The 55,530-nt window shown below is 73.8% G+C and carries 54 protein-coding genes, 1 tRNA gene, 1 pseudogene and 1 riboswitch (1 of these 57 only partly in view); of the genes and pseudogenes, 38 read left to right on the forward strand and 18 right to left on the reverse strand.

The genetic code is table 11. From position 1 onward, the window contains the following. From ACTMS2_RS27115 to ACTMS2_RS27160, 10 genes and pseudogenes are all read left to right on the forward strand, one after another. A pseudogene (locus ACTMS2_RS27115) lies at positions 1-180 on the forward strand (hypothetical protein); the annotation flags it as partial. 462 nt (positions 181-642) lie between these two features. Further along, entirely contained in the window at positions 643-3,942 is a 3,300-nt protein-coding gene (gene fdh / locus ACTMS2_RS27120; RefSeq protein WP_441177932.1) for a formate dehydrogenase, read from the forward strand. Continuing rightward, on the forward strand, positions 3,932-5,041 hold the full coding sequence (locus ACTMS2_RS27125; protein ID WP_441177933.1) for a 4Fe-4S dicluster domain-containing protein: 1,110 nt from the start codon (positions 3,932-3,934) through the stop codon (positions 5,039-5,041). The genes fdh and ACTMS2_RS27125 overlap by 11 nt, the downstream gene beginning before the upstream one ends. After that, positions 5,038-6,027 carry an NrfD/PsrC family molybdoenzyme membrane anchor subunit gene (gene nrfD / locus ACTMS2_RS27130; RefSeq protein ID WP_441177934.1) on the forward strand — a complete coding sequence of 330 codons (990 nt, stop codon included), beginning with the start codon at positions 5,038-5,040 and terminating at the stop codon, positions 6,025-6,027. The genes ACTMS2_RS27125 and nrfD overlap by 4 nt, the downstream gene beginning before the upstream one ends. A gap of 44 nt (positions 6,028-6,071) precedes the next feature. Next, a tRNA-Sec gene (locus ACTMS2_RS27135) sits at positions 6,072-6,167 on the forward strand. Positions 6,168-6,186: 19 nt separating this feature from the next. Next, positions 6,187-7,491 (forward strand): L-seryl-tRNA(Sec) selenium transferase, encoded by a 1,305-nt coding sequence (selA, locus tag ACTMS2_RS27140; protein ID WP_199184496.1) that lies wholly within the window; start codon positions 6,187-6,189, stop codon positions 7,489-7,491. A 3-nt stretch (positions 7,492-7,494) separates the two neighbouring features. Continuing rightward, on the forward strand, positions 7,495-9,258 hold the full coding sequence (gene selB / locus ACTMS2_RS27145) for a selenocysteine-specific translation elongation factor (RefSeq protein ID WP_441177935.1): 1,764 nt from the start codon (positions 7,495-7,497) through the stop codon (positions 9,256-9,258). 40 nt (positions 9,259-9,298) lie between these two features. Then, positions 9,299-9,496: a hypothetical protein gene (locus ACTMS2_RS27150; protein WP_089000292.1), complete on the forward strand. Its 198-nt coding sequence runs from the start codon at positions 9,299-9,301 to the stop codon at positions 9,494-9,496. A gap of 1 nt (position 9,497) precedes the next feature. Beyond that, on the forward strand, positions 9,498-10,775 hold the full coding sequence (locus ACTMS2_RS27155; protein WP_441177936.1) for a hemolysin family protein: 1,278 nt from the start codon (positions 9,498-9,500) through the stop codon (positions 10,773-10,775). Between the two features lie 70 nt (positions 10,776-10,845). Next, a complete protein-coding gene (locus ACTMS2_RS27160) occupies positions 10,846-11,031 on the forward strand; it encodes a hypothetical protein (protein ID WP_210838630.1) in 186 nt (61 codons plus the stop codon). 4 nt (positions 11,032-11,035) lie between these two features. On the opposite strand, the gene ACTMS2_RS27165 is transcribed toward ACTMS2_RS27160, so the two are convergent. Then, on the reverse strand, positions 11,036-11,686 hold the full coding sequence (locus tag ACTMS2_RS27165; RefSeq protein WP_441177937.1) for a hypothetical protein: 651 nt from the start codon (positions 11,684-11,686) through the stop codon (positions 11,036-11,038). 119 nt (positions 11,687-11,805) lie between these two features. On the opposite strand from ACTMS2_RS27165, the gene ACTMS2_RS27170 reads away from it, so the two are divergent. After that, complete coding sequence (locus tag ACTMS2_RS27170; RefSeq protein WP_363900006.1) at positions 11,806-12,009, forward strand: hypothetical protein; 204 nt, start codon at positions 11,806-11,808, stop codon at positions 12,007-12,009. Here the strand turns inward: ACTMS2_RS27170 and ACTMS2_RS27175 are convergent. From ACTMS2_RS27175 to ACTMS2_RS27185, 3 genes are all read right to left on the reverse strand, one after another. After that, on the reverse strand, positions 12,006-12,485 hold the full coding sequence (locus ACTMS2_RS27175) for a hypothetical protein (RefSeq protein WP_441177938.1): 480 nt from the start codon (positions 12,483-12,485) through the stop codon (positions 12,006-12,008). The genes ACTMS2_RS27170 and ACTMS2_RS27175 overlap by 4 nt on opposite strands. Continuing rightward, on the reverse strand, positions 12,482-12,694 hold the full coding sequence (locus tag ACTMS2_RS27180; RefSeq protein WP_101409922.1) for a phosphatidylethanolamine-binding protein: 213 nt from the start codon (positions 12,692-12,694) through the stop codon (positions 12,482-12,484). Before ACTMS2_RS27180 ends, ACTMS2_RS27175 begins: the two co-directional genes overlap by 4 nt. Before the next feature lie 100 nt (positions 12,695-12,794). Further along, positions 12,795-13,676: a universal stress protein gene (locus ACTMS2_RS27185; protein WP_441177939.1), complete on the reverse strand. Its 882-nt coding sequence runs from the start codon at positions 13,674-13,676 to the stop codon at positions 12,795-12,797. Positions 13,677-13,795: 119 nt separating this feature from the next. On the opposite strand from ACTMS2_RS27185, the gene ACTMS2_RS27190 reads away from it, so the two are divergent. The 15 genes from ACTMS2_RS27190 (at position 13,796) to ACTMS2_RS27260 (ending at position 26,411) form a co-directional block, all read left to right on the forward strand. After that, positions 13,796-14,542, forward strand: coding sequence for an SAM-dependent methyltransferase (locus ACTMS2_RS27190; RefSeq protein WP_441177940.1), 747 nt, complete (start codon positions 13,796-13,798; stop codon positions 14,540-14,542). 253 nt (positions 14,543-14,795) lie between these two features. Beyond that, on the forward strand, positions 14,796-15,977 hold the full coding sequence (locus tag ACTMS2_RS27195) for a PP2C family protein-serine/threonine phosphatase (protein WP_441177941.1): 1,182 nt from the start codon (positions 14,796-14,798) through the stop codon (positions 15,975-15,977). Positions 15,978-16,030: 53 nt separating this feature from the next. Beyond that, on the forward strand, positions 16,031-16,501 hold the full coding sequence (locus ACTMS2_RS27200; RefSeq protein ID WP_441177942.1) for a MarR family transcriptional regulator: 471 nt from the start codon (positions 16,031-16,033) through the stop codon (positions 16,499-16,501). Between the two features lie 308 nt (positions 16,502-16,809). After that, complete coding sequence (locus tag ACTMS2_RS27205; protein ID WP_441177943.1) at positions 16,810-17,451, forward strand: CDP-alcohol phosphatidyltransferase family protein; 642 nt, start codon at positions 16,810-16,812, stop codon at positions 17,449-17,451. Continuing rightward, positions 17,448-18,392: a DUF881 domain-containing protein gene (locus tag ACTMS2_RS27210; RefSeq protein WP_089000301.1), complete on the forward strand. Its 945-nt coding sequence runs from the start codon at positions 17,448-17,450 to the stop codon at positions 18,390-18,392. Before ACTMS2_RS27205 ends, ACTMS2_RS27210 begins: the two co-directional genes overlap by 4 nt. After that, positions 18,389-18,721, forward strand: a complete 333-nt coding sequence (locus ACTMS2_RS27215; RefSeq protein ID WP_089000302.1) for a small basic family protein — start codon at positions 18,389-18,391, stop codon at positions 18,719-18,721. Before ACTMS2_RS27210 ends, ACTMS2_RS27215 begins: the two co-directional genes overlap by 4 nt. Positions 18,722-18,731: 10 nt before the next feature. Beyond that, the gene (locus ACTMS2_RS27220; protein ID WP_441177944.1) at positions 18,732-19,691 is read left to right on the forward strand and encodes a DUF881 domain-containing protein; all 960 of its coding nucleotides are present in this window, start codon (positions 18,732-18,734) and stop codon (positions 19,689-19,691) included. 54 nt (positions 19,692-19,745) lie between these two features. Further along, complete coding sequence (gene gcvH / locus ACTMS2_RS27225; RefSeq protein ID WP_089000304.1) at positions 19,746-20,126, forward strand: glycine cleavage system protein GcvH; 381 nt, start codon at positions 19,746-19,748, stop codon at positions 20,124-20,126. 214 nt (positions 20,127-20,340) lie between these two features. Beyond that, entirely contained in the window at positions 20,341-20,793 is a 453-nt protein-coding gene (odhI, locus tag ACTMS2_RS27230; RefSeq protein ID WP_089000305.1) for an oxoglutarate dehydrogenase inhibitor Odhl, read from the forward strand. Positions 20,794-20,843: 50 nt separating this feature from the next. Further along, positions 20,844-21,545: a transcriptional regulator FtsR gene (ftsR, locus tag ACTMS2_RS27235; RefSeq protein WP_172896671.1), complete on the forward strand. Its 702-nt coding sequence runs from the start codon at positions 20,844-20,846 to the stop codon at positions 21,543-21,545. Between the two features lie 175 nt (positions 21,546-21,720). Beyond that, positions 21,721-22,185, forward strand: coding sequence for a bifunctional nuclease family protein (locus tag ACTMS2_RS27240; RefSeq protein WP_441177945.1), 465 nt, complete (start codon positions 21,721-21,723; stop codon positions 22,183-22,185). Positions 22,186-22,376: 191 nt separating this feature from the next. Beyond that, positions 22,377-22,961 (forward strand): MerR family transcriptional regulator, encoded by a 585-nt coding sequence (locus ACTMS2_RS27245; RefSeq protein ID WP_101409914.1) that lies wholly within the window; start codon positions 22,377-22,379, stop codon positions 22,959-22,961. A 313-nt stretch (positions 22,962-23,274) separates the two neighbouring features. Further along, on the forward strand, positions 23,275-24,516 hold the full coding sequence (locus tag ACTMS2_RS27250) for a nitric oxide synthase oxygenase (RefSeq protein ID WP_441177946.1): 1,242 nt from the start codon (positions 23,275-23,277) through the stop codon (positions 24,514-24,516). A gap of 3 nt (positions 24,517-24,519) precedes the next feature. Further along, a complete protein-coding gene (locus ACTMS2_RS27255; RefSeq protein WP_441177947.1) occupies positions 24,520-25,791 on the forward strand; it encodes a globin domain-containing protein in 1,272 nt (423 codons plus the stop codon). After that, complete coding sequence (locus tag ACTMS2_RS27260) at positions 25,788-26,411, forward strand: hypothetical protein (RefSeq protein ID WP_441177948.1); 624 nt, start codon at positions 25,788-25,790, stop codon at positions 26,409-26,411. The genes ACTMS2_RS27255 and ACTMS2_RS27260 overlap by 4 nt, the downstream gene beginning before the upstream one ends. A gap of 10 nt (positions 26,412-26,421) precedes the next feature. Here ACTMS2_RS27260 and ACTMS2_RS27265 read toward each other — a convergent pair whose 3' ends face one another. Then, a complete protein-coding gene (locus ACTMS2_RS27265) occupies positions 26,422-27,081 on the reverse strand; it encodes an NAD(P)H-binding protein (RefSeq protein WP_441177949.1) in 660 nt (219 codons plus the stop codon). Positions 27,082-27,244: 163 nt separating this feature from the next. Here ACTMS2_RS27265 and ACTMS2_RS27270 point away from each other — a divergent pair, with 163 nt between their 5' ends. Continuing rightward, positions 27,245-28,087, forward strand: a complete 843-nt coding sequence (locus ACTMS2_RS27270) for an NAD-dependent protein deacetylase (protein WP_441177950.1) — start codon at positions 27,245-27,247, stop codon at positions 28,085-28,087. Between the two features lie 68 nt (positions 28,088-28,155). After that, positions 28,156-28,254, forward strand: a riboswitch (glycine riboswitch). Positions 28,255-28,326: 72 nt separating this feature from the next. Beyond that, complete coding sequence (gene gcvP / locus ACTMS2_RS27275; RefSeq protein WP_441177951.1) at positions 28,327-31,182, forward strand: aminomethyl-transferring glycine dehydrogenase; 2,856 nt, start codon at positions 28,327-28,329, stop codon at positions 31,180-31,182. Positions 31,183-31,309: 127 nt separating this feature from the next. Here gcvP and ACTMS2_RS27280 read toward each other — a convergent pair whose 3' ends face one another. Beyond that, positions 31,310-31,510: a DUF5999 family protein gene (locus ACTMS2_RS27280; protein ID WP_089000314.1), complete on the reverse strand. Its 201-nt coding sequence runs from the start codon at positions 31,508-31,510 to the stop codon at positions 31,310-31,312. 123 nt (positions 31,511-31,633) lie between these two features. Between ACTMS2_RS27280 and ACTMS2_RS27285 the strand changes: the two genes are divergently transcribed. The 3 genes from ACTMS2_RS27285 (at position 31,634) to ACTMS2_RS27295 (ending at position 35,522) form a co-directional block, all read left to right on the forward strand. After that, positions 31,634-32,851, forward strand: coding sequence for a chorismate-binding protein (locus tag ACTMS2_RS27285; protein ID WP_441177952.1), 1,218 nt, complete (start codon positions 31,634-31,636; stop codon positions 32,849-32,851). 189 nt (positions 32,852-33,040) lie between these two features. Beyond that, positions 33,041-34,714 (forward strand): L-lactate permease, encoded by a 1,674-nt coding sequence (locus ACTMS2_RS27290; RefSeq protein ID WP_441177953.1) that lies wholly within the window; start codon positions 33,041-33,043, stop codon positions 34,712-34,714. A gap of 154 nt (positions 34,715-34,868) precedes the next feature. Then, positions 34,869-35,522, forward strand: coding sequence for a dihydrofolate reductase family protein (locus tag ACTMS2_RS27295; RefSeq protein ID WP_441177954.1), 654 nt, complete (start codon positions 34,869-34,871; stop codon positions 35,520-35,522). Between the two features lie 13 nt (positions 35,523-35,535). Here ACTMS2_RS27295 and pip read toward each other — a convergent pair whose 3' ends face one another. The 5 genes from pip to ACTMS2_RS27320 form a co-directional block, all read right to left on the reverse strand. Continuing rightward, the gene (gene pip, locus ACTMS2_RS27300) at positions 35,536-36,495 is read right to left on the reverse strand and encodes a prolyl aminopeptidase (protein WP_441177955.1); all 960 of its coding nucleotides are present in this window, start codon (positions 36,493-36,495) and stop codon (positions 35,536-35,538) included. A gap of 46 nt (positions 36,496-36,541) precedes the next feature. Further along, positions 36,542-37,396, reverse strand: a complete 855-nt coding sequence (locus ACTMS2_RS27305; protein WP_441177956.1) for an SWIM zinc finger family protein — start codon at positions 37,394-37,396, stop codon at positions 36,542-36,544. Then, positions 37,393-40,122: a DEAD/DEAH box helicase gene (locus ACTMS2_RS27310; protein WP_441177957.1), complete on the reverse strand. Its 2,730-nt coding sequence runs from the start codon at positions 40,120-40,122 to the stop codon at positions 37,393-37,395. The genes ACTMS2_RS27305 and ACTMS2_RS27310 overlap by 4 nt, the downstream gene beginning before the upstream one ends. Before the next feature lie 92 nt (positions 40,123-40,214). Further along, complete coding sequence (locus ACTMS2_RS27315) at positions 40,215-41,033, reverse strand: ABC transporter permease (protein WP_441177958.1); 819 nt, start codon at positions 41,031-41,033, stop codon at positions 40,215-40,217. Continuing rightward, positions 41,030-42,010, reverse strand: a complete 981-nt coding sequence (locus ACTMS2_RS27320; protein ID WP_441177959.1) for an ATP-binding cassette domain-containing protein — start codon at positions 42,008-42,010, stop codon at positions 41,030-41,032. The genes ACTMS2_RS27315 and ACTMS2_RS27320 overlap by 4 nt, the downstream gene beginning before the upstream one ends. A gap of 71 nt (positions 42,011-42,081) precedes the next feature. Between ACTMS2_RS27320 and ACTMS2_RS27325 the strand changes: the two genes are divergently transcribed. Beyond that, positions 42,082-42,870: a TetR/AcrR family transcriptional regulator gene (locus ACTMS2_RS27325; RefSeq protein ID WP_357721554.1), complete on the forward strand. Its 789-nt coding sequence runs from the start codon at positions 42,082-42,084 to the stop codon at positions 42,868-42,870. A 10-nt stretch (positions 42,871-42,880) separates the two neighbouring features. Beyond that, positions 42,881-43,390: a peptide deformylase gene (gene def / locus ACTMS2_RS27330; protein ID WP_089000324.1), complete on the forward strand. Its 510-nt coding sequence runs from the start codon at positions 42,881-42,883 to the stop codon at positions 43,388-43,390. Positions 43,391-43,437: 47 nt separating this feature from the next. On the opposite strand, the gene ACTMS2_RS27335 is transcribed toward def, so the two are convergent. Together ACTMS2_RS27335 and ACTMS2_RS27340 are read right to left on the reverse strand one after the other, a co-directional pair. Further along, a complete protein-coding gene (locus tag ACTMS2_RS27335) occupies positions 43,438-44,214 on the reverse strand; it encodes a GNAT family N-acetyltransferase (RefSeq protein WP_441177960.1) in 777 nt (258 codons plus the stop codon). 75 nt (positions 44,215-44,289) lie between these two features. Beyond that, the gene (locus ACTMS2_RS27340) at positions 44,290-44,646 is read right to left on the reverse strand and encodes a winged helix-turn-helix transcriptional regulator (protein WP_357721563.1); all 357 of its coding nucleotides are present in this window, start codon (positions 44,644-44,646) and stop codon (positions 44,290-44,292) included. 100 nt (positions 44,647-44,746) lie between these two features. Here ACTMS2_RS27340 and ACTMS2_RS27345 point away from each other — a divergent pair, with 100 nt between their 5' ends. Further along, entirely contained in the window at positions 44,747-45,358 is a 612-nt protein-coding gene (locus tag ACTMS2_RS27345) for a malonic semialdehyde reductase (protein ID WP_441177961.1), read from the forward strand. Between the two features lie 36 nt (positions 45,359-45,394). Here the strand turns inward: ACTMS2_RS27345 and ACTMS2_RS27350 are convergent, their stop codons facing one another. Beyond that, the gene (locus ACTMS2_RS27350) at positions 45,395-46,168 is read right to left on the reverse strand and encodes a sulfite exporter TauE/SafE family protein (RefSeq protein ID WP_441177999.1); all 774 of its coding nucleotides are present in this window, start codon (positions 46,166-46,168) and stop codon (positions 45,395-45,397) included. Positions 46,169-46,366: 198 nt separating this feature from the next. Here ACTMS2_RS27350 and ACTMS2_RS27355 point away from each other — a divergent pair, with 198 nt between their 5' ends. Both ACTMS2_RS27355 and ACTMS2_RS27360 read left to right on the forward strand, forming a co-directional pair. Next, positions 46,367-47,146 (forward strand): endonuclease/exonuclease/phosphatase family protein, encoded by a 780-nt coding sequence (locus ACTMS2_RS27355; RefSeq protein WP_441177962.1) that lies wholly within the window; start codon positions 46,367-46,369, stop codon positions 47,144-47,146. A 106-nt stretch (positions 47,147-47,252) separates the two neighbouring features. Continuing rightward, positions 47,253-48,824, forward strand: coding sequence for an NAD(P)-binding domain-containing protein (locus ACTMS2_RS27360; RefSeq protein ID WP_441177963.1), 1,572 nt, complete (start codon positions 47,253-47,255; stop codon positions 48,822-48,824). Positions 48,825-48,861: 37 nt separating this feature from the next. Here ACTMS2_RS27360 and ACTMS2_RS27365 read toward each other — a convergent pair whose 3' ends face one another. Next, positions 48,862-50,004, reverse strand: a complete 1,143-nt coding sequence (locus ACTMS2_RS27365; RefSeq protein ID WP_441177964.1) for a carboxylate-amine ligase — start codon at positions 50,002-50,004, stop codon at positions 48,862-48,864. A gap of 241 nt (positions 50,005-50,245) precedes the next feature. Between ACTMS2_RS27365 and ACTMS2_RS27370 the strand changes: the two genes are divergently transcribed. Then, the gene (locus tag ACTMS2_RS27370) at positions 50,246-51,112 is read left to right on the forward strand and encodes a bifunctional 5,10-methylenetetrahydrofolate dehydrogenase/5,10-methenyltetrahydrofolate cyclohydrolase (RefSeq protein WP_441177965.1); all 867 of its coding nucleotides are present in this window, start codon (positions 50,246-50,248) and stop codon (positions 51,110-51,112) included. 130 nt (positions 51,113-51,242) lie between these two features. On the opposite strand, the gene ACTMS2_RS27375 is transcribed toward ACTMS2_RS27370, so the two are convergent. Then, the gene (locus tag ACTMS2_RS27375) at positions 51,243-52,253 is read right to left on the reverse strand and encodes a tyrosine-type recombinase/integrase (RefSeq protein ID WP_441177966.1); all 1,011 of its coding nucleotides are present in this window, start codon (positions 52,251-52,253) and stop codon (positions 51,243-51,245) included. Positions 52,254-52,310: 57 nt separating this feature from the next. Here ACTMS2_RS27375 and ACTMS2_RS27380 point away from each other — a divergent pair, with 57 nt between their 5' ends. Beyond that, a complete protein-coding gene (locus ACTMS2_RS27380) occupies positions 52,311-52,904 on the forward strand; it encodes an AAA family ATPase (RefSeq protein ID WP_441177967.1) in 594 nt (197 codons plus the stop codon). A gap of 311 nt (positions 52,905-53,215) precedes the next feature. Here ACTMS2_RS27380 and ACTMS2_RS27385 read toward each other — a convergent pair whose 3' ends face one another. Then, on the reverse strand, positions 53,216-53,599 hold the full coding sequence (locus ACTMS2_RS27385) for a peptidase inhibitor family I36 protein (protein ID WP_441177968.1): 384 nt from the start codon (positions 53,597-53,599) through the stop codon (positions 53,216-53,218). 354 nt (positions 53,600-53,953) lie between these two features. Then, positions 53,954-55,530: the 3' portion of an ATP-binding cassette domain-containing protein gene (locus ACTMS2_RS27390; RefSeq protein WP_441177969.1), read on the reverse strand. Its footprint extends 802 nt past the window's final position; only the last 1,577 of its 2,379 coding nucleotides appear in the window; its start codon lies off the right edge, out of view — the gene reads right to left on this strand; its stop codon occupies positions 53,954-53,956.

Consider the following 55,530-nt stretch of genomic DNA (forward strand, 5'->3'; position numbering starts at 1 on the left):
ATCACCGACCCCGAGTACTCGACCACCGCGTTCCTCAAGGGCCTCAAGCAGGTCGACGGGTGGCAGGACATGCCCCTGACCAAGGCCGCGCAGACCGTGCAGGTGTCGGCCTACCCGGACCACTACGCCCAGTGGGAGCAGCAGGCCGCCGACCTGGTCGCCGAGCACTGGAACAGCTGACACAGAACCACGGACACCGACTTTCCACCACAAGGGGGATCGCTGGCCGGCACCCGAACCCGGGGTGCCGGCCAGCGGCACATCCACCGCCGGGGGAACATCGCGGCCCGCCGGCTGGTTGAATGAGGTGTCGGTGTGTCCAGTGTCCCCGGGCCTCACCTAAATTGCCTTCGCGGAATACCGTCCGGCTGGAGCCGCGTCGCGCCACTCGCCGAGAGGCGACCTGCACACCGATACCAGCGCCGCCCCCGAGCCTCAGGGCCCGGGGGCGGCGTCGTGTCGTCTGGTGTCCGTACCCCTGGCGGGGCCGACCGCCGGTCGCGGACGTGAGCGTCGGGGTGGTGAGCCGGTGCGCGGACGTGGGCGTGGGGGTCGTGATCGGTGGGGACGGGTCGCGGTGCCCGGCGGCCTGGCCTATGTTCATGGTGGCGACGTCGCACGGGCCGGGAGAGGGGGTGTCGCGTGGGCCTGCGGACCTTCATCCAGGGCTGGCCGGTCTACCGGCAACTCACCGGCACCGACCCGCTGGGCCGGGGCGCCGCGGCGCAGTCGGGCCGGTCGGCGGAGCTGACTCCCCGCACCGAAGCCGCCGACAGCGTGGCCCGCTCGGTCTGCCCCTACTGCGCGGTGGGCTGCGGCCAGCGCGTCTTCGTGAAGGACGGCGCGGTCACCCAGATCGAGGGCGACCCGGACAGCCCGATCTCCCGGGGCCGGCTGTGCCCGAAGGGGTCGGCCAGCAAGAGCCTCGTGACCAGTCCGCTGCGGCAGACGAAGGTCCGCTACCGGCGGCCCTACGCCACGGAGTGGGAGGACCTGGAGCTCGACGTCGCGCTCGACATGATCGCCGACCGGATCCTCGCCGCCCGCGCCGAGACCTGGGAGGACGTGGACGCCCAGGGCCGGCCGCTGAACCGTACGCTGGGCATCTCCAGCCTGGGTGGCGCGACGCTGGACAACGAGGAGAACTACCTCATCAAGAAGTTGTTCACGGCGATGGGGGCGCTCCAGATCGAGAACCAGGCGCGCATTTGACACTCCGCCACCGTCCCCGGTCTGGGGGCCAGCTTCGGTCGCGGTGGCGCGACGGACTTCCAGCAGGACGTCGCCAACGCTGACGTCGTCATCATCCAGGGCTCGAACATGGCCGAGGCCCACCCGGTGGGCTTCCAGTGGGTGATGGAGGCCAAGCGGCGTGGCGCCAGGGTGTTCCACGTCGATCCGCGGTTCACCCGCACGAGCGCGCTGGCCGACACGTACCTGCCGATCCGCGCGGGCTCCGACATCGCGCTGCTCGGTGGCGTGGTGCGGCACATCCTGGAGAACGAGCTGGACTTCCGGGAGTACGTGCTGGCGTACACGAACGCCGCGACGATCGTCAGCGAGCGCTTCGTCGACACCGAGGACGGCGACGGCTTCTTCTCCGGCTTCGACCCGGAGACGGGCAGCTACGTCCAGGACTCCTGGCAGTACGCGGGCCACGAGTCGGACTCCGGCAGTGGCCACACCGCCAAGGAGCGCGACACCGCCGCGGGGCTGCGCCACGAGTCGCACGGCGCCCAGGTCGGCGGGCAGACCGAGCGGGACGAGACGTTGCAGCACCCGCGCTGCGTCTACCAGATCCTCAAGCGGCACTTCGCGCGCTACACGCCGGAGATGGTGGAGCGGGTCTGCGGCATTCCGCGGGAGAAGTTCCTGGAGCTGGCCGAGGCGTGGACGGCCAACTCGGGTCGGGAACGCACCGGCGTGCTGATCTACTCGGTGGGGTGGACGCAGCACAGCGTCGGCGTGCAGTACATCCGTACGGGCGCGATCATCCAGCTGCTGCTGGGCAACATGGGCCGCCCCGGCGGGGGCATCCTCGCGCTGCGGGGGCACGCCAGCATCCAGGGCTCCACCGACATCCCGACGCTGTTCAACCTGCTGCCCGGCTACCTGCCGATGCCGCACCACGCCGACCACCCCACCTTCGACGAGTGGGTGGACAGCATCCGCCACCCCGGTCAGAAGGGTTTCTGGGGCAATGCCCGCGCCTACGCGGCGAGCCTGCTGAAGGCGTACTGGGGGGACGCGGCGACGCCGGGGAACGACTTCTGCTACGGGTACCTGCCCCGGATGACGGGTGACCACGGGACGTACCAGCAGGTGCTGAACATGATCGACGGGAAGGTGCGGGGCTACTTCCTGCTCGGCCAGAACCCGGCGGTCGGCTCGGCGCACGGCCGGGCGCAGCGCCTCGGCATGGCCAACCTCGACTGGCTGGTGGTCCGCGACCTGTTCATGATCGAGAGCGCCACGTTCTGGCGCAACAGCCCCGAGGTCGCCACCGGCGAGATCGTGCCGGAGCAGTGCAGGACGGAGGTGTTCTTCCTGCCGGCCGCCTCGCACGTGGAGAAGGAGGGCACCTTCACCCAGACCCAGCGGCTGTTGCAGTGGCGGGAGAAGGCCGTGGACCCGCCGGGCGACGCCCGCTCCGAGCTGTGGTTCTTCTACCACCTCGGGCTGCGGCTGCGGGAGAAGCTGGCCGGCTCCGACCTGCCGCGCGACCGGGCGCTGCTCGACCTGGCCTGGGACTATCCCACGCACGGCCCGCACGCCGAGCCGAGCGCCGAGGCGGTGCTGCGCGAGATCAACGGCTACGAGGTGGCGACGGGTCGCCCGCTGTCCGCGTTCGCCGAGGCCCGCGACGACGGCTCCACCGCCGTGGGCTGCTGGATCTACTCCGGGGTGTACGCCGACGGCGTCAACCAGGCGGCGCGGCGTCGGTCGCGCCACGAGCAGGACTGGGTGGCCGCCGAGTGGGGCTGGGCGTGGCCGGCGAACCGGCGCATCCTCTACAACCGCGCCTCCGCCGACCCGCAGGGCCAGCCGTGGAGCGAACGTAAGCGCTACGTCTGGTGGGACCAGGCGGCCGGGCAGTGGACCGGCTACGACGTGCCGGACTTCGAGCGTACGAAGCCGCCGACGTACCGGCCGCCCGAGGGCGCGTCCGGTCCGGAGGGGATCGCCGGCGACGACCCGTTCGTCATGCAGGGCGACGGCAAGGGCTGGCTGTACGCGCCCAGCGGAGTGCTCGACGGCCCGCTGCCGACGCACTACGAGCCGGCCGAGTCGCCGGTGCGCAACCCGTTCTACCGGCAGCAGGCCAACCCCACCCGCAAGGTGTACGCGCATCCGGTGAACTCGGTGAACCCGAGCCCGCCACAGGAGCACAGTCAGGTGTTCCCGTACGTGTTCACGGTCAGCCGGCTCACCGAGCACCACACGGCGGGCGGGATGAGCCGTACGGTGCGGCCCCTGGCGGAGCTGCAACCGGAGATGTTCGTCGAGGTGTCCCCGGAACTGGCGACGGAGGCGGGCCTGGCGCACCTGGGCTGGGCGCACCTGGTCAGCGGGCGGGCGGTGATCGAGGCGAAGGTGCTCATCACCGACCGGCTCACCCCGCTGCGCGTCGACGGCCGGGTCATCCACCAGGTGTGGCTGCCGTACCACTTCGGGTTCGAGGGCCTGGTGACCGGCGACTCGGCCAACGACCTGTTCGGGATCACCCTGGACCCGAACGTGCTGATCCAGGAGAGCAAGATCGGTACCTGTGACGTGCGGCCGGGGCGGCGGCCCACCGGCCCGGCCCTGCTGGGCCTGGTGGCCGACTACCAGCGGCGGGCGGGCATCGTCCCCGGCCATCCGCCCCCGACGCTCACCCCGGGGGCGCTCCCCCCGCCGGCTCCCGCCTACGGCGCCGGGGAGGGCCGCGATGCTTCCTGACCCGCACAGCCTGTCCGGGCCGCTGGATCCCGCTCCCGAGGCGGGCTGGACCGACGCGCCGCCCCGGATGGGGTTCTTCACCGACACCAGCGTCTGCATCGGCTGCAAGGCGTGCGAGGTGGCCTGCAAGGAGTGGAACGACGTCCCCGGTTCGGGGCTGGACCTGCTGGGCATGTCGTACGACAACACCGGCGCGTTGACCGCGAACTCGTGGCGGCACGTGGCGTTCGTCGAGCAGCCCCGACCGGCCGGGCACCGCAGCCCGCCGTTCGCCGGTACGCCCACGGGCGGGTCGGTCAGCGCCGCGTCGGCGGCCGTCGCCGCCGGCGTCGGCAACGCGACCGGCACCGAGCCGGGGGTGCCGCCGGGCGCGGCGGACGCGGCCGCGCGGATGGCCGCCGGCGTCGACCCGGGGCCGGCGACCGGTGCTGGCGCCGGCACGGGCTCCGCCGGCCGGGGCGGCGGGCCGGAGTTCCTGGGGATGCCGGGGGCGCAGCCGCCGGGGCGGGCCGGGGGCGCGGAGGGACGCACCGACTTCCGCTGGTTGATGATGTCCGACGTCTGCAAGCACTGCACCCACGCGGCCTGCCTCGACGTGTGCCCGACCGGCTCGCTGTTCCGCACCGAGTTCGGCACGGTGGTGGTGCAGGAGGACATCTGCAACGGCTGCGGCTACTGCATCTCCGCTTGCCCGTACGGCGTCATCGACCAGCGTAAGGGCGACGGCCGGGCGTGGAAGTGCACGCTGTGCTACGACCGGATCGGCGCCGGCGGGACCCCCGCCTGCGCGCAGGCGTGCCCGACCGAGTCGATCCAGTACGGGCCCCTCGACGAGTTGCGGGAACGGGCGGCGGCCCGGGTGGCGACGCTGCACGAGCGGGGCGTGCCCGAGGCGCGGCTCTACGGGCACGACCCGGGCGACGGGGTGGGCGGCGACGGCGCGTTCTTCCTGCTGCTCGACGAGCCCGAGGTGTACGGGCTGCCGCCGGACCCGGTGGTCACCACGCGGGACCTGCCGAAGATGTGGAAGCGGGCCGGCCTGGCCGCGCTGGCGATGGCTGCGGCGGCCGTGGCCGCGTTCGTGGGAGGTTCCTCGTGAGTCCGGAGCGTGGTGGGCGCAGGCGGCGCGGCGGCGAGGAGTTGCGCGTCCCGGAGGCCGAGTTCACCTCCTACTACGGCCGCCCGATCCTCAAGGCGCCGGTCTGGAAGTGGGACATCGCCGCGTACCTGTTCACCGGCGGGCTGGCCGCCGGCTCGTCGCTGCTCGCCGCGGGCGGGCAGCTCACCGGCCGTCCCGCGCTTCGCCGCGCCGGCCGGGTCACCTCGCTGGCGGCCGTCACCGCCAGCACCGTCTTCCTGATCAGGGACCTGGGCCGGCCCGCCCGGTTCCACCACATGCTGCGGGTGGCCAAGCCGACCTCGCCCATGTCCGTGGGTACGTGGATCCTCGGCGCGTTCGGCCCGGCGGCCGGCGTCGCGGCGGTCGCCGAGGGCGCGTCGTGGCTGCCCGAGCGGGGGTTGGCCGGCCTCGCCCGCCGGGTGCTGCCGCCCGTGGGGCACGCCGCCGGGCTGGCCGCCGCGGCGACCGCGCCGGCGCTCGCCACGTACACGGGGGTGCTGCTGGCCGACACGGCCGTGCCGTCGTGGCACGAGGCGTACCCGGAACTGCCGGTCATCTTCGCGGGCAGCGCCCTGGCCAGCGGCGCGGGAGTGGGGCTGATCGCCGCGCCGCCCGCGCAGGCCGGGCCCGCCCGGCGGATGGCGGTGGCGGGCGCGGCCCTGGAGCTGTACGGCGCGCACCGCGTGGAGACCCGGCTCGGGCTGCTCAGCGAGCCCTACCGCACCGGGTCCGCCGGTCGCCTGCTGCGCGCCGGACGGGCCCTGACCGCCGTCGGGGTGGCCGGCGCGCTGCTGGGCCGGCGCAGTCGCACGCTCTCCGCACTGTCCGGTGCGGCCCTGCTGGGCGCCTCGGTGGCGACCCGGTTCGGCATCTTCCACGGCGGCGTCGCCTCGGCGAAGGATCCGAAGTACACGGTGGTGCCGCAGCGCGAGCGCCTCCAGCGGCGGCGCGCCGCCGAGGGCTGACGCCGCCCACGGCCGCCCGCCGGGCCTGTGGTTCACTGCTGCGTGGAGGCGTTCAGGCGGCTGGTGCCCCTCCCGGTCTTCAAAACCGGTGTGGTCCGGGATCCGGGCCAGGCGGGTTCGATTCCCGTCCGTCTCCGCCATGCTGCGGAAGAGGGGACCATGGGGGACGTCGCGGCCGATCCGCGCCGGCGGGTGCCGCGCACCGACGCGCTGCTCGCCGACCCCCGGCTGGCCGCCGCGGCGGTCACCGTCGGTCGGGAGCGGGTCAAGGCCGCCGTCCACCGCGCCCAGGAGCGCGCCCGCCGGGGCGAGATCACCCCCGAGGCGGTACGCGACGCCGCGCTGGCCGCCTTGCCCGCGTCGACGCCCCGGGCGGTGCTCAACGCCACCGGGGTGGTGCTGCACACCAATTTGGGCCGCGCCGCGCTGTCGCCCGCCGCCGTCGCGGCGGTCGCCGCGGCCACCGGGCACACGGACGTCGAGCTGGACCTGCGCACCGGGCGGCGGGCCCGGCGCGGACGCGACGCCCTCGACGCCCTCGCGGCGGCGGTACCCGACGCGGGCGCGGTGCACGTGGTCAACAACGGCGCCGCCGCGCTGGTGCTCGCCGCCACCGCCCTGGCCGCCGACGCCGAGATCGTCGTGAGCCGGGGCGAACTGGTGGAGATCGGCGACGGGTTCCGCCTGCCCGACCTGCTGGAGAGCACCGGCGCCCGGCTGCGCGAGGTCGGCACCACCAACCGCAGCACCCTCGACGACTACGCCGCCGCGCTCGGCCCCCGTACCGGCTTCGTGCTCAAGGTGCACCCGTCGAACTTCCAGGTCACCGGCTTCACCTCCGCCGTGCCCGTACGGGCGCTGGCCACCCTCGGCGTCCCCGTGGTCGCCGACATCGGCTCCGGGCTGCTCGCGCCCGATGCGCTGCTGCCCGCCGAGCCGGACGCCGCCTCCACCCTGCGGGCCGGGGCGGCGCTGGTCACCGCCAGCGGCGACAAGCTGCTCGGCGGCCCGCAGGCCGGCCTGCTGCTCGGCGCCGCCGACCTCGTCGAGCGGCTGCGCCGCCACCCCCTGGCCCGGGCGCTGCGAGTGGACAAGCTGACCCTCGCCGCGCTGGCCGCCACCCTCGGCGACCCGGCCACCCCCACCCGGGCCGCGCTGCACGCCGACCCGGGCGCGCTGCGCGAGCGCACCGAGCGGCTGCGTGACGCGCTCGCCGCCGACGGGTGCGAGGCGCAGGTGGTGCCCGCCGGGGCGGTCGTCGGCGGCGGTGGCGCGCCCGGCGTCGAGCTGCCCTCCTGGGCGCTCGCCCTGCCCGAGCACTATGCGGGGCCGCTGCGTCTCGGCGACCCGCCGGTGCTGGGCCGGGTCGTACGGGGGCGGCTGCTGCTGGACCTGCGCTGCGTACCCGTCGACGCCGACGCGGCGCTGCGCGCCGCCGTGCTGCGCGTACCCGGGCGGGGCTGAGCCGTGTTCGTGGTGGCCACCGCCGGGCACGTCGACCACGGCAAGTCGACGCTGGTGCGGGCGCTGACGGGGATGGAACCGGACCGGTGGGCCGAGGAACGCCGCCGGGGCATGACCATCGACCTCGGCTTCGCCTGGAGCACGCTGCCCTCGGGCGCGACGGTCGCGTTCGTCGACGTGCCGGGCCACCAGCGGTTCGTGCCGAACATGCTCGCCGGCGTCGGCCCGGTGCCCGCCGCGCTGATCGTCGTCGCCGCCGACGAGGGCTGGATGCCGCAGTCCGCCGAGCACGTGGCGGCGCTGGACGCGCTCGGGGTGGCGTACGGGCTGCTGGTGGTGACCCGCGCGGACCTGGCGGACCCGGGGCCGGCGACGGCGCAGGCCCGGGCGGAGCTGGCCGCCACCTCCCTCGGCGGCCTCGACGCGGTCGCCGTCAGCGCGGTCACCGGCGCCGGCCTGCCGCAGCTGCGCGCGGCGCTGGACCGGCTCGCCGCCCGGCTGCCCGACGCGCCCACCGACGCCCCGGTGCGGCTGTGGGTGGACCGCGCCTTCACCGTCCGGGGCGCCGGCACCGTGGTGACCGGCACCCTCGGCGCCGGCCGGCTGCGGGTGGGCGACGAGCTGGAGCTGGCCGGCAGCGCGGAGCCGGTGCGGGTACGCGGCCTGCACTCCCTCGGCGTGGCGCGGCCCGAGGTCGCCGCGGTAGCGCGGGTGGCGGTGAACCTGCGCGGCACGCCCCGCGACCGCCTCGGCCGCGGCGACGCGCTGCTCACCCCCGGCCGGTTCCACCGCACGGACCTGCTGGACGTACGGCTGGCCGCCGATGCCGCCGGGGACCTGCCGGCCACCCTGACCCTGTACATCGGCGCGGCGGCCGTGCCGGCCCGGGTCCGGCCCCTCGGCGCCGACACCGCCCGGCTGCGGCTGGCCCGGCCGCTGCCGCTGCTGGTCGGGGACCGCGCGTTGCTGCGTGATCCGGGCCGGCACCACGTCGCGGGCGGGGTGACCGTGCTGGACGTCGCGCCGCCGCCGCTGACCCGCCGGGGCGCGGCGGCCGCCCGCGCGGCCGTACTGGCGACGATGGACGGCCGCCCCGACCTGGCCGGCGAGCTGCGCCGGCGGCGGCTGGCACGGGCCGGCGACCTGGTCCGCACCGGCGTCGAGGTCACCGGCCGGCCGGTCGCCGGCGACTGGTTGGCCGACCCGGCGCACTGGCGGGCCCTCGGCGCCCGGCTGGTCGAGGAGGTAGCCCGGCACGCCCGGGAGCATCCGCTGGAGCCGGGGGCGCCGGTCGAGCTGCTGCGCCAGCGCCTCGAGCTGCCCGAGCGGGCGCTGGTCGAGGCGCTGGTGCGACCGCCGCTGCGGCTGCGCGCCGGTCGGGTCACCGCGTCGGCGGTCGACGCGCTGCCGGAGCCGGTGGCCCGGGCCGTGGCCCGGGTCCGCGCCGAGTACGCCGACCGCCCGTTCCGCGCCCCCGAGGCCGAGCACCTCGCCGACCTGGGGCTGGGTCCCCGGGAGATCGGCGCGGCCGTACGCGCGGGGGCGCTGCTGCGGCTGGCCGAGAACGTGGTGCTGCTGCCCGGCGCGGCCGACGACGCCGTACGGGTGCTGGCCGGGCTGCCCCAGCCGTTCACGCTCAGCGCCGCCCGGCGGGCGCTGGACACCACCCGCCGGGTCGCGGTGCCGCTGCTGGAGCTCCTGGACCGCCGCGGCGTGACCCGGCGGCTGCCCGACGACGCGCGGGTCGTGGTCACGGCCGGGTCCTGAAGCCGCCCCGGCGGGGTGGGCGGTCGCCTAGCGTGACGCCATGGACCCTTCCGCGGTCTGGCGGGACAGGCAGCACAAGTGGCGGATCGAGGCGTACCGGGCGCCGGACCTGCGTTTCGCGATCTTCGCGACCAACGGCACCACCGAGTCCGCGCCGCTGTGGCTGTTCGGGATGTCGGCGCTGGCCCGGTGGCTGATGACGCACAAGATCTCCCTCGACGACCTGGAGGTCGACTGACATGGGGGCGCAGTTCGGCCAGCTCGCGCTGGTGGCGGTGCTGGTGCTGATCAACGCCGCCCTGTCGGGCAGCGAGATGGCGTTGGTGACGCTGCGCGAGGGGCAGGTGCGGCAGTTGGGCCGGCGCAGCCGCTCGGGGGAGCGGCTGGCGCGGCTGGTGCGCGACCCCAACCGGTACCTCGCCACCATCCAGCTCGGGATCACCCTCGCCGGGTTCCTCGCCTCCGCCGCGGCCGCGGTGTCCCTGGCCGAGCCGCTGGTCGGGCCGCTGAGCTTCCTCGGCGGCGCCGCGCGGGGAGTCGCGATCGTCCTGGTCACCGTGCTGCTGACGTTCGTCACGCTGGTCGTGGGCGAGCTGGCCCCCAAGCGGCTGGCGATGCAGCGCGCCGAGCGCTGGGGGCTGCTCAGCGCCGGCCCGCTGGACCTGCTGGCCCGGCTGTCCCGGCCGGCGGTCTGGCTGCTGAGCAGGGCCACCGACGGGGTGGTGCGGCTGGCCGGCGGGGACCCGCGGGCCAGCCGTACGGAGATGACCGAGGACGAGCTGCGGGAGATGCTGGTCAGCCAGCGGGGCCTGTCCCCGCAGCAGCGGGAGATCCTCACCGGCGCGTTCGACATCGCCGGCCGTACGCTGCGGGAGATCCTGGTGCCCCGGCTGGCCGTGACGACGCTGCCCGCCACGCTGTCGGCCGCCGACGGGCTGCGCCGGCTCGCCGCCGCCGGCCGCTCCCGCGCCCCGGTCGTCGGGCCGGGCGGGCTCGACGAGGTGCGCGGCGTGGTGCACATCCGCGAACTCGTCGGAGCGGACGCGGCGACCGTCGCCGACCGGGCCCGCCCGCCGCTGCTGCTGCCGGGCACCCTGCCCGTCTCCGACGCGCTGCGGGAACTGCGGGCGTGCCACCAGCAGCTCGCCCTCGTCGTCGACGAGCACGGCGGCGTCGACGGCATGATCACGATGGAGGACCTGCTGGAGGAGGTCGTCGGGGAGCTGTACGACGAGACCGACCGGGACGTGACCGGGGCGACCCGGGAACCGGACGGCTCGCTGCTGGTGCCCGGCGACTTCCCGCTGCACGACCTGCCCGACGTCGGCGTACGCCTGCACTTCCGACCGTCGCGGGAGTACACGACGGTGGCCGGGTTGGTGCTGGCCGGGCTGGGGCACCTGCCGAGCGGCCCGGGGGAGACCGTGCACCTGCCGGGGCTGACCGTCGAGGTGGTGGAGGTGTCCGACCGGGTGATCCGCCGGGTGCGGCTGCGCGGCTTCGCGGCCGGCGACTGACGGTCCCTGATGGGATGAAAACGGAATGAACCGCCACCTTCGGTGCGGGCCGCGTCGTACCGTGCCGTACGTGAAGGACCGAGGGATGCGGACGTTCGTCACCGTGCTGGCCGGGCTCGCGGTGATCTACTTCGGCACCACCGGCCGCAGCGAGGAGGACGGCCGCGGCGTGTCCGGGGGCCTCGTCGTGCTCGCGCTGCTGGCGGCGCTGCTGGTGTGGCACCTGACGAAGCCGGGCGACAAGACGGTGAAGTAGGCGGTCACCCGGCGGCGGCGCGGGTCACCTCACCGGCGGACTCCTCGCCGAGGGCAACCCGGACCAGTGCCGAGGCGAACCGACCGAAGTCGGCGGGGGCGACCAGCGCCGCCAGCCGCTCCGCCGAGCCGGGCAGGCCGAGGCGTTTCGCGCCGGCCAGGGCCCGCCGGTCGGCGAACGGGCGCAGGTCCGGCCAGACCACCTGCGCCTCGCGCAGGAAGATGTCGGCGCCGGTGGGGCCGATGCCGGGGAACTCGGTCAGCAGCCGGCGCAGTCCGACCGGCTCCCCGCCGGCCTCGCGGTGCAACCGGCGCAGGTCGCCGCGCCAGCGCTCCCGGCACAGTCGCGCGCCGGTGCCGAGCATGGTCGAGGTCCGCTCGTCGTAGCGGCGGTAGTGGCCCCGACCCAGCGCGTCGACCCGGTCCTGCCAGCTCGCCGCCTCCATCGCCTGCGGGGTCCGCAGGCGAGCGGCGAACAGCTCCCGCGCGGCCGCCACGGCCACGCCCGCCCGGATCCGGGTGCTCAGCAGCGTGGCGAGCACCAGCAGCTGGTAGAGCGGGGCGGGCCGGTCGGCGAGCGTGATGCCCGCCTCCTCGGCGTACGTGCGGCCCCGCCGGTCCAGCAGGACCCGCGCCACCTTCCGGTCGTCGCCCATCCCAGGGATGTACCCGCCCTGCGCCCGGCCACCCCTGCGAGCGTCGGTCCCGGCGGGCATGCCGCAGGGGTGGACGGGTAACCGACGCCGGACCCGGTCGAACCCGGAAGGAGAGACCCGTGGTGAATCCGCAGCAGGAGGAGTTCCGCCGCAACAACAAGGGCGCCACCAGCCAGGACAGCAAGGGCCCCAACCCCGCGGGGCACCCGCGCAACCGCGGCTCGTCGCGCGGCGACGAGGGGCGCCCGGTGCCCCGCGGGCAGGTGTCGCCGTACGGGCCGGCCGCCGAGCCGGTCGCGGACGACGAGAGCACCCCGGGCTAGCGGCCCCGGTGCGAGGCGGGCGGTCGCAGCCGGTTCCAGGTGGCTGCGGCCGCCACGCCGTACGCGAGGTGCGGCACGAGGTCGGCCAGCCAGTCGCCGCGTCGCCACGTGCGCGGATCGGTCACGCCGAGCACCGTCATCGACCCGTCGGACATCGTCATGACGCCGCCACCGAGCACCCCGGCGGCCAGCGGCAGCGGCATCCGGCGGCCCCGGGAGAGCAGGGCGTACCCGATTCCCGCCGCGACGCCGATGCCGTAGCCGAGCAGCGGGCCGAGGCCCGAGCGGCGGTTGGCCGCCCGGTCCCGGGGCCCCAGGTCCACGTGCGCCACCTCGGCCAGCCGTCCGGCGCTGCGCTCCGGGGTGCTGCTCGCCGGGCGCGCCCGTACGACCATGTCCAGGTAGCTGACCACGTTCAGGGCGGTGCTGCCGACCGCGCCGGCGATCGCCCCGTCGGCCAGGCCGCCCGCCCTCACTTCGGGTCGCCCGGTTCGCGCTCGCCCTTGGGGCCGTAGACCCGCTCACCGCGCACGACGCCCCGCTGCCCGCGGTCGGACTGCAGGATCCGGTTGGCCACGTCGTTGGCCTTGTCGTCCGGCACCCGTCGTCCCGAATCGTCTATCGCGTTGCGGATGCGTGCCCGCTGCTTGTCGTACGCGTTGCTGCCCGGCCGTGGTCCTGGCATCGCTGCCTCCTCCGGTCGTCGTCGCCGTTGGCGTACCGCGGTCGTCTACCCGCCTGCGCCGCGACCAACCCCACGACCGGTTCGGCGCGGTGGGGTGGGCTCAGCGGGGCGCACGGACCACCGCGACGGGACAGTCGGCGTGGTGCAGCATCGACTGGCTCACCGAGCCCAGCAGCAGCCCGGTCAGCTCGCCGCGGCCCTGCCGGCCGACCACCAGCAGCTGTGCCCCCCGGGACGCCTCGGCCAGCACGGTGGTGGGGCGGCCCCGGGAGGTCTCCCGGCTGACCGGCACGTCCGGCCACCGTTGCGTCAGCCCGGCCAGCGTCTCGGCGACCACCCGCTCCTCCTCGGAACGCAGCTCGGTGTCGTCGTACACCAGGGGCAGCATGTCCCCGGGGCCGGTGGAGGCCGGATGCCGGTAGGCGTGCAACGCGACCAGCGGCGCGCCGCGCACGGACGCCTCCTCGATCGCGAACTCCGCGGCGAGCCGGGCGGTCTCGGAGCCGTCGACCCCCACGACCACGGGCCCGTCGGGGTGGTCGGTGCCCCGGGCGACCATGACCGGGCAGTCGGCGTAGGCGGCGACCTGCACCGCGACCGACCCGACCACCAGGGCGGAGAAGCCGCCGAGCCCCCGGTCGCCCAGCACGATCATCGCGGCGGCCGGGGACTCGCCGAGCAGCACCGCGGCGGCCTCGCCGTCGATGATCTCGCCGGAGATCCGCAACCCGGGCACCGTGGCCTCGGCCTCGTCCGTGGCGGCGGTGACGACCTGTTCCGCCTGCTCCCGCAGCCCGGCGCCGGGCGGTCCGCCGGCGGGGGCGTCGACCGGGACGCGCAGCAGGGGCCAGATGAAGCCGTGCACGATCCGCAGCGGCCGGTGCCGGCGGGCCGCCTCGACGGCGGCCAGCCGTACGGCACGCAGCGCCGATTCCGAGCCGTCCACGCCGACGACCACCGCCGCGCCGTTCGCCGAGTTCACCGCCCACCTCCCGCCGGTTCCCGGCCAGTATCGCGGCCGGCCGCCTGTCGGCGGGCCGATACCGCGCAGGCCGAGTGGTCGGTACGCTGTCCACGCCCACCGGGGAGGGAGCGTCGTCGATGGTTGAGCCCGACCAGCCGAGCACCGCGCGCATGATCGACTTCTGGCTCGGCGGGGAGCACCACTTCCCGGTCGACGTGGCGTCCGCGCGTGCCTTCGAGCACGCGTACGGGCCGTGCGCGCCGGTCTTCCGCGAGCTGCGCGCCTTCCTCGGCCGGGCGGTACGGGCGATGGCCGCGCGGGGGGTGGACGGCTTCCTCGTCTTCGGCGCCGGGGTGCCCAGCATGGGCAACGTGCACGAGGTCGCCCCGGAGGCCACCGTGCTCTACACCGACGTCGACCCGGTGACCATCCGCCTCGGTCAGCGCCTGCTGGCCGGCAGCGACCGGGCCGGCTACGGCTACGGCGACGCCACCGACATCGGCACTGTCGACCGCGCCCAGTTGCACCGGTTCGTGCCGGGGTGGGGGAGGAGGCCGGTCGGGGTGGTCTTCCTCGGCCTGGCCGCGTTCCTGGACGACGAGACGCTGGCGCGCACCCTCGACGAGCTCTACCAGGCCACCGCGCCCGGCAGCGTGCTCGCCGTCGACTTCGACACCGAGGAACTGGCCGGTCACCCGGAGGCCCTGGCGATGATGGGTCCGACGTTCCGGATGCGCGCGCCGGCCGCGTTCGCGCGGCTGCTGGGCCGCTGGACGCCCACCGACGACGGCATCGTGCCGATCACCCGGTGGCGCCCGGACGGCCCGCGGGCGCAGGTGCCGGACGCCTTCCACGGCGGGCTCGCCGTCCGTTCGCCGGACTGACCGCCTCGCCTGGCGGGTCGGGTTCCACGACGCTCGCCGGGCTGACCGCCTCGCCTGGCGGGTCGGTTTCCAGGACGGCGGAGGCGGTGCCGGCCGCCCGCCGCAGCACGTACGCGCCGGCGCTGCCTGGGGTGGTGCCGGCGCCCCCGTGTCGTGGCCGTCGACGCGCTCCCGGCGGGCCCGCCCGCCGGGAGGCCGGGGCGCGGGCCTCCGTATGATGCTTGCCCTACGGCAAGCTTTTCGGAGGATGATCATGTTGGAGGCACCGGGCCAGGTCTCGCGTGCGCTTCGCGCGGCCCCGCCCGACCAGGTGGTGGAGGCGGCGGACCGGGCCATCCGGTCAGCCCTGGGCGCCTCGCGAACGGACGTGTTCATCGCCGACTACCGGATCACCGGGCTCTGGCCGGTGCTGGACACCGACCTCGCCGACGGCGGGGAGTTCCTCGCCTGCCACACCATGGCACAGCGCTGCTTCAGCAGCCAGCAGCCGGTGACCGACGCCACGGACGAGGGCCGGTGGCGGCTCTACCTGCCGCTGTCGGTGTGGGGGGAGCGGCTCGGGGTGCTCCTGGTCGAGCTGCCCGACCCGCCCGGCCCGGACGTCGTCGAGCGGGCCGCGGACGTCGCCGGTGAGCTGGCCGTCGTGCTGCGCGCCGCGGACCGGGAGACCGACCGGTACCGCCGGGTCCGCCGGCGGGAGCGGCTCAGCATGGCCGCGGAGATGCAGTGGGAGCTGCTGCCGGGGCGCGGCGTGAGTCACGCGGCGTTCGATCTCGCCGGCCAGCTGGAGCCTGCGTACACCGTCGGCGGGGACCACTTCGACTGGTCCGTGGACGACGACCGGCTCACCGTGACGGTGCTCAACGGCGCCGGCATCGGGCTGGCGGCGGCGCTGCTGACCGCCGTCACCGTGAACGCGCTGCGCAACGCGCGGCGTTCCGGGGGGAGTCTCGCCGAGCAGGCCGAGCTGGCCTCCGACACGGTCTTCTACCAGCATCGTGGTCGCCGCTACGTGGCCACGCTCCTGCTCGAACTGGACACCGCCACCGGGCGGGTGCGGGCGGTGGACGCCGGCTCCCCGCACCTGTTGCGCCTGCGCGGCGGGACGGTGACGCCCATCCACCTGGAACAGCAGCTGCCGTTGGGCATGTTCGCCGAGGCCCGCTACGACGTCCAGGAGTTCGATCTGGAGCCGGGGGACCGGCTCTTCGTGGTCAGCGACGGCGTGTGGGCCGCCGACCCCGGTGACCGCGGGGCGTACGGCGAGCGGGCGATGGCGCGGGCGATGCGTTCCACGCGGCTGCAACCTCCGGCGGAGGCGGTTGGTACGGTGATGCGCGAACTGCACGCCTGGCACGCGGATGTCGATTTGCGCGACGATGCTGTCGTCGTCTGCCTGGACTGGCGTGGCTCCGCCGGGCGGGGCGACGGGTGAGAGCCGTCGTCGCGACGGCAGCACACGAGCGGGACGATCGCAGGGGACACCTGGTGGAACGACCTCTGAATCTCGCCGCGGCGATCGACGCCGCCGCGGAGGCGCTCGTCGGTGTGCTCGACTCGGCGGTGTCCCGGCACCAGATGGCCGTCTCCCCGACGCAGTTGCGCGTGCTGTCGCTGATCACCGGCCGACCGGAGACCAACGTCAACGGCCTGGCCGAGCTGCTGGACGTCGTACCCTCCTCGGCGAGCCGGCTCTGCGACCGGCTGGAGGCGACGGGCCTGCTGCGCCGGGTCCCCGACCCCCGCGACCGGCGGGAGGTGCGGCTGGTCCCCACCGCCGACGCCGAGCGGCTGTTGCGCGAGCTCCAGGAGCGCCGCCACCGGGCCGTGCAGGCCGTGCTGGACCGGATGCCGGGTCGGGCGCAGCACGAGCTGCTGCTGGCGCTGGTGGCCTTCGAGCGCGCGGCCTCCGCCGTGACGGCGGAGGTGCCGGCCGACTCCTCCGCCCGTACCGCCTGACCCCGGCCCGACGCCGACGGCCCGTGGGTTCCATCGCTCCACTAGTGTCCTAGGATGCCTTACGGGTGGTGACCCACCGCACGAAAGACAACCAGACACCGACCAGCGAGTGGCCTGAGCCGGGGGGCAGCGGCGACGGCCCGATATAGTGGCAGCGCAATCAGCCGGCCCGTGATCATGACGATCGCGGGCCGAGTCAGGTGAAGGTCCCGTCGGGGGCCGCAGGGGACGCCGGCGCGAGCCGGCCCGACAGCGCCCACGTTCTCCGCGCTCGGCCGGGCGGCGGAGCGTGTCGCGGAGGAGGTCCGGTGTCGCGTCCGCCGGCTCGGGAAGATCACCCGGAGGCCACCGCCGCCACGAGCGGGTCGGCCGTCGGCGACCGGGTCCTCACGCTGCCGAACGTCATCAGCTTCGTCCGCCTGCTCGGCGTGCCGCTCTTCCTCTACCTGCTGCTCGTGGCGCGTGCCGACGTGGCGGCGGTCGTGGTGCTGGCCATCGGTGGCACCACCGACTGGGTGGACGGCTGGGTCGCGCGCCGGATGCGTCAGGTCAGTCGGTTGGGGGAGCTGCTCGACCCGCTGGCCGACCGGCTCTACATCCTCGCCACGCTGCTCGCGTTCACCGCCCGCGACGTGGTGCCCTGGCAGTTCACGGCGGCGTTGCTGGCCCGGGAGCTGCTCCTGCTGGGTTCGCTGGCGGTGCTGCGCCGCCACGGCTACGGTCCGCCCCCGGTGCACTACGTGGGCAAGACCGCGACGTTCCTGCTGCTGGCCGCCTTCCCGGTCCTGCTGCTCGCGGCGGCGGTGCCGGGTGCGGCGACCGCTGCGGGGGCGATCGGTTGGGGCCTGGCCTGGTGGGGCCTGGTGCTCTACTGGGTGGCCGGCGCGCTCTACGTGGTGCAGGCTGCCCGGCTGGTCCGGTCGGTGCGGGCCGGGGGAGTGACGGCATGACGGGTACGCCGGGCGACGGTCGGGGACGTCCCGACCGGGTGTACGCCCCCGACTTCCTCACGGAGTTGTTCCGTAACCCGTTGGATCCCGGGTACGCCGACGCGGCGGCCCGGCGTCGGGAGCGGCAGACGCCGCCGGCGCAGTGGCGGCGCTGGTCGGCGCGCTCCGTGACCCTGGTGGTGGCGCTGCTGCTGGGTTTCCTGTTCGCGGTGGCGTACCGGCAGACGCTGGAGGCCGAGCCGGGGCGCAGCCAGGCTCGGTCCGGCCTGGTCGAGCAGATCAAGCAGCGGGAGACCGAGACGGACCGGTTGTCGGTGCGGGCCGACGAGCTGCGGGCGGAGGTGGCGCGGCAGCGGGCGGCGGCGCTGGGCGGTTCGGAGGCGGCGCGGTTGCACAACCTGGAGGCCGGTACCGGCCTGGGGCGGGTGCGCGGTGACGGCGTGGTGGTGCGCCTGGCGGACGCCCCGCAGAACCAGGACGCGGTGACCGGCGCGGACGTGGGGCCGTCCCGGGTGATCTACAGCGATCTTCAGGGTGTGGCCAACGACCTGTGGGCGGCGGGGGCGGAGGCGATCGCGATCAACGGTCAGCGGTTGACGGCGATGTCGACGATCCGTTCGGCGGGGCAGGCGATCCTGGTGGACTTCCGGCCGGTGACGGGCCCGTACGAGGTGTCGGCGATCGGTCCGGGGTCGATGCGGGACCGCTACGAGGACAGCCGTAGCGCGTTGACGATGCGCAAGGTGGCTGAGGACACGGGGTTGTCGTTCGGTGTGCGGGAGGCCGAGGACCTCACCCTGCCGGCGGCTCCGGACCCGCGGCTACGCTACGCGCAGCCCTCGGTGAGTCCGACGCCGTCGCCGTCGGGGGTCGACGGTTCCGTCAGTCCTGGGCCGACCGGTTCGAGGACGTCTCCCAGCCCCTCCGGAGGTGGTCGATGATCGCGGTGCTGGCCTTGCTGGCCGGTGTGGTGCTGGGGGTGTGGCTCGACCCCACGGTTCCCACGGCGTTGCAGCCGTACCTGCCGATCGCGGTGGTGGCCGCGCTGGACGCGGTGTTCGGCGGGGTGCGGGCGAAGCTCGACCGGATCTTCGACGACAAGCAGTTCGTGGTGTCGTTCATCTCGAACGTGCTGGTGGCGGGTTTGATCGTGTACCTGGGTGACCAGTTGGGGGTGGGCGGTCAGCTCTCCACCGGCGTGGTGGTGGTGCTCGGGGTGCGGATCTTCGGGAACGTGGCGGCGATCCGTCGGCACCTGTTCCGGGCGTAGGTTGGTGGCGATGAGCAGCGACGAGCACACGGAGACGGGCACGGGCTGGCCGCAGCCGGCGGGTCCGGGGCGGCCGGGGGGTCCGGCGGGGGAGCCCGATCCGCGGCCCGAGGCGCCGGATCCGGACGAGTTGAGCCCGTTGGCGCCGGAGCGGTCGGCGCCGCCGGTGGAGCCTTCCGTGCGGGAGCCCGATGACGGGGCGACGGTGGATCTGAGCCGGGCGGCCGGTGCGGGTGACGTCGAGCAGCCGGCGGCTGCCGGGCCGGCGCCGCGGCGGCGGGTGAGTTCGGCCGGGGTGATGATCGCGGCGCTGTTGGCGTTGCTGGGGTTCACGTTGGTGGTGCAGTTCAAGACGACGTCGACGGATCCGACGGTGGCGGCGACGCGGCAGGAGGATCTGGTGCGGATCCTGTACGACCTGAATTCGCGGGAGGTCCGGCTGCGGCAGGACATCGCGACGTTGGAGGAGAGCCAGCGGCAGTTGCGGTCGGGTCAGCAGGGTCGGCAGGCGGCGTTGGAGGAGGCGACGCGGCGGGCCGACGAGTTGGGCATCCTGGCGGGGACGTTGCCGGCGACGGGACCGGGGTTGTCGGTGCGGTTCGAGGCGGGTGAGAAGTCGATCTCGGCGTCGCGGGTGCTGGACGCGGTGCAGGAGTTGCGGGGCGCGGGCGCGGAGGCGATGCAGATCTCCGGTGGTGACCGGGCGACGGTGCGGATCATCGCCTCGACGTTCTTCCTGGACGGGGAGGGCGGGGCGTTGGTGGTGGACGGGCGTCGGTTGACGGGTCCGTTCACGATCACGGTGATCGGTGATCCGGCGACGATGCGTACGGCCTTGAACATTCCTGGCGGGGTGGTGGCGTCGGTGACGGGTGACGGCGGTAAGTTGATCGTTGAGGATCGTGAGGTTGCCGAGGTTTCGGCGCTGCACGCGCCGATCAAGCTGGAACACGCCCGTCCGGTCTCCTGACCGGCGCGGCTCGCACCGGGTTTCCGGTGCGCCGATGGATGAAGGACGCGTCTGGTGATTCCTGAGGATCTGCGGTATACCGCCGAGCACGAGTGGGTGGCGGGTGACGGCGGTGGCACTGTCCGGGTCGGCATCACGCACTTCGCGCAGGACGCCCTGGGTGACATCGTGTACGTCCAGCTGCCCGAGGCGGGCGCGGTGGTGGCGGCCGGTGAGTCGTTGGGTGAGATCGAGTCGACCAAGAGCGTGTCGGAGATCTACGCCCCGCTCAGCGGTACGGTGTCGGCGCGCAACGAGGCGCTCGGCGACACCCCTGAGGTGATCAACACGGATCCGTACGGTGCGGGTTGGTTGGTGGAGATCGCCTTGGACGATCCGGCGGCGGTCGACGGCCTGCTGTCCGCGGACGCGTATCGTGAGCTCACCGAGAGCTGAGTGCGTCCCTTCCGGGCGTGGTGGGTGTTCCGCGCGTCCGGTTGCCCTGCATTTCGGCGCTGGCTAGGCTCGCCCAGTCGACCGAGAATCCAATAGTTCAGCGTTGCGGAATTGCCTTTCCGGGCACGGGGAGCCAGCCGCCGGGTGTGGTAGTGCCCGGCGGCCAGACCCGCCATTACCCGACGCCGACCGAACAGATCCGTGAGGTGGTCCCATGACGCGCCCAGACGACGAGTTCCCCCCACTCGACGTCACTTCGACGCTCAATCTCGGTTCGCTCGACGAAGTGCTGGAGGGGCCGGACACCGATGTGGTGCCGAGCCGGATGTCCGGTTCGTTGCCGCCGGGTATGGCGCTGCTGGTGGTTCGCCGGGGTCCGAACGCGGGTGCCCGGTTCCTGTTGGATCACGATGTGACGACCAGCGGTCGTCACCCGGACAGTGACATCTTCTTGGACGACGTGACGGTGTCGCGGCGGCATGCGGAGTTCCACCGTGACGGTGGGACGTTCACGGTGCGGGACGTGGGAAGTCTGAACGGCACGTACGTGAACCGGGAGCGGGTCGAGGCGGCCACGTTGAGCAATGGTGACGAGGTGCAGATCGGCAAGTTCCGGGTGGTGTTCATCGCCGGTCCGCGTCCCGAGGAGGGGGCCGGCCGGGGGTGAACGAGCCTGCGGCCTCCACGCCGCCCGAGGCGGCCCGCGCCCGTCCGCTGATGAGCATCGGCGAGGTGCTGGGTCAGTTGCGGGTCGATTTCCCGGACGTGACCATTTCGAAGTTGCGGTTCCTCGAGGCCGAGGGTCTGGTGGAGCCGCAGCGGACGGCTGCGGGTTACCGGAAGTACAGCTGGGACGATGTGGCGCGGTTGCGGTTCGTGTTGACCGCGCAGCGGGACCAGTATCTGCCCTTGCGGGTGATCCGTGATCAGTTGGCGCAGTGGGACGCGTCCGGGGAGTCGCCGGGTCGGCAGCGGCCGACGTTGGTGGCGGTGGGTCCGGACGGTGAGGTTCCGGGGCGGGTGTCGGAGGAGCCGGCCGGGTCGTCGCAGGTGCGGCTCGGCCGGTTGGATCTGGTGGCGCGCAGTGGGATCGACGAGTCGACGCTGGGCGAGTTGGAGCGCCTCGGTGTGGTGGTGTCGGATCCGCCAGGTTGGTACGACGACGATGCGTTGATCATCGCGCGTGCGGTGGCGGGTCTGGCGGCGTACGGGTTGGAGCCGCGGCATCTGCGGGCGTTCCGGACGGCGGCGGATCGGGAGGTCGGTCTGTTCGCGCAGTTGGTGGCGCCGTTGGCGCGGCAGAGTGATCCGGCGGCGCGCGCGCGGGCTGCGGAGACGGCGCGGGAGTTGGTGGCGTTGTCGCAGCAGTTGCATGCGGCGTTGGTGCGGGTGGGGTTGCGCTCGACGTTGGGTCGGTGATCCGGTGGGGCGTGCGGAAAGATCTTCCCCGGGAAGCGTGTCGTAGGCTTGCCGGGGTAACCCCTTTCTGGCGCGGGCGTGGTGCAGGTAGCGCATGGGACGGCCGTGTCGCGGTCCGTGTACCGTGCAGGGAAGGGCGCGGTGCGGCGTAGGTGACAACGACACGGAGGCGGCGGTGCGCGAGCTGAGCGTGGTCGGAGTTCGGGTGGAGCTGCCCAGCAACCAGCCGATCGTCCTGCTCAGGGAGGTCGAGGGGGACCGCTATCTGCCGATCTGGATCGGTGCGGTCGAGGCGACGGCGATCGCCTATGAGCAGCAGGGGGTCAAGCCGGCCCGGCCGCTGACCCATGATCTTCTGCGGGACGTGTTGGCGGCGTTGAAGGCGCCGTTGAAGGCGGTGGAGATCACCGAGTTGAAGGAGAACGTCTTCTACGCGGATCTGTTGCTCGGTGACGGGGTGCGGGTGTCGGCCCGGCCGAGTGATTCCATCGCGTTGGCGTTGCGGGTCGGTGCGCCGATTCGTTGTGCCGAGGAGGTCCTCAGCGAGGCGGGGATCGTGATCCCGGACGAGCAGGAGGACGAGGTGGAGAAGTTCCGCGAGTTCCTGGACCAGGTGCGTCCGGAGGATTTCGCCGGCTGACTCCGGTCTCCTGCGGGGGGCGTCACTTTCGGTGACGGTCCGGTGCTGTGGGTGATCGTCGTTGTCGTGTGTCGCGGCGTGTCGCGACGGTTCCTGCGGGGCAATTTCTCAAGGCGGCTATAGGGTTGCCGTGTCGAGGGGTGCACGTCCCGGAAGCGACGTGTCACCGCACTGGCGGGGAGGTTGTCCGGATGCACGAGCCGCGAGATCCCGATCCGGGTACGGAGCTGGACGAGCCGGGTGTGGCGCCGCCGGGTTGGGCGACCGAGGGTGACGGTGCCGTGGGGTACCGGGGTGTGACGGCCTGCCACGCGGTGGGGATCAGCTACCGCCAGTTGGACTACTGGGCCCGTACGGGGTTGGTGGTGCCGAGTGTGCGCGACGCTTCGGGTTCGGGCACGCAGCGGTTGTATTCGTTCCGGGACCTGGTGGTCCTGAAGGTGGTGAAGCGGCTGCTGGACGCCGGGGTGTCGTTGCAGAACATCCGTAAGGCGATCGAGGCGCTGCGCTCCCGTGGGGTGGAGGATCTCGCGGGCATCACGTTGATCTCCGATGGCACGACCGTGTACGAGTGCCGGTCGCCGGAGGAGGTGGTCGATCTGTTGCAGGGTGGCCAGGGCGTGTTCGGCATCGCGATCGGTGGGGCGTTCAAGGAGATCCAGGGGTCCTTGTCGCACCTGCCGTCGGAGCCGGCGACGTCGGTGGAGGCGCCGGTGGCGGCTGATCCGGTGGGTGACGAGTTGGCGGCGCGTCGGGCGCGTCGTCGGGCGGGTTGATCTCCGGCGGCTGGCCGGGGGTGCCCTTCGTGGGTGGCCTGGGGAATCAGGAGCCGCTGCGGTGATGTCCAATCTGGCCTGCTCGGAGGCAAATGCCGACAGTGGACGCCTTGGGCACGAGTCGCCTTGTTGACAGTCATTGCGTCACCGTGAATCCTGTGTGCGGCGTTCACGATCTTCTGCGTGCATATCACCCACGGTGATATGACGTGGCGGTTCGGCGAACCTGTACGGACGACGCAGAAGGCGATGGCGACGCCTGCCCGACGATCGGATTTGAACGAGAGTGCAGACTGACTATCACGTCGACGCAATGGTCTTGGATGCCGGTGAGAGTGCCGCAGACGGCAACGCGTCGGGCTGTCCGGTGGCTCATGCCTCCCGGTCGCAAGATTCCCTGGTGGAGGACGTCACGGCGGAGGCCGTCGAGTTCTTGCAGCTCTACCACGCGGAGCGACGGCTGCCGGGCCTGATCGGGCGGATCGCGGAGGTCCGGGAGGAGATCGCGCTGACCGGCACGTACCGGCACACCACGGAGGAGTTGGCGTACGGGGCGAAGGTCGCCTGGCGGCAGTCGGTGCGGTGCGTGGGACGGGTGCGGTGGGCAGGGCTGAAGGTCCGGGACCGGCGCGAGGTGACGACGGTGGCGGGCATCTCGCAGGAGTTGGCGCAGCACCTGGCGGTGGCGGACAACGGTGGGCGGATCCAGTCGGTCATGACGGTGTTCGCGCCCGACCGGCCGGGGGTGGGGCCGCGGGCGCGGATCTGGAACGACCAGTTGATCCGGTACTGCGGGCATCGGACGGACGACGGGTCGGTGCGGGGTGATCCGGCGCAGGTGGCGATGACCGATGCGGCGCGGCGTCTGGGGTGGCGTCCGCCCGCGGTACCGGGTCGGTTCGACCTGTTGCCATGGGTCATCGAGACGGCGTATGAGGATCCGACGGTGGTGGAGGTGTCCCGGGACCTCGTTCGGGAGGTCGCCCTGGTGCATCCGGAGTACCCGTGGTTCGAGGATCTACGGCTGCGCTGGCATGCCCTGCCGGTGATCAGCAACATGCGGTTGCGGATCGGTGGGGTGGACTACAGCTGTGCTCCCTTCAACGGTCACTATCTGAGCGACGAGATCGGTACCCGCAACATGGGGGACCGGGGCCGCTACGACCAGTTGCTGCCGGTGGCCCGGGGGCTGGGGTTGGACACCTCCCGGGAGGACAATCTGTGGCGCGAGCACGCCGTGTTGGTGATCAACCAGGCGGTGCTGCACTCGTTCCGGCTGGCCGGTGTGCGGGTGTCCGATCCGCACACCGAGTCGGAGCAGTTCATGAGGTTCTGCGAGTTCGAGGAGCGGGCGGGTCGGCCGGTGCATGGTGACTGGTCGTGGCTCAACGGCAGTGTGGGGTGGGCCGCGTTGCATGCCGTGCACCACCGCTACTACGACGAGAGGATCCCGAACCCGAACCTGTGGCAGGCGGACCGTGCGTACGGGCCGTCGGGCGTGTTGCAGTCGACCCTGCGGCAGCGTCATGACGTCGCTCGCCGGCAGGAGGGCTGAGGCATGGATGTCGCGGCGTTACGCCAGAGTTGGGCCCAGTTCTGCGTGGCCGGTCCGGAGGCGGCGAAGCACTTCTACGCGACGTTGTTCGTGATCGCGCCCGAGGTCCGCACGATGTTCCCGACCAACATGGAGTACCAGCAGGACAAGTTGCTTGCGGCGTTGGGGCATGTCATCACCCACATCGACGACGAGCGGGTGGTGACGTCGTTCGCGCAGCGCTTGGGGGCTGACCACCGCCGGTTCCGGGGCGAGGACCGGCAGGGTCGGCCGGTGCCGATGGCGGAGTGGCACTACAGCCAGGTCGGGCAGGCGTTGCTGTTGACGTTGGAGCGGTTCCTCGGGCCACGGTGGACGCCGGCGCTGCGCGCGGAGTGGGCCGCGGCGTACGAGTTGGTGGCGCGGTTGATGCTGGCCGGTGCGGCGGAGGCGGTGCGGTCGTCGCCGCCGTACTGGGAGGCGGAGGTGCTGAGGGTGCAGCGGCGGCGGTCCGACGTGTGTGTGCTCACGGTCCGCCCGAACTATCTGTGCGAGTACCTGCCGGGGCAGTCGTTGCCGGTGCAGGTGCCGCAGTTGCGGACGTGGCGCTATCTGTCGCCGGCGAACGCGCCGCGTCCGGACGGGACGATCGAGTTCCACGTCCGCGCCACGGGTCGGTTCTCCACTTATCTGGTGCGCAAGGTGCGCGAGGGCGACCAGTTGTTGTTGGGGTTGCCGGTGGGTGAGGCGTTGGCGTCGTACGACCGGTCACCCCATCTGCCGTTGCTGCTGGTGGCCGGGGGCACCGGGCTGGCGCCGTTGCGGGCGGTGGTGGAGGCGTTGCAGCGGGGACCGGGGCGTCCGACGACTCTGGTGGTGGGCGGCAAGACGCCCGACGACCTGTATGACGACCGGGCGTTGCGGGAGTTGGCGGCGATGCCGCCGGCGGGGTCGTGGCGGTCCGGTGAGGTCGGTGGGTGGCTCCGGTACGTGCCGACGGTCGAGAGCGGCTGGCAGTGGCAGGGTGCGGTCGGTACGGCCGGTCACACCGCGGCGCGGTTGGGTCCGTGGCGGGACACCGAGGTGCTCGTGTGCGGCAGCCCGGAGATGACCCGGGAGACGATCAGCGCCCTGGCCACGTCGGGGGTGACGCCGGAGCGGATCCTGACCGAAAGTTACGATCACTCCCTCTACCCACCTCTGGCGAGCGCGGCTGCCGTAGCGCCGTCCGATGTGACGTGGACCGGTGCGGCTCCCGCCGCACCGCGCGACTTGAGTTGGACAGGTGCGCGATGAGCATCGACCACGGTGACCGGGTGGTCGCCGATCCGCACGGTGAGCTGACCCGGTCCGTGGCCGCGCTGGAGGCGCGCCGGTTCCGGGGCAGCCGGTGGCTGTCGGCCGACGAGGTCGCCGGCCTGGCCCGGTCGGCGGACGAGCGGGTGGCGTTGCTGGGGGGTGAGGTGGACCGGCTGCGGCGGGAGAACGAGGCCCTGGCGCGGCAGGTGGAGATGTTGCGCCACGGCGCGTTGCCCAGCACCGCCCCGCAGGGCCCGGACCCGATGGTGATCGAGTTGGCGGTGCGGGCGCAGGACGAGGCGAACCGGACGATCAGTGAGGCCAGCGCGGAGGGCGCGGAGATCATCGCCGACGCGCGGCGGCAGGCCGAGGAGATCCTCGCGGAGGCGCACGTGTTGGCCGGGGATGCTGCCGGCCGGGCGGGGGACGAGGGATTGCCGCGGCAGGTGCGGGAGTTGGAGGGCCGGCACGCGGCGTTGGTGGCGGCGGTGGCGACGGCGCAGCAGCACCTGAGCCGGTGGCAGGCGTACCTGTCGGAGCAGTCGGAGCAGTTGCGTACCGACGCGGCTGCTGCCGGGGCGCTCAGCGCGCAGCTGCGTGCGGTGGTCGGCGAGTAGCGGCGCCGGGTCAGCGCTGGTCGACGGCGGCGACGGCGTCGGCGATGGGGGTGTCGCCGCCGACGACCTCCAGGATCGCACCGGCGCTGTGCGGGTGGTAGAGCAGGGCGACGAGGACCCGGGCGACGTCGGTGCGGGTGACGGCGCCTGCCGGTGCCCGCCGGGCGAGGGTGATGCGCCCGGTGGGCGTGCCGTCGGTGAGGCGGCCGGGGCGCAGGATCGTCCAGTCGAGGTCGCGGCCGGTCAGGTCGTCCTCGGCGGCCTTCTTCGCCCGCAGGTACGCGGCGAACACCTCGTCGGTGCCGGTGGGCGCCTCGCCCTCCACGCCCATGGACGACACCAGCAGGTAGCGGCGGACGTCGGCGCGTTGCGCGGCGTCGGCGAGCAGGACGGCGCCGGCCCGGTCGACGGTGTCCTTGCGGTCGGCACCGCTGCCGGGGCCGGCGCCGGCGGCGAAGACGACGGCGTCGGCGTCGCGCAGGTGCTCGGCGAGTTCGTCGACGCCGACGTGTTCGAGGTCGGCGACGACGGGGTGGGCGCCGGCGGCGCGCAGCGCGGCGGCGTGGTCGGGGTTGCGGATCAGCCCGACGGCGGTGTCGCCCCGACCGGCGAGTTCGCGGTGGGCGAGCTGGGCGATCTTGCCGTGGCCTCCGGCGATGACGACGCGCATACTGCCAACCTAGCCGCCGCTTCGGCCCGGCGCGGCCTCTCGGCCCGGGCGGTGGCGGCGCCCGCCTGGCCGGTTGGCCGGCGGGGTGGCGGCGCGGGGCGTGCACTGGCGGGACGGTCGCCGGTGTTCGCCGAGGGGCGCCTGCCTGAGGCAGCATGGACGGGTGACGGAGACGGTCGACGCGCTGGCCGGGCTGGTGGCCGGCGGCGGTGTCGTGGTGTTGAGCGGGGCGGGGCTGTCCACCGAGTCGGGCATCCCGGACTACCGGGGGCCCAGTGGCGCGGCGCGACGGCACACCCCGATGACGTACCAGGTGTTCACGCGTGACCCCGTGGCGCGGCGGCGCTACTGGGCGCGCAGCCACCTGGGGTGGCGGATGATCGCGCGGGCGACGCCGAACGAGGGGCACCGGGCGGTGGCGCGGCTGCAACGCGGCGGGCTGGTTGACGGGATCATCACCCAGAACGTGGACGGGTTGCACACCGCCGCGGGCAGCCCTCGGGTGGTGGAGCTGCACGGCCGCCTCGACGAGGTGGTGTGCCTGGACTGCGGCAACCAGACGTCGCGGGAGGAGCTGGACCGGCGGCTGCGGGAGGTGAACCCGGGCTTCGACGCGCGGGTGGCGGCGGTCAACCCGGACGGTGACGTGGATCTCGCCGACGAGCAGGTGGCCGGGTTCCGTACGGTCGACTGCACGTTCTGTCGGGGCGGCATGTTGAAGCCGGACGTGGTGTTCTTCGGTGAGACGGTGCCCGCGGCGCGGGTGGCCCGCTGTTTCGAGCTGGTGGCGCGGGCGCGGCTGCTGCTGGTGCTGGGATCGTCGTTGACGGTGATGTCGGGTCGCCGGTTCGTGGTGGCGGCGGCGAAGTCGGGCATTCCGGTGGTGATCGTCAACCAGGGGCCGACCCGGGGTGACGGGTACGCGGCGTTGACGGTCGACGCGCCGTTGGGTCGGCTGTTGCCGGCGCTGGCCGACCGGGCGATCGGCGGTGTGCCGGTGGGCTGACCGGCAGGGGCGGCAGCGGCCTGTCGGGGTGTGGATCAGCGGGCGCTGGTAGCGTTGACCATGCCGGTAGTACCCACGTGGGAGAGACCGCCCAGCAGCATCTCAGGCGGCGCCGAAGGGGCAAATCCTCCCCGGAACCTCTCAGGCAAAAGGACCTCGTGGGCAGGCACTGTGGAGCGCCTCGTGGGCGCGACAGAGGGGGAGGCCGACCTGTCGACCTCGCCCCGGGAGTGCCGCCCATGACCGCAGAGCAGTTCGCCGCCCGCCACATCGGTCCCGATCCGCACGACGAGCGCCGGATGCTGGAGGCCGTCGGTTACGGCTCGGTCGAAGAGCTGATGGACGCGGCGATCCCCGAGGTGATCCGCTGGCACGGCACCCTGGACCTGCCGGAGCCGGCCAGCGAGCACGACGCCCTGGCCGAGTTGCGGGCGCTGGCGGCCCGCAACACCGTCGTGGTGTCGATGATCGGGTTGGGCTACCACGGCACGCACACCCCGGCGGTGATCCGCCGCAACGTGCTGGAGGACCCGGCCTGGTACACGGCGTACACGCCGTACCAGCCGGAGATCAGCCAGGGGCGGCTGGAGGCGTTGCTGAACTTCCAGACGATGGTCACGGACCTGACCGGGTTGGCCACCGCGAACGCGTCGATGCTCGACGAGGGCACCGCCGCGGCCGAGGCGATGACCCTCGCGCGCCGCGCGTCGAAGAGCAAGAGCGCGGTGTACGTGGTCGACGCCGACACCCTGCCGCAGACCATCGCGGTGATCGCGAGCCGGGCCGAGCCGCTCGGTATCGACGTGCGGGTCGTCGACACCGAGCGTGACGAGTTGCCGGCGGAGTTCTTCGGCCTGCACCTTCAGTACCCGGGGGCGTCGGGGGCGGTGCGTGATCAGGCGGGCCTGGTCGAGGCGGCGCACGCCGTGGGGGCGCTGGTGACCGTGGCGGCGGATCTGCTGGCGCTGACGCTGCTGCGCCCGCCGGGGGAGATCGGCGCCGACATCGCCGCCGGCACGACGCAGCGTTTCGGTGTGCCGATGGGCTTCGGTGGGCCGCACGCCGGCTACCTGGCGGTGCGGGCGGGGTTGGAGCGGATGCTGCCCGGCCGGCTGGTCGGGGTGTCGCGTGACGCGGACGGCAACCCGGCGTACCGGCTGGCGTTGCAGACCCGGGAGCAGCACATCCGCCGGGAGAAGGCGACCAGCAACATCTGCACGGCGCAGGTGCTGCTGGCGGTGATGGCCGGCATGTACGCCGTCTACCACGGTCCGGACGGGCTGCGGGAGATCGCGCGCCGTACGCATGACAGGGCGGTGCGGTTGGCGGCGGCGCTGCGGGGCCTCGACGGCGTGGAGGTGGTGCACGAGGCGTTCTTCGACACGGTCCTGGTGCGGGTGCCGGGCCGCGCGGGGGCGGTCGTGGCCGACGCCGCCGCGCGGGGCGTGAACCTGCGGCTGGTCGACGCCGACCACGTGGGGGCGTCCTGCGACGAGACGACCACCCTGGCGCACCTGCGGACGGTGTGCGACGCGTTCGTGGCCGTGCTCGGCGGGCGGGCCGGGGGCGTGGCGGCGGCGTGGGACGCGCCGGTCGGGGGCGTGTTGCCGGCGGCGCTGGCCCGTACGTCGGACTTCCTCACCCACGCGGTGTTCCGCAGCCACCACTCGGAGACGGCGATGCTGCGCTACCTGCGGCGGCTGTCGGACTTCGACTACGCCCTGGACCGGGGGATGATCCCGCTCGGGTCGTGCACGATGAAGCTCAACGCGACCACCGAGATGGAGCCGGTGAGCTGGCCGGAGTTCGCCCACATCCACCCGTTCGCGCCGGACGCGCAGACCTCCGGTTACCGGGAGATGATCTCCCAGTTGGAGGGGTGGCTGGCGGAGGTGACCGGCTACGACGCGGTCAGTGTGCAGCCCAACGCCGGTTCGCAGGGCGAGCTGGCGGGTCTGCTGGCGATCCGGGCCTACCACCGCGACCGGGGTGAGGGGCACCGCGACGTGTGCCTGATCCCGTCGTCGGCGCACGGCACCAACGCGGCCAGCGCGGTGATGGCCGGCATGCGGGTGGTCGTGGTGGGCTGCGACGACGGGGGCAACATCGACCTGGTGGACCTCGACGCGAAGATCGACAAGCATCGGGGCGCCCTCGCGGCGATCATGGTGACGTATCCGTCGACGCACGGGGTGTACGAGACGGGCATCGCGTCGCTGTGCGCGAAGGTCCACGACGCCGGCGGGCAGGTGTACGTCGACGGGGCGAACCTCAACGCGCTGGTCGGTTTCGCCAAGCCGGGCAAGTTCGGGGCGGACGTGTCGCACCTGAACCTGCACAAGACGTTCTGCATCCCGCACGGCGGCGGGGGTCCGGGGGTGGGTCCGGTGGCGGTGCGGGCGCACCTGGCGCCGTTCCTGCCGGGTGACCCGCTGGGCGCGCACGTCGACGGCCGGCCGGCGATCTCGGCGGCCCGCCACGGGTCGGCGGGGATCCTGCCGATCCCGTGGGCGTACCTGCGGATGATGGGCGCGGCGGGGCTGGTGCGGGCCACGGGTGTGGCGGTGCTGGCGGCGAACTACGTGGCGGCGCGGCTGCGCGGGCACTTCCCGGTGCTGTACGCGGGCAACAAGGGCCTGGTGGCGCACGAGTGCATCCTGGACCTGCGGCCGTTGACGAAGGCGACGGGGGTGAGCGTGGACGACGTGGCGAAGCGGCTGATCGACTACGGGTTCCACGCGCCGACGATGTCGTTCCCGGTGGCGGGGACGCTGATGGTGGAGCCGACCGAGAGTGAGGACCTGGCCGAGCTGGACCGGTTCTGCGATGCGATGATCGCCATCCGGGAGGAGATCGACAAGGTGGGGTCGGGGCAGTGGCCGGCGGGCGACAATCCCCTCGCCAACGCCCCGCACACGGCGGCGATGGTGTCCGCGGACGAGTGGCCGCACGCGTATGCGCGGTCGGTGGGCGCGTACCCGGGCGGGGTGGCGCGCGCCGGGAAGTACTGGCCGCCGGTGCGGCGCATCGACGGCGCGTACGGCGACCGGAACCTGGTGTGCTCGTGCCCGGCGCCGGAGGCGTACGAGAGCTGACGTCGCGTGACGCCGGGGCGGTCGTGGTGCCGCCCCGGCGGGTGCGCCGACCTGGGCCGGGGGGTGTCCCGACCGGGGGACCAGCCTGGATCGACGCGTTGGTATTGCGTGACGCAGCGTGACAGGGTCAGGCGACGAGGGCGTGTCGGGCGGGGCCGCGGTGGGGGGCGATGCTGCTGCCGTCGGGGAGGAGTTCGCCGGTGTCCTCGAAGACGATGACACCGTTGCAGAGCAGGCTCCAGCCCTGCTCAGGGAAGCAGGCGAGGACCCGGGCGGCTTCCCGGTCGGTCGCTTCGGCGGAGGGGCAGGTGGGTTGGTGCTGGCACATCGGGATCTCCGGACTGTGGGGGCACTGTGTCATGGTTCACATGACCAGTGACGCACAGTACCAAGCTAAAGCGGTCAGCATCGAGCAGGTATGCGCGTGGATTCGCTGAAATCCACTGAACGGATGAGGGTGGATGGGCCGGACGGCGTGGAAACGCTCCCAGGGTTAGGGGTCGACGTGCCGGGGGCGCCGGCTGACTGCCGCCGTACGCTCGTCGAGCGGGCCCGCTGGCAGTGGCGGCCCGCCGACGGCGGGGACCCGGCGGCGCGGGTCGAGGAGTTCCTCGCCGCGTACGGCCTGCCGCTGCACGAACTGGCCCGCCCCGCGCCCCGCCACGACCCGGCCGGGGTGTGCGGCGCCGCCCTCTACGTCTCCGCCGCCGCCGGCGCGGCCCTGATCGGCGCGCCCCCGGGCGCCGCCAACCCCGCCCCCGCGCTGCCGGAGGTCGCCGTGGTCGTCTACGGCCACGACCCGGCCGCGGTGGCGTCGAGCCGCCCGGTCGCGGCGGGCGCCACGACACCCGGCGCGCACTGGTGGCGCGGCGACTGGGCGCAGAGCTGGACGCCGCGCCAGCACGCCGACGCCGTCACCGCGGTGCGCGCCGCGATCGGTCGCGGCGACGTCTACCAGGTCAACCTCGTCGGCCACGCCGCCGCCCGCTACAGCGGCGACCCGCTGCCGGCCCTGCGTCGGTTGGCCGCGCTGCCCGGCGCCCGCTACGGCGGCACCCTCACCGGTGCGGGTTGGGCGATCGGCTGCGCCAGCCCGGAGACCCTGGTGGAGCTGGCCGACGGGCGGCTGATCACCCGGCCGATCAAGGGCACCCGGCCGGCCACGGCCGTCGGCCGCGCGGCGCTGCTCGCCTCGGCGAAGGAACGCGCCGAGCACGTGATGATCGTCGACCTGGAGCGCAACGACCTGGCCCGCGTCGCCCGCACCGGCAGCGTGCGCGTCGACGAGCTGTTCGCCGTACGCCGCTGGTGCGACCTGTGGCAGGCCGAGTCGACGGTGTCCGCGGCCGTCGCCGACGGGCTCGGCCTGGCGGACCTGCTGCGCGCGCTCTGCCCCGGCGGCTCGGTCACCGGCGCCCCGAAACTCGCCGCCCTGGAGCACGTCGCCGCGCTGGAGCCGGTGGGTCGGGGCGCCAGCATGGGCGCGCTCGGCTGGGTCGCCCCGGGCCGCATCGACCTGGGCCTGACGATCCGCACCGCCGCCGTCGACGGCGAGCGGGTGCACGTCTGGGCGGGCGGGGGCATCACGTGGGGCAGCGATCCCGACGCCGAGGTCGCCGAGGCCGCCGCGAAGGCCGCCCCGGTGCGCGCCGCCCTCGCCGGCGGCTGAGCGCGGCACGCACCGGGGGCAGCGCGGTCCTGGGCGTGAGCGCGTACCGCCGTGGCGCGGCCCCGAGCGCGCGCCGCCGTGTGGCGCGGCCCGCCGGTGCTGGGCACGTTGGAAGAGGCGCCGCGGCGCCTTCGTCCGGTCAGATGAGCGGTAACCGGATCGAGGGCGTCCGCAGCCGAGGCGGTCGGTATGTTCCAGCAACCCCTGCAACCCGTCGGCGGGTCGCTCGCGTTGAGCGCCGCCTGCGCCGCGCTGCCCCTGCTCACCCTGTTCGTGCTGCTCGCGGTGGTGCGTACGCGGGCCTGGGTGGCGGCGTTCGGTGCGCTGTCCGTGGCGGTGCTGCTGGCCTGGTGGCTGTGGCGGATGCCGCTGCCGCAGACGCTGCTGGCCGCCGCCCAGGGCGCCACCTTCGCCCTCTTCCCGCTCGTCTGGACGTTCGGCACGGCGATCTGGATCCACCGGCTGACCGTGCACACGGGGCACTTCGACACGCTGCGGCGGGAGTTCGCCCGCCTCAGCGACGACCGCCGCGTGCAGGCCCTGGTGATCGCGTTCTGCTTCGGGTCGCTGCTGGAGGCCCTGGCCGGCCAGGGCACGCCGGTGGCCGTCACCACGGTCATGCTGCTGGCCCTGGGCTTCAGCCCGCTGCGCGCCGCCGCCGTGGCGCTGGTCGGCAACACGGTGCCGGCGGCCTTCGGCCCGCTCGGCCTGCCGATCACCACGCTGGCCGGCGTGACGGGGCTGCCGGCGACGGAACTGGGCATGATGGCCGGCCGGCAGGTGCCGGTGATCGCGGTCGTCGTCCCGCTGGTGCTGCTGGTCGTCGCCGACGGCCGCCGGGGCGTACGCGAGCTGTGGCGCCCGGCGCTGGCGTGCGGCGGCGCCTTCGCGGTGGCGCAGTTCGTCACCGCGAACTGGCTGACGGCCGCGCTGGCCGACATCACCGCCGCCTTCGCGGGGATGGGCGTGCTGCTGCTCGTCGCCCGCAGGCGCGTGGTGCGGCGACCGGTCGCCGTGCCGGTCGGCGCCGGCGGCCCGCCCCACGACGCCCCGGCGTCGCCGCGCCCCGCCCCGCAGTCGTCGACCGCGCCCGGCGACGCCGGCACGGCGCCCGCCGAGAGCGCGCCCGGGGCGCGGTGGCGGGCGTACGCGCCGTACGTGACGATCGTGGCGGTCTTCGCCGTCTCCCAGGTGCCGGCGCTCAAGCGGCTGCTCGACGCCGGCACGCTGGCGTTGTCCTGGCCGGGGCTGCACGTCGTCACGGCCGCCGGCGACCCGTCACCGGTGACGACGTTCCGCTTCGCCTGGTTGGCGGCGCCCGGGTCGTTGCTGCTGGTGGCGGGCCTGATCACGGTGGTGCTGCTGCAGGTGTCGCCGCGCGAGGCCGTCGGGCTCTACGGGCGCACCCTGGTCGAGCTGCGGTGGGCGGTGGCGACGGTGGTCGGGCTGCTGGCGCTGTCGTTCACCATGAACGCCGCCGGGCAGGTCGCCACGCTGGGCGTCTGGATGGCCGGCGCGGGTGGGTTCTTCGCGGTGCTGGCGCCGGTCCTCGGGTGGCTCGGCGTCGCCCTGACCGGTTCGGACACGTCGTCCAACTCGCTGTTCGGCGCGTTGCAGGTGGCCGCGGCGCAGCGCGCCGGCCTCGATCCGGTCCTGTTGGCCGCGGCCAACGCCTCGGGCGGCACGCTCGGCAAGATGATCAGTTTGCAGAACCTGACGATCGCCGCCGCCGCGGTCGGGCTCACCGGCCGCGAGGGCGACCTGTTCCGGCGGATGGTCGGCCCGAGCGTGCTGCTGCTCGCCCTGATGTGCCTGCTGGTCGGGTTGCAGGCCACGCCCCTGCTGGCCTGGATGGTGCCGTAGCGCGGTTCCCGCACGGAGAACGGCCCGCCTCCTGCCGACAACTTATTTTGTCTTGACAAGGGTTGCTGTCGGTAGGAGGCTTTCGGGACGCGGTGCCCGCCCGGGCACACCGCACCCGCCCCGCCGCGTCGCGGGCCCTTCAGGGAGGACAGTCATGCAGATCAGCGTCCACGCCTTCGTCAGCCTCGACGGCGTCATGCAGGGGCCGGGCGGGGCCGAGGAAGACACCAGCAACGGCTTCACGCGCGGCGGCTGGCTCGTGCCGCACAGCGGCGACGGTCAGCTCGACGCCGTCGACGGGTGGTTCCGGCAGGCCGACGCCTTCCTGCTGGGACGCCGCACCTTCGAGATGATGCGCGGCTACTGGCCGCAGGTCACCGACCCCGACAACCTCGTCGCCACCGCGCTGAACACCTGGCCGAAGTACGTCGTCAGCAACACCCTCTCCGAGGCCGACGCGGCCTGGGGCGACACCACCGTCCTGCGCGGCGACGTCGTCGCGCAGGTGCGGCGGCTCAGCCAGCAGCCGGGCGGCGAGCTCCAGGTGCACGGCAGCTGGCAGCTCGCGCGCGCCCTGCACGACGCGGGGCTCGTCGACACGTACCGGCTGCTGCAGTTCCCCGTCGTCGTCGGCGCCGGCAAGCGCCTGTTCGCCGACGGCGCGGCCCCGGCCTCGTACCGGATCACCGACTCGACGGTGGCCGACGGCGGCGCGGGGGCCGTCGCGCTCACCCTGCGCCGCACCGGGTTCGGTCCCACCGCCGCCGGCGAGTTCGTCGTGCGCGACGGCCGGGAGGCCGTGGCGTAACGGCGTCGACGCGTCAGCGGCGGTCGGCGAAGTCGTCCAGCGCCGCCACGACCCGCTGCGCCATGCCGTTGCCGGAGCCGTGCCCGGCGGCGTCCAGCAGCTCCAGTCGGGCGTCGGGCCATGCCTGCGCCAGCTGCCACGCGATCTCCGGCGGGCTGCTGATGTCGAGTTTGCCGTGCAGCAGCACCCCGGGGATGCCGGCCAGTCGGCCCGCCTCGCGCAGCAGCTCACCCTCCGGCAGGAAACACCCGTGCCGCCAGTAGTGGGTGACCAGGCGGGCGGAGACCATCCGGAACACCGGGTCGTCGTAGCGGGGGTCGGGCCGGTGCCCCGGCACGGTGGCGACGTGGGTGTCCTCCCACGCGCACCACTGCCGCGCCGCCCGCTCGCGCACCGCCGGGTCCGGGTCGGCCAACAGCCGGGCGTACGCGTCGGCCAGGTCGCCGTCGCGCTCGGCCGGCGGCACCCCGTCGCGGAAACGCGCCCACTCGGCCGGGAACACCCGCCCCATGTCCCGGGTGATCCACTCGATCTCCCGTCGGGTGCCGGCGGTCACGCTGAACAGCACCAGCTCGCTGACGCGCTGCGGGTGCCGCTGCGCGTACGCCAGGGCCAGGGCGGCGCCCCAGGACGCGCCGAGCACCAGCCAGCGCTGCACGCCGAGGTGCGCGCGCAGGCGTTCGATGTCGGCGATCAGGTGGTCGGTGGTGTTGGTGGACAGGTCCACGCCGTGATCGGCGGCGTGCGGGGTGCTGCGTTCGCAGCCGCGCTGGTCGAACAGGACCGCCCGGTAGCGGGCCGGGTCGAACAGGTCCCGCCAGCCGGGCGCGCAGCCGGAACCGGGCCCGCCGTGCAGCACCACGGCGGGCTTGCCGTCGGGGTTGCCGCAGGTCTCCCAGTAGACGAGCTGCCCGTCGCCGACGTCGAGCATCCCGTGCGCGTACGGCTCGATCCGTGGGTAGCGCCCGCTCATCGCCCCGCCTCTTTCGTCACCGACCATATCTGACAGCGCTGTTACATTAGCCGGGGTCGCGGTCTGTCGGCACGGGGGCGTCGTCCGCGCCCCGGTGCGTGTGCAGCAGGGCCGCCGCCCGGCCGGCCGCCACCGCCACGGCCGAGCGCAGCGCGTCGACGTCGACGTCCGGGCCGGGCGGCAGCAGCGGCAGCGTCGGACCGTCCGCCACCGGCCCCGGCCCCGGCGGCAGCGGCAGCGGCGGCGCCGCCCGGGCGTACGCCTCGGCGGCGGCCGTGCCCACCTCGGTGCTCCGCCTCGACGACGCCGACCCGTCCCCGGTGGCGGCGACCGCCGGAGCCGGCGCGTCGGCTCCGGGTGCGGCGGTGCCGGCGGACACGAGCGTGCGGGCCTCGCGGCCGCGGATCAGCAGCAGCAGGGTCGGGTCGGTGTCCAGCAGCCAGGACACCTGGTGGCACAGGGCGGCGGCGTGCCGGCACGGGTGGTCCCACTCGGGGCAGTCGCACTCCGGGGCGAGCTCGCCCAGCCCGGGCAACAGCGGCACCCCGCTCGCCTCGGCCAGGTCCCGGGGCAACTGCCCGGCCAGCAGCGCCGCCTGGTGTCCGGCGCGGGCGGCCACCTCGCCGGCCAGCCGCGCCCAGTCGTCGTCCCCGAGTGACGCGACGCGTATGCGGGTGTCGTACGCCTGCTCGGCGTCGCCGTCGTGCACGGCCGCGGTGAGCCGGCCGGGGCTGACGGTGATCGGTCCGACGTGCCCGGCGGCGGCCAGCCGGCGCCCGGCCCGCAGCGGCCCGGCGTCCAGGGCGTCGGCCTCCCACGCCCGGTTCCACGCCGTCGCCCACCAGGTACGGGGCCGGCGGGCCCGCCCGGGCGCGAAGGCGGGAAAGCCGCGCGGGGTCACCGGTCACCGCCGAGGGTCACCAGATCGGCCAGTTCGGTGTCGCTGAGCGCGGCCAGCGCCGCCGGCCCGGCGTCGAGGACCGCCTCGGCGAGTTCCCGCTTGCCGGCCAGCAGGGCGGCGACGCGGTCCTCGACGGTGCCCTCGGCGACGAGCCGGTGCACCTGCACCGGCCGGGTCTGTCCGATCCGGTACGCCCGGTCGGTGGCCTGGTCCTCCACGGCCGGGTTCCACCACCGGTCGTAGTGCACGACGTGGTCGGCGCGGGTGAGGTTCAGGCCGGTGCCGGCGGCGCGCAGCGACAGCAGGAACACCGGGGCCTCTCCGGCGTCGAAGCGGCGTACGAGCTCGTCGCGGGCGGCGACGGGCAGCCCGCCGTGCAGCAGCAGCGCCCCGACGCCCCGGTCGCTCAGGTGCCGGTGCAGCAGCCGGGCCATCGCCACGTACTGGGTGAAGACCAGCACCGCGCCACCGGCGGGCAGGATCGCCCCGAGCAACTCGTCGAGCAGGTCCAGCTTGCCGGAGCGCCCGGCCAGCCGCGGCGCGCTCTCGCGCAGGTACTGGGCGGGGTGGTTGCAGATCTGCTTGAGCGCGGTGAGCAGCTTGACCACCAGCGCGTGCCGGGCGATGCCGTCGGCGTCGGCGATCGCGTCGAGCAGTTCGGCGACGCAGGCCTGGTAGAGGGCGGCCTGCTCGGCGGTGAGGGCGACCGGCTGGTCGGTCTCGGTCTTGGCGGGCAGTTCGGGGGCGATACCGGGGTCGCTCTTGCGGCGGCGCAGCAGGAACGGCCCGAGAAGTCGGGCCAGCTCCCGGCCCGCCTCGGGGTCGCGGTCGACCTGCACCGGCCCGACCCAGCGGGCGCGGAACTCGCTGAGGGTGCCGAGCAGCCCGGGCGTGGTCCAGTCCAGGATCGCCCACAGGTCGGTGAGGTCGTTCTCCACGGGGGTGCCGGTCAACGCGACCCGGGCGGCGGCGGGGATCGCGCGCAGCGCCCTCGCGGTCTCCGCGTACGGGTTCTTGACGTGCTGGGCCTCGTCGGCGACGAGCAGCGGCCACCGTCGGGCGGCGAGCCGGTCGGCGTCGCGGCGCAGCGTCGCCCAGGTGGTGAGCACGAACCCGCCGTCGAGGCCGTCGAGGCTGCGGTGGGGTCCGTGGAAGCGGCGTACGGCGGTGCCGGGGGCGAAGCGACGGATCTCGCGTTCCCAGTTGCCCAGCAGCGACGCCGGGCACAGCACGAGCGTCGGACCGGCGGTGGCGGGGTCGCCCTGGCGGTGCAGGTGCAGGGCGATCAGCGTGACGGTCTTGCCCAGCCCCATGTCGTCGGCGAGGCAGCCGCCGAGACCGAGGGCGGTCAGTCCGGCCAGCCAGCGCAGCCCGTGGCGCTGGTAGTCGCGCAGCGTCGCGGCCAGCCCGGCCGGTACGGCCACCGGGGGCGCGGCGTCGCCGTCGGTGAGCCGGCGGGCGGCCTCGGCCACCCAGCCCTCGGCGTGCACGTCGACGCGTTCGCCGTCGACGTGCGTGGCGCCGGTCAGCGCGGCGCGCAGGGCGGGCATCACGGCCAGCGACCCGGCGTGCGGCTGCCGGGCGCGGCGGGCCAGCTCGGGAGGCACCAGCACCCACCGCTCGCGCAGCCGCACGACGGGCCGGTGCGCCTCGGCGAGCCGGGCCAGCTCGGCGCCGGTGAGCGCGCTGCCGTCGAGGTGCAGCCGCCAGTGCAGCGCCACGTCGCCGGGTGCGGTGAGCAGGCCGGGGCCGCGGGTCGGGGCGCGCAGCACCGCCGAGGCGGTGAGGCCACGGTCGAGTCCGGCCGGCCAGTGCACGTCGACGCCGTCGGCGGCGAGCCGGGCCGCCGCGCCGGTCGCCAGGTCGACGACCTGCGCGTCGCTGGGCGTGAGCGCGTCGGGCACGGCGGTGTCCAGCAGCCGCGCCAGGGGCGGCCACATCCGCGCGGCGTGGCGCAGGGCCAGCAGGGCGGCGTCGCGGCAGGCGGGCGGGAACCCGGGTACGCCGGCGCGCCACAGCGCGGCGGCGTCGGTGAGCAGTCCCGGCGCGGTACGGCGGTGCACCTGCGCCACCAGCCGCCACGGCGCGTCGGGGCTGTCGCGGTGTTCGAGGCGCAGCGACAGCCGTACCGCCGCGTCGGCGTCGGCGGCGACGCGGCCGGCCCAGTCGCGCAGCCGCCCGACGGGGGTGGGGGCGGGCGCCGACCACGCCCCGGTGGCCGCGTCGTCGCGGGGCAGGATGTCGGCGACGGCGTCGAGGAAGTCGCGCAGCAGCCGCGCCGGATCGGGCAGCCACGTCGGGTCGCGCCCGGGCACGGGGGTGGCGCGGGCCGTGGCGGGCATCGCGGCGGCGAGGCGTGCCTGCCGGGCCTCGTCGTCGGCGGTGAGCGGCCCGACCCGCCAGGTGTCGTGCCCGGCGGCGGTGACGGCGGGCAGCAGCAGGCCGCGGGCGGCCAGGTGCAGGGCCTCGCGGGCCGCCGCGGCCCAGAACGCCGCCGCCGGGTCGGTGGCCGCCTCGGCCAGCAGCAGCGGTACGCCGGCGGCCACCCCCAGCCGTCGCACGGGCACGGTCCTCGGGTGCCCGTGCGGTGGCGTCGCCAGGGTCGTCGTCACCGCCTCGCCGGGCCCGTCGGGTGGGGCGTCGGCGTCCGGTGACCAGACGAGCAGCGTCCCGGCGCGGGGCGGGTCGGCGGGGCTGAACGTGACGGCGTGGCAGCCGATCGGCACGGGCGTCCTCGTTTCGGGTCGGTGGTCGCGCTGCCCGCGCGGGTGCGACGGGGACGCCGGCCGCGCGGCGGGTGTGCGGCGGATCGCGTCGGTCACCGGCCGAGCCTGCGGTAGCGGCGTACCGCGAGGGGTCCGAACACGGCGATCAGCAGCAGCGGCCACGCCACGGCGAGCGCGACGGCGTGCTGCGCGGGGAACGTGTCGCCGCCCGCGCCGGGGTTTCCGAAAAGGTGCCGGCAGGCCGCGACGGTCGCCGACAGCGGGTTCCACGCGGCGACGGCGGCGAGCCAGCCGGGCATGGTGCCGGGGGAGACGAACGCGTTGGAGGTGAACCCGAGCGGCCAGACGAGGATCTGCAGCATCACCACCGACTCGGGTCTGCGCAGCACCAGCGCCAGGTGGATGCCGACCCAGATCAGGGCGAAGCGCAGCAGCAGGAGCAGCCCGACGGCGCCCAGCGCGCCCGGGGCGCCGGAGCGCCACTGCCAGCCGACGGCGACGCCGCAGGCGAGCATGACGGCCAGGCCGGCGGCGCTGTGCAGCAGGTCCGCGGCGGCCCGGCCGGTGAGCACCGCCGAGGACGTCATCGGCAGCGACCGGAACCGGTCGGTGACGCCGCGCGCGGCGTCGGTGGCCACGGCCGCGTACGTCGACTCGATGCCGAACAGCATCGTCATGGCGAACATGCCGGGCAGCAGGAACTCGCGGTAGTCGCCGCCGCCGGGCACGCTCATCGCGCCACCGAACAGGTAGCCGAACATCAGCACCATCAGCACCGGGAAGAGCAGCCCGACCACGAACTGTCCGGGTTGGCGCCGCCAGTGCGCCACCGCCCGGCCGGTGAGGGTGACGCCGTCGGCGACGGCCCAGCGCAGGCGCCACGGTACGGGCCGCACGCTCGTCGCGCTCATGCGCTCACCTTCTCCCCGTCGGGGCGGGCGGTGGGGGAGTCGCCGCCGGTGAGCCGCAGGAACACCTCGTCGAGGGTGGGGCGGCGCACCGCGACGTCGGCGGCGGCCAGGCCGGCGTCGTGCAGGGCCCGCAGCACGGCGCCCAGCGCGGTCACCCGCCCGGTGACGGCGACGCTGAGGCGCAGGCCCACCGCGTCGACGATGGGGGTCGCCGCGACGGCGGCGCCGACGACGCGTACGGCCCGGTCCAGGTCGTCGGCGCGGGTCAGCACGACGTCGACGCGGTCGCCGCCGAGCGCGGTCTTCAGCTGCTCCGGGGTGCCGTCGGCGACGACCCGGCCGCCGTCGACGACCCGGACGGTGTGGGCGAGCTGGTCGGCCTCCTCCAGGTACTGCGTGGTCAGCAGCACGGTGGTGCCGTCGGCGACGAGCCCGCGTACGGCGTCCCACACCTGAGCGCGGGCGCGCGGGTCGAGGCCGGTGGTGGGCTCGTCGAGGAAGAGCACCGGCGGGTCGAGGATCAGGCTCGCCGCGAGGTCGAGGCGGCGGCGCATCCCGCCGGAGTAGGTGCCGACGGGCCGGTCGGCGGCGTCGGTCAGGTCGAAGCGGGCCAGCAGGTCGGCGGCCCGGGCGCGGGCCCGCGCGCCGCCGAGGTGGTGCAGCCGGCCGAACAGCACCAGGTTCTGCCGGCCGGTGAGCACCTCGTCGAGCGCGGCGTGCTGGCCGACCAGACCGATGCGGGCGCGCACCCGCTCGGGGTGGCGCAGCACGTCGGCGCCGGCCACCCGCGCCGCGCCGGCGTCGGGCCGCAGCAGGGTGCTCAGCACCCGTACGGCTGTGGTCTTGCCCGCCCCGTTCGGGCCGAGCAGCCCGCAGACGGTGCCGGCGGGCACGGTGAGGTCCAGCCCGGCGAGGGCCTGCGTGTCGCCGTAGCGCTTGCGTAGTCCCTCGGCCTCGATCGCCGCTCCGTCGTGCATCGCGCCCCCGCCCGCTCGTCCCGTACGTCGTACCGTACACCATACGGTACGGCGCACGCTAAGGTGCCGGGATGACGACCGAGTACAGCGGCACCGGCGACCCGGCACGCAGCCTCGCCCTGCTCTGGCGCACCCGCGAACGCACCAGCCGCAAGGGCCGACCCGACCTGTCCGTGGACCGCATCGTGCGCGCCGCCATCGAGGTGGCCGACGCCGAGGGCCTCGCCGCCCTGTCCATGCGCCGCGTCGCCGAACGACTCGGCGTGGGCACCATGTCCCTCTACACCTACGTGCCCGGCAAGGGCGAACTGCTCGACGTCATGCTCGACACCGTCTACGGCGAGACCGCCCGCCCCGACGACGTGCCCGGCGGCTGGCGCGGCCGACTCACCCACATCGCCCGCGAGGCCTGGGCGCTCTACCTGCGCCACCCCTGGCTGCTGCAGGTCGCCACCACCCGCCCCCCGCTGGGCCCCAACGTCATCGCCCGCTACGAGTACGAACTGCGCGCCGTCGACGGCATCGGCCTGACCGACCTGGAGATGGACGCCGTCGTCACCCTCGTCTCCGGCTACGTCCACGGCACCGTACGCAGCGCCGTGGAGGCCGCCCAGGCCGCCGCGCACACCGGCATGACCGAGCAGCAGTGGTGGCAGGCCCACGCCCCCTACCTGGAGAAGGCCCTCGACCCGCGCCGCTACCCCCTGGCCGCGCGCGTCGGCACCGCCGCCGGCCAGGAGTACCAGGCCGCCGCCGACCCCCACGGCGCGTTCGAGTTCGGCCTGGCCCGCATCCTCGACGGCATCGAGGTGCTCGTCGCCGCCCGCCCGGACGCCACCGCCGCGACCGACGACCGATAACCTTGCCGGCATGACCATGCGTCCCATCAGGATCATCGGTGACCCCGTGCTGCGCACCCCCAGCGAGCCCGTCACCAGCTTCGACACCGAGCTGCGCGCCCTGGTCACGGACCTGATGGACACCCTGCTCGGCGCACCCGGGCGCGCCGGCGTCGCCGCCCCCCAGATCGGCGTCAACGCCCAGGTGTTCGTCTACGACGCCGACGGCGAACGCGGCCACCTGGTCAACCCGACGCTGGAGCTGTCGGAGGAACTCCAGGACGACGACGAGGGCTGCCTGTCGATCCCCGGGCTCTACTTCCCGACCCCGCGCGCCCTGCACGCCACCGCCCACGGCTTCGACCAGCACGGCGAGCCGCTGACCATCTCGGGCAGCGGCTTCCTCGCCCGGGCCCTGCAACACGAGACCGACCACCTCGCCGGGCGCCTCTACGTCGACACGCTGCGCGGCGACACCCGCCGCAAGGCGCTGCGGGAGATCCGCGCCGGGCGCTTCGACTCACCCAGCCGCCACGGCTGAGCCACGCCCACCCGGCCGGCGGTCACGCCCCCGTGCCCGCCGGCGGGTCACCGCTGGTGGGCACGCAGCGCGTACTCGCCGTAGTCGGCCACCCGGGTGAAGCCCAGCCGCGCGTAGAGCCGCACCGCCGCCGCGTTGTCCGCCTTCACGTTGAGCGTCACGTGCGTGACGCGCTCGCGCAGCCGCCGGCACAGGGCGGTCACCGCCGCGGCGGCCAGCCCCCGCCCGCGCCACCGGGGATGGGTGGTCACGTTGCCCAGCGCCGCGACCCCGTACGCCGGGGAGAACACGTGCACCCCGGCGACCGCCACCAGCTCGCCGCCGTCGCGCACCCCCACGTACTGGCCGGTGTCGAGCATCCGGGGATCGAACCAGTTGCCCGGGTAGGCGACCTCGTAGAGGCGGTGCAGCGCCGGCAGGTCACCGGCGTTCAGCACCGTACCCGCCGCGACCTGCCCGTCCAGCCGCGCCGGATCCGTCAGCGCCATCCGGTGGTGCGGGCCGGCCGCGTCCATCCGGAACGCCCCCGCCAGGGCCGGCTCGACGCCGGGGGACAGGTGCGCCCACAGCCGGGCCGGGAGCACCGGCGCCACCTCGCGCAGCAGCGCCGCCAGCCGCCCGGCCCGTCGCGGCGGCGCGAACGCCAGCAGCGTGGGCGTCTCGGCGCCGTGATAGAGCAACGCCACCTCCTCGTCGCCGCGGAACCAGGAGGTGTACGGCCAGAAGAAGTCGTCCAGGTCGCCGAGCTGGTACGCGTGCAGCACCGGATCCCGCCCGAGCAGCGCGGCGAGGACGGCGCGGTCGTGTTCGGCGCGTACCGGCATCCGCCGATGATCACACACGCGGCCCCGCTCCGCCGACGCGCGCCCAAGCTGCTCCGCCGACGCGCGCCGGGCGGGTCAGCAGCCCGTGTCCGCCTCGGCGGGAAGGTGCTCGTGCGCCCACCGGCCCAGCGCGTCGAGCACCGGCAGCAGTGCCGCGCCCGGCCCGGTGAGCTCGTAGCTCACGCCCAGCGGGGGACCCTGCCGGACCGTGCGACTGACCAGCCCGACCCGCACCAGCTCGCCCAGCCGGTCCGACAGCACCGACTCGCTGATCCCGGGCAGGGCACGGGTCAGCTCGGCGAACCCGGCCGGCCCGTCGGCGAGGGTGCTCAGCAGCATGCCGTTCCACCGCTTGCCCAGAAACGCGAAGGCCCGGGCCACGCCCCCGTCACACGTGCGGGGCGTGTCGCCCACCTCCGGCCTGACCGTCATGCCCCCAGGATACGGGGGACATCACCCGAACAAGGGACTACTAAAAAGCTAGCTGCTACCGTTACCGAAGCAAGCCAGCCGACTCCATGGAGACGCCCCGATGACCGACATCCACCCGCCCCTGATCAACCTCGGCCCCGAGGCCCAGGCGCTGCTGTTCACCGACGCCCGCACCGCCAACACCTTCACCGACGAACCCGTCACCGACGAACACCTGCGCGCCATCTACGAACTCGCCAAGTACCCGCCCACCGCCGCCAACACCCAGCCCCTGCGCATCCTCTACGTACGCCCCGGCGAAGCCCGCACCCGCCTCGTCGCCCACATGAGCGAAGGCAACCAGGCCAAGACCGCCACCGCCCCCATGGTCGCCGTACTCGCCGCCGACACCGACTTCCACGAGCACATCCCGCGGGTGTTCCCCATCCGCCCCCAGATGCGCGACGACCTCGCCGGCAACCCCGACGCCCGCGAGCGCATGGCCCGCTTCAACGCCACTCTCCAGATCGGCTACTACCTGCTCGCCGTCCGCGCCGCCGGCCTCGCCGCCGGACCCATGGCCGGCTTCGACGCCGCCGCCGTCGACCGCGAGTTCTTCACCGACAGCACCTGGAAGACCCTGCTCGTGGTCAACATCGGCCGCCCCGGCGACAACGCCTGGTTCCCGCGCCTGCCCCGCCTCGACTACACCGACGTCGTCCGGCACGCCTGAACGACCAACCACCCGACACCAGTGGGTGGCGACCGGTCAGGCCGCCACCCACTGGTCGAAACCCAACTTGCCGACCAACGCCACCACCACCACCAACAACACGACCCGCACGAAGCCCGAACCACGCCGCAACGCCATCCGCGCCCCCAACGCCGCCCCCGCGATGTTGCACACCGCCATCGCCGCCCCCAGCAGCCACCACACGTGCCCCGTCGCCGCGAACACCGCCAACGCCCCCAGGTTCGTCCCCACGTTCACGACCTTCGCCATCGCCGAACCGTGCACGAAGTCCGCCCCCACCAACGCCGTGAACGCCACCACCAGAAACGTCCCCGTACCCGGGCCCACCAACCCGTCGTACAACCCGATACCCAACCCCGCCACCACCACCGCCACACCCACCCGCACCCGCGTACGCCGATGCGGCTGCGCCACCACCCCCAACCGCGGCCGCAACACCACGAACGCCGCCACCGACACCAACACCACCAACACCACCGGCCGGTACGCCGACGCCGGCACCGCACCCGCCAACGCCGCACCCACCCCCGCACAACACATCGCCAACCCCGCCGCCGGCCCCGCCACCGCCCAATCGATCTTCGTACGCCGCGCGTACGTCACCGCCGCCGTCGCCGTCCCCGCGATCGCCGTCAACTTGTTCGTACCCAACGCCGACGCCACCGGCATCCCCGGCGCCGCCACCAGCAGCACCGGCAACAACAGCAACCCACCACCACCCACCACCGCGTCGATCCAACCGGCCACAGCGGCCGCGGCGAGCAGAGTCGTCAACGACAGGGGATCCACATCCACGGGCCGCCATTCTTCCCACCACCACCCACCCACCGACCCGCCCTGTGGCCAGCCTCACCAGCGACGACACTCACCGACCCCGCGCCCGCCGCAACCACACACCCACCGCCGACAACGCCACGAACAACAGCACCGAGCACAACAACACCTTCAACACCGGGCAACCCTCCCATCGACACGTAGGGTGCAAGCGTGCGCCTGGCCACCTTCAACCTGCTACACGGCCGGTCCCTCGCCGACGGACTCGTCGACCACGACCGACTCACCGCCGCCGTCACCGCCCTCGACGCCGACGTCCTCGCCCTGCAAGAAGTCGACCGCGACCAGAGCCGCAGCGGCAACCTCGACCTCACCGCCATCGCCGCCCGCGCCCTCGACGCCGACGAACACCGCTTCGCCGCCGCCGTCGTCGGCACCCCCGGCGAACAGTTCCGCCCCCTCACCCACGACGACGACGGACACGGCGAACCCTGCTACGGCGTCGGCCTCGTCACCCGCCACCGCGTCCACACCTGGCAGGTCACCCGACTACGCCCCGCCCCCGTACGCTCACCCGTCTACGTCCCCGGCCCCCGCGGCGGACTCATCCTCCTGCGCGACGAACCCCGCGTCGTCCTCGCCGCAGTCCTCGACACCCCACACGGCCAACTCACCGTCGCCGCCACCCACCTGTCCTTCGTCCCCGGCTGGAACGCCCACCAACTGCGCCAGACCGTCCGCGCCCTACGCACCCTGCCCGCCCCACGCATCCTCCTCGGCGACCTCAACCTGCCCGCCGGCCCCGCCCGACTCCTCACCGGCTGGCACCCCCTCGGCCGCCGCCCCACCTACCCCGCCGGGCAACCCCGCGTCCAACTCGACCACATCCTCGCCGACCGCCACGGCCTCGACCGCCTGCCACCCGTCACCGCCGTACACACCCCGCTGTCCACCATCTCCGACCACCGCCCCCTCCTGGTCGACCTCGGCTGAACACCCGCCCGACAGCGGGGGAGCGGACACCCCTCACCAAAGGTCGCGTCACCGTCACCGCACCCAGCGTTGACACCGCCCCAGCGCATCGGCGAAGGTCTCTGGCGTGACGGCACCCACCCCAGGCCCGACGAGCCACCCCACCGAACACCACCAGTACGTGATCATCGGAGCCGGACCAGCCGGCCTCCAACTCAGCTACTACCTCCAACAGGCCGGCTGCGACTACGTCACCCTCGAACGCGCCCCCGCACCCGCCGCCTTCTTCCGCCACTTCCCCCGCCACCGCCGCCTCATCTCCCTCAACAAGGTCCACACCACCAGCACCGACCCCGAGATCCGGCTGCGCTGGGACTGGAACTCCCTGCTGCACGAACCCGCCGACCTGCCCTTCGCCAAATACAGCAGCGAATACTTCCCCCACGCCGACGACATGGTGCGCTACCTCACCGACTTCCAGCGCTACCACCAACTCGCCGTACGCTTCGACACCCCCGCCCACCGCATCGAACGCCTCGACGACGGCTTCCTCATCCACACCGACCAGCACACCCTGCACAGCCGCTGCCTCATCGTCGCCACCGGCTGGGGCCGACCCCACATCCCCGCCATCCCCGGCATCGAACACGCCACCGGCTACGAGGACATGCACACCGACCCCGCCCACTACGCCGGGCAACGCGTCCTCATCCTCGGCAAGGGCAACTCCGCCTTCGAAACCGCCTCGGCGATCCTCGGACACGCCGCCATGATCCACCTCGCCAGCCCACGCCCCCTACGCCTGGCCTGGAACACCAAGCACCCCGGAGACGTCCGCGGCCACCACGGCGCCGTCCTCGACAGCTACCAGTTCAAGACCCTGCACTCCGTACTCGACTGCGTCATCGACGAGATCCGCCCCCTCGACAACCGCTACCAGGTACACCTCACCTACACCCACGCCGACGGCGAAACCGCCGTCATGGAGTACGACACCGTCCTGCGCTGCACCGGCTTCACCATGGACACCACCCCCTTCGACCCCACCAGCCGACCCGCCATGGTCCCCAGCGGCCGCATGCCCGCCACCACCGCCGACTGGCAGTCCACCAACATCGACGGCCTCTACTTCGCCGGCACCCTCGCCCAGGACCGCGACTTCAAGAAAGCCTCCTCCGCCTTCATCGACGGATTCCGCTACAACCTGCGCACCCTCACCGCCCTGCTCCGCGAACGCTACGACGGCGTACCCCTGCCACACACCCTCGTCGACCGCGACCCCGACACCCTCACCACCCTCGTCCTCGACCGCGTCAACTGGAGCTCCGCACTGTGGACCCAGTTCGAATTCCTCTGCGACGCCCTCGTCGTCGAACCCCACGGACAGCTACGCCACTACATCGACCTGCCCGAAGACCACATCCGCACCCGCTTCCGCCACCACCCGCACTACTACACCGTCGGCCTGCGCTGGGGCCGCGACGACCACGGCGACGTCTTCGCCATCCAACGCCACCCCCAACCCGACCGCGCCGCCGAAAGCGCCTTCATCCACCCCGTCATCCGCCGCTACCACGGCGACACCCTCGTCGACGAACTCCACCTGCTCGAAGACCTGCTCGCCGAATGGCGCCGCCCCGACCGCCACGTGACACCCCTGCGCCACTTCTTCACCCGCGAACTGCACCGCGACCGCTGACCCCCACCGCGCACCGCCCCACCAACGCCACCCACACCTACGCCGGCTGCAACTCGTCCACCACCGTCTGCGCCACCAGAAAATCCACCACATCCGTCAACCGACCCCGACGACCCGCCGCCCCCCGCTGCCGCACCGCCCCACCACCCACCACCAACAACCGCTCACACCAACCCCGCACCAACTCCTCATCCCCGCACGCCCGCAACACCGGCCCCAACCAGTCCACCACCTCACCCAACACCTCCCGCGCCGGACGCAACCGACCCGACCCCACCTCCAACAACGAACCCTCCAACCCGTCACGCGCCGCCCGCCAGTACGCCGCCCGCAACCACTCACCGGCAACCTCCGGACCGTGGTCACCCCGCTCCACCGCCTCCGACGCCCGCACCACCAACGCCCGCACCAACGCCGCCACCAACGCCGACTCCTGCGCCGACACCGGCACGTCCGCCACCCGCACCTCCAACGTCGGATGCGTCACCGACGGCCGGACGTCCCAGAACAACGTCCCCGCATCCACGATCGCCCCCGCCGCCGACAACATCTCCACCACCGCCTCGTAATGAGCCACCGACGTGAACCGCGGCGGCGGCCCCGCCACCGGCCACCGCGGCCACACCATCGACCGCCAACTCGCATAACCCGAATCCCGCCCCTCCCAGAACGGCGAATTCGCCGTCAACGCGATCAACAACGGCAGATACGCCCGCAGATGATTGCTCACCAGCAACGCCCGCTCCCGATCCGGCAACTCCACATGCACGTGCACCGCACAGATCGCCAACTCGTCGTGCAACCCCCGAAACGTCGCCGTACCCCGATCCGGCCGCGGCCCCCGCCGCACCGGCGGCGACGTCGCCCCCGGCAACACCGGCGTACCGGTCGCCACGATCCGCAACCCCTCCGCCTCCGCACACTCCGCCACCACCCGACGAGCCCACACCAACTGCTCCAGCAACCCCCGCACCGACGACGTCGGATCCGTCCGCGTCTCCACATGCAACGTCGTGATCTCACCCGACACCCGCGAACCCAACCGCGTCACCGCCCGCCCCACCACCGCGTCCGCCCCCGCCACCACACCCCGACTCACCGGATCGACCAGCAGGAACTCCTCCTCCACCCCCAACCGCGGACCCGACGCCCCCAGCTCCCCACCCACCCGCTGCGGCACCCCAGCCTCCACTCACGACACACGACACGAACAGGCCGACAGGGTAGCCCGAACCCGTGACCAACGGGACACCCACAGTCAACACACCGACGACGCCACCACCCACCGGGACACCCCGCACCCCGACCCCTGTGGCAAGCTGACCCCACACGCGACTGGCGGCCAGAGGATGGGCACCAAACCATCGGGGAGCTGCACGCGCGGAGGTCGACCGCCTGGGCCCCGCCGGCAGAGGAGCACCATGCCCACCGCCCGACTCCTGCCCGGCACCCCCGTCGCCGAACGCATCCTCACCGACGTCGCCGCCGGCGTCACCGCCCTGCGCGCCGCCGGCACCACCCCCGGCCTCGCCACCATCCTCGTCGGCGACGACGACGCCAGCGCCGGCTACATCCGCATCAAGCAACGCCAGGCCACCGAACTCGGCTTCACCTCACCCCACGTACACCTGCCCGCCACCGCCACCCAGGCCGACCTGCACCACGCCATCGCCGAATTCAACACCGCACCCGACGTGCACGGCCTGCTCATCCAGCACCCCATCCCCGCACACCTCGACTACGACCGGGCGCTGCAAACCATGGACCCGGACCTCGACGTCGACGGCATGCACCCGCTCAACATGGGACGCCTCGCCCTCGGCCTGCCCGGACCCCTGCCCTGCACCCCCGCCGGCATCGAAGCCCTGCTCGCCTTCCACGACATCCCCGTCGCCGGCCGCGACGTCGTCATCCTCGGCCGCGGCGCCACCCTCGGCCGCCCCCTCGCCCTGCTGCTCACCCAGAAACGACCCACCGCCAACGCCGCCGTCACCGTCGTGCACACCGGCGTCCCCGACTGGGCCACCCACACCCGCCGCGCCGACATCCTCATCGCCGCCGCCGGCGTCCCCGGCATCATCCGACCCGAACACGTCCGCCCCGGCGCCGTCGTCGTCGGCGGCGGCGTCCGCTACGAAGGCCGGCGCCTCCTACCCGACGTCGACGAATCCTGCGCCGACGTCGCCGGCGCCATCACCCCCCGCGTCGGCGGAGTCGGCCCCACCACCGTCGCCATGCTCTTCCGCAACGCCCTCGACGCCGCCCGCCGCGCCACCGGCCACCCCTGACCGCCCGGCCCGGGCGTCGACGACCCCGACGCCCGGGCCACCACCGGCCACACCCCGACACCACACCAGACCCCCGGCAGAGCTGGGCGCGCTGACCACCGCCGGCCCGCCGCGCACCGCCGGATCCCGCTCACGACCGTCCGTCGCGCTCCGCCGCCACCAACCCCGCCAACGCCCGATTGGTACGGTTGGACCGCACCGCCGCGCGCTGCTGCCCGGCCGTCACCTCGATGTACGTCTGCGACGACGCCAACGACGCGTGACCCAGCAACCGCATGATCTCCGCCGCACTCGCCCCGTCCTCCGCCAACCGCGTCGCGAAGGTGTGCCGCAACGCGTGCAACCGCGCCCCCCGCGGCACCCGGTCGGTGATGCCCGCCCGCCGGTAGCAGGACTCCACCAGATACTGCAACCCGCCCCGGCGCAGCGGCTCACCCTGACGGTCCACCAGCAGCGGCGCGTCCGGCCGCACCGTGCGCGACCCGAACCGCCGCACCCGGCTCTCCAGGTAGCCCACCAGCACCCCGTCCAGCTCCGGCTCGATCGGCACCACCCTCGGCCGCCCGCCCTTGCCGGCCACGTCGACCCGCCGCTCGCCCGCACGGCCCGTCAGCGATCCCACGCGCAGCGCCAGCAGTTCCGACAGTCGCAGCCCCGCACAGAGCGCCAACGCCAGCACCGCCAGGTCGCGCTCCGGCCACGGGTCGCGCTGGCGGCCCTCCTGCCGGGCCACCGAGGCGAGCAGCTGCTCCGGGGTGTCCGCGCCACGCAGCGGCTTGGGCTGGGGGAGAGGCGCCCGGGGTCGACCGACCGCCGGCATCGGGTTGCCGGCGACCACCCCGTCAGCGACCAGGAAGGAGAAGAAACTGTTCCAGGTGGACCACGCCCGGTGCACCGACGCGACCGCACGGGGAGCGGCGAACCGGGCAAATGCCGCCCGCATGACGCGGGCGGTGAGGGCGGCGACGGGGAGCGCGTCGAGGGGGAGGGGAGGGGTGGCCTCCTCGGCTGCCAGTGCGGCGACGGCGCGCAGGTCCCGCCGGTACGCCTCCAGCGTGTGGGGGGAGGGCTTGCGGGTGGCGCGGGCCGTCAGGAACTCCTCGATCAGCCGCTGTACCGATTCGTCCTGTTTGTCATGCATAAGGGATATTATGCAGCATTTTCGGGTTCGCCGGCAACGGTGGGAGAGGGGGAGAGCGTGCGGTGCTACGTACTGACCGGAGCGCCGGGGGCGGGCAAGACGACACTCGCCGAGGCGCTGCGCCGACGCGGGTGGCCCGTCGTCGCCGAGGCGGCCACCGACGTCATCGCGGCGCAGCAGGCGCGGGGTGTCGCCGAACCGTGGCAGGAGGCGGGCTTCGTCGACGCGGTGGCGCGGCTGCAGCGGGAGCGCCGCGAGGCGCCCGGGGCGTACGGGACGGTGCGGATCCACGACCGGTCGCCACTGTGCACGTTGGCCCTCGCGCGATACCTGGGCCGCCCGCCGGGGCGCGTGCTGGTCGAAGAGGTGCAGCGGGTGCTCCGCGACGGCGCCTACGAGCGGCCGGTCTTCCTGGTCCAGCCGCTGGGCTTCGTGACGCCCAGCGCCGCCCGCCGCATCGGTTACGCCGAGTCGCTGGCGTTCGCCCGCGTGCACGAGGAGATCTATCACGCGCACGGCCATCGTCTGATCGCGGTGCCGCCCGCGCCGGTGCGGGCGCGCGTGGCACTGGTGGAGAAGCACCTGCGGCACCTCGCCGGCCTGCCGCCGGACCGGGCCGAGGGAGTGCCCGATCCGTTCTACTTGACATAATGTACATTATCGAACCTGCGACATCACGCTGGTGGCGGCCTTTGGGGCCTGGCCGGCACGGCGGCAGGTTCGTTCTGGCGGGCGCCTGCGACATGTCGCCCCCGCGCTGGTCCGCCATCGTGACGGGCGGTCCGCACCCGTAGAGGCGTTACGCCTGGGTGGACACTCGGGTCGTTGCGGCCGGCTCGACCGTCGGGTCGCCGCCCGCGCGGGTGGGCTGTGCGGGCGGCGACCCGACGGTGTCGCGATCGAAGCTGGCGTGTGCCTCAGGTCAGGCGTACACGGGTCAGCCAGGGCGCCTCCGTTCTCCCCTAGCAGGGCTGGGCGTACCAGTAGGGATCGAAGTCCACGTACGGGGCCTCGCTCCGGTAGGCGAAGCCGTGGATCGGGTTGCGGTTCTGGTCCAGCAGGTCGGCCCACGTGCCCGGAGTCTGGTTGTTGACGACGGAGCCGTGGCCGTTCCAGTTGAACAGTGCGTAGTCGCCGCATGCGTACATCACGAACATCCGGCCGCGGAGGTAGGTGTCGGTGTAGAGGCAGAAGGCGGTGTAGGGGCAGGTGCCGGCGGCCTGCGAGGAGATTCCGGCGACGCTCGCGTGGACGTTGTCGTTGGGGCCGGCGTGGGCGGCTGCGGGCGCCGCCAGCGTGGCGGCGGCGGCGGCGAACGCGGCGGTAAGGAGCAGGCGTAGCTTCATGAGCTCACCGTGTCAGCGTGGTCGCTCTGCGTCAATCCAGTCGATCTGTGTCGATGGCAACTCGGAATGACGGCCGTCTTGCGTTGCGTGAGAGATCGTGGCAGTCGGCCGTATCGGCACAGGCCCAGCTTCCACGGCGGCGTCGCCGTCGGAGCACCCCGGTGCCGCGTTTCGCTCCACGCTGGTGAGAGGCGGCCACCCCGGCGCGGTGGTGTGTGGACACCTCCCTGCCCGGCCGCTGGGCACGGCGCACTCCCCTGGCCTGCCCTCCTGCCGCGCACCGGAACGTTCGGCCCGGTCGGTACCGTGGCGGACGGCCGGCGCTCGCCACCGTACCGACCGGGCCGCCCTCCGTCAGGTGCCGACGTAGGTCGCGAGGTGCGTGCCGGTGAGGGTGGAGCGAGCGGCGACGAGGTCGGCGGGAGTGCCCTCGAAGACGATGCGGCCGCCGTCGTGGCCGGCGCCGGGACCAAGGTCGATGATCCAGTCGGCGTGGGCCATCACCGCCTGGTGGTGCTCGATGACGATGACCGACTTGCCGGCCTCGACGAGGCGGTCGAGCAGGGCGAGCAGTTGCTCGACGTCGGCGAGGTGCAGGCCGGTGGTCGGTTCGTCGAGGACGTAGACGCCACCCTTCTCGGCCATGTGGGTGGCCAGCTTGAGGCGCTGCCGCTCCCCGCCGGAGAGCGTGGTGAGGGGCTGGCCGAGGCTGAGGTAGCCCAGACCGACGTCGGCGAGGCGGGCCAGGATCGCGTGGGCGGCGGGGATGCGGGCGTCGCCGGAGCCGAAGAACTCCTCGGCCTCGGCCACGGACATGGCGAGCACGTCGGCGATGTTGCGGCCGCCCAGCGTGTATTCGAGGACGGCTGCCTGGAACCGCTTGCCGCCGCACTCCTCGCAGGTGGTTTCGACGGTCGCCATGACGCCCAGGTCGGTGTAGATGACGCCGGCGCCGTTGCAGGTGGGGCAGGCGCCCTCGGAGTTGGCGCTGAACAGTGCCGGTTTCACGCCGTTGGCCTTCGCGAACGCCTTGCGGATCGGGTCGAGCAGGCCGGTGTAGGTGGCCGGGTTGCTGCGTCGCGAGCCGCGGATGGCGCCCTGGTCGATGACGACCACGCCGTCGCGGCCGGCGACCGAGCCGTGGATCAGTGAGCTCTTGCCGGAGCCGGCGACGCCGGTGATGGCGCAGAGGACGCCGAGTGGGACGTCGACGTCGACGTCGCGCAGGTTGTGTGCGTTGGCGTCGCGGATCTGCAGGGTGCCGGTGGGGGTGCGTACGGTCTTCTTGAGGGTGGCGCGGTCGTCGAGGTGGCGGCCGGTGACGGTGCCGCTCCCCCGCAGTTGTTCCACGCTGCCCTCGAAGCAGACGGTGCCGCCCTGGGTGCCGGCGCCGGGGCCGAGGTCGACGACGTGGTCGGCGATCGTGATGGTCTCGGGTTTGTGTTCGACGACGAGGACGGTGTTGCCCTTGTCGCGTAGTTGCCGTAGCAGGTTGTTCATCCGCTCGATGTCGTGCGGGTGCAGGCCGATGGTGGGTTCGTCGAAGACGTAGGTGACGTCGGTGAGGGACGATCCGAGGTGGCGGATCATCTTGGCGCGTTGTGCCTCTCCCCCGGAGAGGGTGCCGGCCGGTCGGTCGAGTGAGAGGTAGCCCAGGCCGATCTCCTCGAAGCTGTCGAGGAGGTGTTGCAGCCCTTTGAGCAGGGGTGCGACGGATGGTTCGTCGAGGTCGCGTACCCAGGTGGCGAGGTCGCTGATCTGCATGGCGCAGACGTCGGCGATGCTCTTGTCCTTGATCTTCGAGGAGCGGGCTTCGGGGCTGAGGCGGGTGCCGTCGCAGCTGGGGCAGGTCTGGAAGGTCACGGCTCGTTCGACGAAGGCCCGGATGTGGGGCTGTAGGGCGTCGACGTCCTTGGTGAGGAAGGACTTCT

The organism is Micromonospora sp. SD12 (genome assembly GCF_052068495.1).
Taxonomy (GTDB): domain Bacteria; phylum Actinomycetota; class Actinomycetes; order Mycobacteriales; family Micromonosporaceae; genus Micromonospora; species Micromonospora echinofusca.

What these genes read in the sequence shown, in the direction of transcription:
- ACTMS2_RS27125 (WP_441177933.1), top strand. Translation starts at nt 3,932, where the DNA reads ATGCTTCCTGACCCGCACAGCCTGTCCGGGCCGCTGGATCCCGCTCCC.
- selA (WP_199184496.1), top strand. Translation starts at nt 6,187, where the DNA reads ATGGGGGACGTCGCGGCCGATCCGCGCCGGCGGGTGCCGCGCACCGAC.
- ACTMS2_RS27150 (WP_089000292.1), top strand. Translation starts at nt 9,299, where the DNA reads ATGGACCCTTCCGCGGTCTGGCGGGACAGGCAGCACAAGTGGCGGATC.
- ACTMS2_RS27155 (WP_441177936.1), top strand. Translation starts at nt 9,498, where the DNA reads ATGGGGGCGCAGTTCGGCCAGCTCGCGCTGGTGGCGGTGCTGGTGCTG.
- ACTMS2_RS27165 (WP_441177937.1), bottom strand. Translation starts at nt 11,686, where the DNA reads ATGGGCGACGACCGGAAGGTGGCGCGGGTCCTGCTGGACCGGCGGGGC.
- ACTMS2_RS27180 (WP_101409922.1), bottom strand. Translation starts at nt 12,694, where the DNA reads ATGCCAGGACCACGGCCGGGCAGCAACGCGTACGACAAGCAGCGGGCA.
- ACTMS2_RS27190 (WP_441177940.1), top strand. Translation starts at nt 13,796, where the DNA reads ATGGTTGAGCCCGACCAGCCGAGCACCGCGCGCATGATCGACTTCTGG.
- ACTMS2_RS27195 (WP_441177941.1), top strand. Translation starts at nt 14,796, where the DNA reads ATGTTGGAGGCACCGGGCCAGGTCTCGCGTGCGCTTCGCGCGGCCCCG.
- ACTMS2_RS27210 (WP_089000301.1), top strand. Translation starts at nt 17,448, where the DNA reads ATGACGGGTACGCCGGGCGACGGTCGGGGACGTCCCGACCGGGTGTAC.
- ACTMS2_RS27215 (WP_089000302.1), top strand. Translation starts at nt 18,389, where the DNA reads ATGATCGCGGTGCTGGCCTTGCTGGCCGGTGTGGTGCTGGGGGTGTGG.
- ACTMS2_RS27220 (WP_441177944.1), top strand. Translation starts at nt 18,732, where the DNA reads ATGAGCAGCGACGAGCACACGGAGACGGGCACGGGCTGGCCGCAGCCG.
- odhI (WP_089000305.1), top strand. Translation starts at nt 20,341, where the DNA reads ATGACGCGCCCAGACGACGAGTTCCCCCCACTCGACGTCACTTCGACG.
- ftsR (WP_172896671.1), top strand. Translation starts at nt 20,844, where the DNA reads ATGAGCATCGGCGAGGTGCTGGGTCAGTTGCGGGTCGATTTCCCGGAC.
- ACTMS2_RS27245 (WP_101409914.1), top strand. Translation starts at nt 22,377, where the DNA reads ATGCACGAGCCGCGAGATCCCGATCCGGGTACGGAGCTGGACGAGCCG.
- ACTMS2_RS27250 (WP_441177946.1), top strand. Translation starts at nt 23,275, where the DNA reads ATGGTCTTGGATGCCGGTGAGAGTGCCGCAGACGGCAACGCGTCGGGC.
- ACTMS2_RS27255 (WP_441177947.1), top strand. Translation starts at nt 24,520, where the DNA reads ATGGATGTCGCGGCGTTACGCCAGAGTTGGGCCCAGTTCTGCGTGGCC.
- ACTMS2_RS27260 (WP_441177948.1), top strand. Translation starts at nt 25,788, where the DNA reads ATGAGCATCGACCACGGTGACCGGGTGGTCGCCGATCCGCACGGTGAG.
- ACTMS2_RS27265 (WP_441177949.1), bottom strand. Translation starts at nt 27,081, where the DNA reads ATGCGCGTCGTCATCGCCGGAGGCCACGGCAAGATCGCCCAGCTCGCC.
- gcvP (WP_441177951.1), top strand. Translation starts at nt 28,327, where the DNA reads ATGACCGCAGAGCAGTTCGCCGCCCGCCACATCGGTCCCGATCCGCAC.
- ACTMS2_RS27280 (WP_089000314.1), bottom strand. Translation starts at nt 31,510, where the DNA reads ATGTGCCAGCACCAACCCACCTGCCCCTCCGCCGAAGCGACCGACCGG.
- ACTMS2_RS27285 (WP_441177952.1), top strand. Translation starts at nt 31,634, where the DNA reads ATGAGGGTGGATGGGCCGGACGGCGTGGAAACGCTCCCAGGGTTAGGG.
- ACTMS2_RS27290 (WP_441177953.1), top strand. Translation starts at nt 33,041, where the DNA reads ATGTTCCAGCAACCCCTGCAACCCGTCGGCGGGTCGCTCGCGTTGAGC.
- ACTMS2_RS27295 (WP_441177954.1), top strand. Translation starts at nt 34,869, where the DNA reads ATGCAGATCAGCGTCCACGCCTTCGTCAGCCTCGACGGCGTCATGCAG.
- pip (WP_441177955.1), bottom strand. Translation starts at nt 36,495, where the DNA reads ATGAGCGGGCGCTACCCACGGATCGAGCCGTACGCGCACGGGATGCTC.
- ACTMS2_RS27315 (WP_441177958.1), bottom strand. Translation starts at nt 41,033, where the DNA reads ATGAGCGCGACGAGCGTGCGGCCCGTACCGTGGCGCCTGCGCTGGGCC.
- ACTMS2_RS27320 (WP_441177959.1), bottom strand. Translation starts at nt 42,010, where the DNA reads ATGCACGACGGAGCGGCGATCGAGGCCGAGGGACTACGCAAGCGCTAC.
- ACTMS2_RS27325 (WP_357721554.1), top strand. Translation starts at nt 42,082, where the DNA reads ATGACGACCGAGTACAGCGGCACCGGCGACCCGGCACGCAGCCTCGCC.
- def (WP_089000324.1), top strand. Translation starts at nt 42,881, where the DNA reads ATGACCATGCGTCCCATCAGGATCATCGGTGACCCCGTGCTGCGCACC.
- ACTMS2_RS27335 (WP_441177960.1), bottom strand. Translation starts at nt 44,214, where the DNA reads ATGCCGGTACGCGCCGAACACGACCGCGCCGTCCTCGCCGCGCTGCTC.
- ACTMS2_RS27340 (WP_357721563.1), bottom strand. Translation starts at nt 44,646, where the DNA reads ATGACGGTCAGGCCGGAGGTGGGCGACACGCCCCGCACGTGTGACGGG.
- ACTMS2_RS27345 (WP_441177961.1), top strand. Translation starts at nt 44,747, where the DNA reads ATGACCGACATCCACCCGCCCCTGATCAACCTCGGCCCCGAGGCCCAG.
- ACTMS2_RS27370 (WP_441177965.1), top strand. Translation starts at nt 50,246, where the DNA reads ATGCCCACCGCCCGACTCCTGCCCGGCACCCCCGTCGCCGAACGCATC.
- ACTMS2_RS27375 (WP_441177966.1), bottom strand. Translation starts at nt 52,253, where the DNA reads ATGCATGACAAACAGGACGAATCGGTACAGCGGCTGATCGAGGAGTTC.
- ACTMS2_RS27385 (WP_441177968.1), bottom strand. Translation starts at nt 53,599, where the DNA reads ATGAAGCTACGCCTGCTCCTTACCGCCGCGTTCGCCGCCGCCGCCGCC.